General features: G+C 65.6%; 59 protein-coding genes, 1 other RNA gene and 1 pseudogene (2 of these 61 running past the window's edge). 25 read left to right on the forward strand and 36 right to left on the reverse strand.

The genetic code is table 11. From position 1 onward, the window contains the following. Positions 1 to 207, reverse strand: partial view of an NAD(P)-dependent oxidoreductase gene (locus tag CHRYSEO8AT_RS15380; RefSeq protein ID WP_159851423.1) — the beginning only. Its footprint begins 654 nt before the window's first position; 207 of the gene's 861 nt are visible here — the first part of the coding sequence; its start codon is at positions 205 to 207; its stop codon lies beyond the left edge, outside the window. Positions 208 to 323: 116 nt separating this feature from the next. On the opposite strand from CHRYSEO8AT_RS15380, the gene CHRYSEO8AT_RS15385 reads away from it, so the two are divergent. The 5 genes and pseudogenes from CHRYSEO8AT_RS15385 to CHRYSEO8AT_RS15405 all read left to right on the forward strand — a co-directional run bounded on the left by CHRYSEO8AT_RS15385 (position 324) and on the right by CHRYSEO8AT_RS15405 (position 4,276). After that, on the forward strand, positions 324 to 1,220 hold the full coding sequence (locus tag CHRYSEO8AT_RS15385) for a flagellar motor protein MotB (RefSeq protein ID WP_159851424.1): 897 nt from the start codon (positions 324 to 326) through the stop codon (positions 1,218 to 1,220). Between the two features lie 114 nt (positions 1,221 to 1,334). Beyond that, a pseudogene (locus CHRYSEO8AT_RS15390) lies at positions 1,335 to 2,189 on the forward strand (arginyltransferase). 26 nt (positions 2,190 to 2,215) lie between these two features. Beyond that, a complete protein-coding gene (locus CHRYSEO8AT_RS15395; RefSeq protein ID WP_159851426.1) occupies positions 2,216 to 3,073 on the forward strand; it encodes a thymidylate synthase in 858 nt (285 codons plus the stop codon). Positions 3,074 to 3,096: 23 nt separating this feature from the next. Further along, positions 3,097 to 3,960 (forward strand): serine aminopeptidase domain-containing protein, encoded by an 864-nt coding sequence (locus CHRYSEO8AT_RS15400; RefSeq protein WP_159851427.1) that lies wholly within the window; start codon positions 3,097 to 3,099, stop codon positions 3,958 to 3,960. 4 nt (positions 3,961 to 3,964) lie between these two features. Beyond that, positions 3,965 to 4,276, forward strand: coding sequence for a phosphoribosyl-ATP pyrophosphohydrolase (locus CHRYSEO8AT_RS15405; protein WP_159851428.1), 312 nt, complete (start codon positions 3,965 to 3,967; stop codon positions 4,274 to 4,276). Positions 4,277 to 4,278: 2 nt separating this feature from the next. Here CHRYSEO8AT_RS15405 and CHRYSEO8AT_RS15410 read toward each other — a convergent pair whose 3' ends face one another. Continuing rightward, positions 4,279 to 4,866 carry a hypothetical protein gene (locus CHRYSEO8AT_RS15410; protein WP_159851429.1) on the reverse strand — a complete coding sequence of 196 codons (588 nt, stop codon included), beginning with the start codon at positions 4,864 to 4,866 and terminating at the stop codon, positions 4,279 to 4,281. Positions 4,867 to 4,923: 57 nt separating this feature from the next. Between CHRYSEO8AT_RS15410 and CHRYSEO8AT_RS15415 the strand changes: the two genes are divergently transcribed. Together CHRYSEO8AT_RS15415 and CHRYSEO8AT_RS15420 are read left to right on the forward strand one after the other, a co-directional pair. Beyond that, entirely contained in the window at positions 4,924 to 5,451 is a 528-nt protein-coding gene (locus CHRYSEO8AT_RS15415) for a dihydrofolate reductase (protein WP_159851430.1), read from the forward strand. Between the two features lie 9 nt (positions 5,452 to 5,460). Further along, positions 5,461 to 5,781: a YbjQ family protein gene (locus CHRYSEO8AT_RS15420; RefSeq protein WP_159851431.1), complete on the forward strand. Its 321-nt coding sequence runs from the start codon at positions 5,461 to 5,463 to the stop codon at positions 5,779 to 5,781. Positions 5,782 to 5,816: 35 nt separating this feature from the next. Here the strand turns inward: CHRYSEO8AT_RS15420 and CHRYSEO8AT_RS15425 are convergent, their stop codons facing one another. Next, positions 5,817 to 6,914, reverse strand: a complete 1,098-nt coding sequence (locus CHRYSEO8AT_RS15425; protein ID WP_159851432.1) for an NADH:flavin oxidoreductase — start codon at positions 6,912 to 6,914, stop codon at positions 5,817 to 5,819. Between the two features lie 78 nt (positions 6,915 to 6,992). Next, positions 6,993 to 8,060, reverse strand: a complete 1,068-nt coding sequence (locus tag CHRYSEO8AT_RS15430; protein ID WP_159851433.1) for an Mrp/NBP35 family ATP-binding protein — start codon at positions 8,058 to 8,060, stop codon at positions 6,993 to 6,995. 74 nt (positions 8,061 to 8,134) lie between these two features. On the opposite strand from CHRYSEO8AT_RS15430, the gene miaA reads away from it, so the two are divergent. The 3 genes from miaA to CHRYSEO8AT_RS15445 all read left to right on the forward strand — a co-directional run bounded on the left by miaA (position 8,135) and on the right by CHRYSEO8AT_RS15445 (position 9,964). Further along, entirely contained in the window at positions 8,135 to 9,007 is an 873-nt protein-coding gene (miaA, locus tag CHRYSEO8AT_RS15435) for a tRNA (adenosine(37)-N6)-dimethylallyltransferase MiaA (protein ID WP_255451495.1), read from the forward strand. 10 nt (positions 9,008 to 9,017) lie between these two features. Next, positions 9,018 to 9,385, forward strand: a transfer-messenger RNA (tmRNA) gene (gene ssrA, locus CHRYSEO8AT_RS15440). Between the two features lie 105 nt (positions 9,386 to 9,490). Continuing rightward, a complete protein-coding gene (locus CHRYSEO8AT_RS15445; protein ID WP_159851435.1) occupies positions 9,491 to 9,964 on the forward strand; it encodes an SspB family protein in 474 nt (157 codons plus the stop codon). Positions 9,965 to 9,970: 6 nt separating this feature from the next. Here CHRYSEO8AT_RS15445 and CHRYSEO8AT_RS15450 read toward each other — a convergent pair whose 3' ends face one another. Then, on the reverse strand, positions 9,971 to 10,330 hold the full coding sequence (locus CHRYSEO8AT_RS15450) for a RusA family crossover junction endodeoxyribonuclease (RefSeq protein WP_159851436.1): 360 nt from the start codon (positions 10,328 to 10,330) through the stop codon (positions 9,971 to 9,973). A 107-nt stretch (positions 10,331 to 10,437) separates the two neighbouring features. Here CHRYSEO8AT_RS15450 and fumC point away from each other — a divergent pair, with 107 nt between their 5' ends. Together fumC and CHRYSEO8AT_RS15460 are read left to right on the forward strand one after the other, a co-directional pair. Continuing rightward, a complete protein-coding gene (gene fumC, locus CHRYSEO8AT_RS15455) occupies positions 10,438 to 11,829 on the forward strand; it encodes a class II fumarate hydratase (RefSeq protein WP_159851437.1) in 1,392 nt (463 codons plus the stop codon). 4 nt (positions 11,830 to 11,833) lie between these two features. Next, the gene (locus CHRYSEO8AT_RS15460) at positions 11,834 to 12,592 is read left to right on the forward strand and encodes an AAA family ATPase (RefSeq protein WP_159851438.1); all 759 of its coding nucleotides are present in this window, start codon (positions 11,834 to 11,836) and stop codon (positions 12,590 to 12,592) included. Positions 12,593 to 12,596: 4 nt separating this feature from the next. Here CHRYSEO8AT_RS15460 and CHRYSEO8AT_RS15465 read toward each other — a convergent pair whose 3' ends face one another. Together CHRYSEO8AT_RS15465 and CHRYSEO8AT_RS15470 are read right to left on the reverse strand one after the other, a co-directional pair. Further along, positions 12,597 to 12,983 carry a YccF domain-containing protein gene (locus CHRYSEO8AT_RS15465; RefSeq protein WP_159851439.1) on the reverse strand — a complete coding sequence of 129 codons (387 nt, stop codon included), beginning with the start codon at positions 12,981 to 12,983 and terminating at the stop codon, positions 12,597 to 12,599. 101 nt (positions 12,984 to 13,084) lie between these two features. Further along, positions 13,085 to 13,324 (reverse strand): DUF2171 domain-containing protein, encoded by a 240-nt coding sequence (locus tag CHRYSEO8AT_RS15470; RefSeq protein WP_159851440.1) that lies wholly within the window; start codon positions 13,322 to 13,324, stop codon positions 13,085 to 13,087. Between the two features lie 151 nt (positions 13,325 to 13,475). On the opposite strand from CHRYSEO8AT_RS15470, the gene CHRYSEO8AT_RS15475 reads away from it, so the two are divergent. Continuing rightward, positions 13,476 to 14,735, forward strand: coding sequence for a patatin-like phospholipase family protein (locus CHRYSEO8AT_RS15475; protein WP_159851441.1), 1,260 nt, complete (start codon positions 13,476 to 13,478; stop codon positions 14,733 to 14,735). Positions 14,736 to 14,737: 2 nt separating this feature from the next. Next, positions 14,738 to 14,926, forward strand: a complete 189-nt coding sequence (locus CHRYSEO8AT_RS15480) for a DUF4169 family protein (RefSeq protein ID WP_159851442.1) — start codon at positions 14,738 to 14,740, stop codon at positions 14,924 to 14,926. A gap of 4 nt (positions 14,927 to 14,930) precedes the next feature. On the opposite strand, the gene CHRYSEO8AT_RS15485 is transcribed toward CHRYSEO8AT_RS15480, so the two are convergent. Next, complete coding sequence (locus CHRYSEO8AT_RS15485) at positions 14,931 to 15,815, reverse strand: DMT family transporter (RefSeq protein WP_159851443.1); 885 nt, start codon at positions 15,813 to 15,815, stop codon at positions 14,931 to 14,933. A gap of 106 nt (positions 15,816 to 15,921) precedes the next feature. Here CHRYSEO8AT_RS15485 and CHRYSEO8AT_RS15490 point away from each other — a divergent pair, with 106 nt between their 5' ends. From CHRYSEO8AT_RS15490 to CHRYSEO8AT_RS15500, 3 genes are read left to right on the forward strand one after another with little or no spacing between them, the layout of a single operon-like run. Continuing rightward, a complete protein-coding gene (locus CHRYSEO8AT_RS15490; protein WP_159851444.1) occupies positions 15,922 to 16,329 on the forward strand; it encodes a YbaY family lipoprotein in 408 nt (135 codons plus the stop codon). Next, positions 16,326 to 16,550, forward strand: coding sequence for a ribbon-helix-helix domain-containing protein (locus CHRYSEO8AT_RS15495; RefSeq protein ID WP_159851445.1), 225 nt, complete (start codon positions 16,326 to 16,328; stop codon positions 16,548 to 16,550). The genes CHRYSEO8AT_RS15490 and CHRYSEO8AT_RS15495 overlap by 4 nt, the downstream gene beginning before the upstream one ends. Positions 16,551 to 16,574: 24 nt before the next feature. Continuing rightward, positions 16,575 to 17,294 (forward strand): SIMPL domain-containing protein, encoded by a 720-nt coding sequence (locus tag CHRYSEO8AT_RS15500; RefSeq protein WP_159851446.1) that lies wholly within the window; start codon positions 16,575 to 16,577, stop codon positions 17,292 to 17,294. Here the strand turns inward: CHRYSEO8AT_RS15500 and CHRYSEO8AT_RS15505 are convergent. Continuing rightward, positions 17,275 to 17,460, reverse strand: a complete 186-nt coding sequence (locus CHRYSEO8AT_RS15505; protein ID WP_159851447.1) for a hypothetical protein — start codon at positions 17,458 to 17,460, stop codon at positions 17,275 to 17,277. The genes CHRYSEO8AT_RS15500 and CHRYSEO8AT_RS15505 overlap by 20 nt on opposite strands. A 200-nt stretch (positions 17,461 to 17,660) precedes the next feature. Between CHRYSEO8AT_RS15505 and CHRYSEO8AT_RS15510 the strand changes: the two genes are divergently transcribed. Further along, positions 17,661 to 19,982 carry an ATP-dependent helicase gene (locus CHRYSEO8AT_RS15510; protein ID WP_236547624.1) on the forward strand — a complete coding sequence of 774 codons (2,322 nt, stop codon included), beginning with the start codon at positions 17,661 to 17,663 and terminating at the stop codon, positions 19,980 to 19,982. A 33-nt stretch (positions 19,983 to 20,015) separates the two neighbouring features. Continuing rightward, a complete protein-coding gene (locus CHRYSEO8AT_RS15515; protein WP_008259491.1) occupies positions 20,016 to 20,198 on the forward strand; it encodes a DUF3606 domain-containing protein in 183 nt (60 codons plus the stop codon). Between the two features lie 9 nt (positions 20,199 to 20,207). Here the strand turns inward: CHRYSEO8AT_RS15515 and CHRYSEO8AT_RS15520 are convergent, their stop codons facing one another. The 15 genes from CHRYSEO8AT_RS15520 to lipA all read right to left on the reverse strand — a co-directional run bounded on the left by CHRYSEO8AT_RS15520 (position 20,208) and on the right by lipA (position 33,420). Then, on the reverse strand, positions 20,208 to 21,368 hold the full coding sequence (locus tag CHRYSEO8AT_RS15520) for a low temperature requirement protein A (RefSeq protein WP_159851449.1): 1,161 nt from the start codon (positions 21,366 to 21,368) through the stop codon (positions 20,208 to 20,210). A 90-nt stretch (positions 21,369 to 21,458) separates the two neighbouring features. Next, positions 21,459 to 22,865, reverse strand: a complete 1,407-nt coding sequence (gene lpdA, locus CHRYSEO8AT_RS15525; RefSeq protein WP_159851450.1) for a dihydrolipoyl dehydrogenase — start codon at positions 22,863 to 22,865, stop codon at positions 21,459 to 21,461. Between the two features lie 2 nt (positions 22,866 to 22,867). Then, positions 22,868 to 23,347, reverse strand: a complete 480-nt coding sequence (locus tag CHRYSEO8AT_RS15530) for a glutathione peroxidase (protein ID WP_159851451.1) — start codon at positions 23,345 to 23,347, stop codon at positions 22,868 to 22,870. Between the two features lie 15 nt (positions 23,348 to 23,362). Further along, positions 23,363 to 24,649: a pyruvate dehydrogenase complex dihydrolipoamide acetyltransferase gene (locus tag CHRYSEO8AT_RS15535; RefSeq protein WP_159851452.1), complete on the reverse strand. Its 1,287-nt coding sequence runs from the start codon at positions 24,647 to 24,649 to the stop codon at positions 23,363 to 23,365. Beyond that, positions 24,649 to 24,954 (reverse strand): DUF5076 domain-containing protein, encoded by a 306-nt coding sequence (locus CHRYSEO8AT_RS15540; RefSeq protein ID WP_159851453.1) that lies wholly within the window; start codon positions 24,952 to 24,954, stop codon positions 24,649 to 24,651. The genes CHRYSEO8AT_RS15535 and CHRYSEO8AT_RS15540 overlap by 1 nt, the downstream gene beginning before the upstream one ends. Further along, positions 24,951 to 26,318 (reverse strand): pyruvate dehydrogenase complex E1 component subunit beta, encoded by a 1,368-nt coding sequence (locus CHRYSEO8AT_RS15545; RefSeq protein WP_159851454.1) that lies wholly within the window; start codon positions 26,316 to 26,318, stop codon positions 24,951 to 24,953. Before CHRYSEO8AT_RS15545 ends, CHRYSEO8AT_RS15540 begins: the two co-directional genes overlap by 4 nt. 3 nt (positions 26,319 to 26,321) lie before the next feature. Then, on the reverse strand, positions 26,322 to 27,350 hold the full coding sequence (pdhA, locus tag CHRYSEO8AT_RS15550; protein ID WP_159851455.1) for a pyruvate dehydrogenase (acetyl-transferring) E1 component subunit alpha: 1,029 nt from the start codon (positions 27,348 to 27,350) through the stop codon (positions 26,322 to 26,324). 134 nt (positions 27,351 to 27,484) lie between these two features. Continuing rightward, positions 27,485 to 27,784 carry a septum formation initiator family protein gene (locus tag CHRYSEO8AT_RS15555; protein ID WP_159851783.1) on the reverse strand — a complete coding sequence of 100 codons (300 nt, stop codon included), beginning with the start codon at positions 27,782 to 27,784 and terminating at the stop codon, positions 27,485 to 27,487. Between the two features lie 138 nt (positions 27,785 to 27,922). Further along, on the reverse strand, positions 27,923 to 29,200 hold the full coding sequence (eno, locus tag CHRYSEO8AT_RS15560; protein ID WP_159851456.1) for a phosphopyruvate hydratase: 1,278 nt from the start codon (positions 29,198 to 29,200) through the stop codon (positions 27,923 to 27,925). Between the two features lie 89 nt (positions 29,201 to 29,289). Then, entirely contained in the window at positions 29,290 to 29,910 is a 621-nt protein-coding gene (locus tag CHRYSEO8AT_RS15565; protein ID WP_236547575.1) for a hypothetical protein, read from the reverse strand. 108 nt (positions 29,911 to 30,018) lie between these two features. Further along, on the reverse strand, positions 30,019 to 30,201 hold the full coding sequence (gene rpmF, locus CHRYSEO8AT_RS15570; protein ID WP_026108365.1) for a 50S ribosomal protein L32: 183 nt from the start codon (positions 30,199 to 30,201) through the stop codon (positions 30,019 to 30,021). Positions 30,202 to 30,337: 136 nt separating this feature from the next. Beyond that, the gene (locus CHRYSEO8AT_RS16260) at positions 30,338 to 30,889 is read right to left on the reverse strand and encodes a sugar O-acetyltransferase (protein ID WP_159851457.1); all 552 of its coding nucleotides are present in this window, start codon (positions 30,887 to 30,889) and stop codon (positions 30,338 to 30,340) included. Continuing rightward, positions 30,886 to 32,001 (reverse strand): NAD(P)/FAD-dependent oxidoreductase, encoded by a 1,116-nt coding sequence (locus CHRYSEO8AT_RS15580; RefSeq protein ID WP_159851458.1) that lies wholly within the window; start codon positions 31,999 to 32,001, stop codon positions 30,886 to 30,888. The genes CHRYSEO8AT_RS16260 and CHRYSEO8AT_RS15580 overlap by 4 nt, the downstream gene beginning before the upstream one ends. Beyond that, entirely contained in the window at positions 31,998 to 32,450 is a 453-nt protein-coding gene (locus tag CHRYSEO8AT_RS15585; RefSeq protein ID WP_159851459.1) for a type II toxin-antitoxin system RatA family toxin, read from the reverse strand. Before CHRYSEO8AT_RS15585 ends, CHRYSEO8AT_RS15580 begins: the two co-directional genes overlap by 4 nt. Before the next feature lie 7 nt (positions 32,451 to 32,457). Then, the gene (lipA, locus tag CHRYSEO8AT_RS15590) at positions 32,458 to 33,420 is read right to left on the reverse strand and encodes a lipoyl synthase (RefSeq protein ID WP_159851460.1); all 963 of its coding nucleotides are present in this window, start codon (positions 33,418 to 33,420) and stop codon (positions 32,458 to 32,460) included. Between the two features lie 183 nt (positions 33,421 to 33,603). Between lipA and CHRYSEO8AT_RS15595 the strand changes: the two genes are divergently transcribed. Beyond that, on the forward strand, positions 33,604 to 35,157 hold the full coding sequence (locus tag CHRYSEO8AT_RS15595) for an AMP-binding protein (RefSeq protein WP_159851461.1): 1,554 nt from the start codon (positions 33,604 to 33,606) through the stop codon (positions 35,155 to 35,157). Here the strand turns inward: CHRYSEO8AT_RS15595 and ygiD are convergent, their stop codons facing one another. The 4 genes from ygiD to CHRYSEO8AT_RS15615 all read right to left on the reverse strand — a co-directional run bounded on the left by ygiD (position 35,158) and on the right by CHRYSEO8AT_RS15615 (position 37,910). Further along, complete coding sequence (gene ygiD / locus CHRYSEO8AT_RS15600) at positions 35,158 to 35,916, reverse strand: 4,5-DOPA dioxygenase extradiol (protein ID WP_159851462.1); 759 nt, start codon at positions 35,914 to 35,916, stop codon at positions 35,158 to 35,160. 4 nt (positions 35,917 to 35,920) lie between these two features. Continuing rightward, positions 35,921 to 36,523, reverse strand: coding sequence for an NAD(P)H:quinone oxidoreductase (gene wrbA / locus CHRYSEO8AT_RS15605; protein ID WP_159851463.1), 603 nt, complete (start codon positions 36,521 to 36,523; stop codon positions 35,921 to 35,923). A gap of 95 nt (positions 36,524 to 36,618) precedes the next feature. Beyond that, positions 36,619 to 37,077, reverse strand: a complete 459-nt coding sequence (locus CHRYSEO8AT_RS15610) for a hypothetical protein (protein ID WP_236547577.1) — start codon at positions 37,075 to 37,077, stop codon at positions 36,619 to 36,621. Then, complete coding sequence (locus CHRYSEO8AT_RS15615) at positions 37,053 to 37,910, reverse strand: D-alanyl-D-alanine carboxypeptidase family protein (RefSeq protein ID WP_159851464.1); 858 nt, start codon at positions 37,908 to 37,910, stop codon at positions 37,053 to 37,055. Before CHRYSEO8AT_RS15615 ends, CHRYSEO8AT_RS15610 begins: the two co-directional genes overlap by 25 nt. A 105-nt stretch (positions 37,911 to 38,015) precedes the next feature. Here CHRYSEO8AT_RS15615 and CHRYSEO8AT_RS15620 point away from each other — a divergent pair, with 105 nt between their 5' ends. Genes CHRYSEO8AT_RS15620 through CHRYSEO8AT_RS15630 form a run of 3 tightly spaced genes read left to right on the forward strand, consistent with a single transcriptional unit; the run spans position 38,016 to position 40,833 of the window. After that, positions 38,016 to 39,377 (forward strand): MFS transporter, encoded by a 1,362-nt coding sequence (locus tag CHRYSEO8AT_RS15620; RefSeq protein WP_159851465.1) that lies wholly within the window; start codon positions 38,016 to 38,018, stop codon positions 39,375 to 39,377. Next, complete coding sequence (gene mazG, locus CHRYSEO8AT_RS15625) at positions 39,374 to 40,168, forward strand: nucleoside triphosphate pyrophosphohydrolase (protein WP_159851466.1); 795 nt, start codon at positions 39,374 to 39,376, stop codon at positions 40,166 to 40,168. Before CHRYSEO8AT_RS15620 ends, mazG begins: the two co-directional genes overlap by 4 nt. Before the next feature lie 8 nt (positions 40,169 to 40,176). Then, complete coding sequence (locus CHRYSEO8AT_RS15630) at positions 40,177 to 40,833, forward strand: HAD family phosphatase (protein WP_159851467.1); 657 nt, start codon at positions 40,177 to 40,179, stop codon at positions 40,831 to 40,833. A 3-nt stretch (positions 40,834 to 40,836) separates the two neighbouring features. Here CHRYSEO8AT_RS15630 and CHRYSEO8AT_RS15635 read toward each other — a convergent pair whose 3' ends face one another. The 7 genes from CHRYSEO8AT_RS15635 to dusB form a co-directional block, all read right to left on the reverse strand. Then, positions 40,837 to 42,474, reverse strand: coding sequence for a Na+/H+ antiporter (locus CHRYSEO8AT_RS15635; RefSeq protein ID WP_159851468.1), 1,638 nt, complete (start codon positions 42,472 to 42,474; stop codon positions 40,837 to 40,839). A 6-nt stretch (positions 42,475 to 42,480) separates the two neighbouring features. Then, positions 42,481 to 43,791: a GTPase HflX gene (hflX, locus tag CHRYSEO8AT_RS15640; protein WP_159851469.1), complete on the reverse strand. Its 1,311-nt coding sequence runs from the start codon at positions 43,789 to 43,791 to the stop codon at positions 42,481 to 42,483. 171 nt (positions 43,792 to 43,962) lie between these two features. Further along, the gene (gene hfq / locus CHRYSEO8AT_RS15645; RefSeq protein ID WP_003164861.1) at positions 43,963 to 44,208 is read right to left on the reverse strand and encodes an RNA chaperone Hfq; all 246 of its coding nucleotides are present in this window, start codon (positions 44,206 to 44,208) and stop codon (positions 43,963 to 43,965) included. Between the two features lie 103 nt (positions 44,209 to 44,311). After that, positions 44,312 to 45,172, reverse strand: coding sequence for a D-amino-acid transaminase (locus tag CHRYSEO8AT_RS15650; RefSeq protein ID WP_159851470.1), 861 nt, complete (start codon positions 45,170 to 45,172; stop codon positions 44,312 to 44,314). After that, positions 45,172 to 46,578, reverse strand: a complete 1,407-nt coding sequence (locus CHRYSEO8AT_RS15655) for a sigma-54 dependent transcriptional regulator (protein WP_159851471.1) — start codon at positions 46,576 to 46,578, stop codon at positions 45,172 to 45,174. The genes CHRYSEO8AT_RS15650 and CHRYSEO8AT_RS15655 overlap by 1 nt, the downstream gene beginning before the upstream one ends. Before the next feature lie 9 nt (positions 46,579 to 46,587). Further along, a complete protein-coding gene (locus CHRYSEO8AT_RS15660) occupies positions 46,588 to 48,858 on the reverse strand; it encodes a PAS domain-containing sensor histidine kinase (protein ID WP_159851472.1) in 2,271 nt (756 codons plus the stop codon). Further along, complete coding sequence (dusB, locus tag CHRYSEO8AT_RS15665) at positions 48,855 to 49,910, reverse strand: tRNA dihydrouridine synthase DusB (RefSeq protein ID WP_201304459.1); 1,056 nt, start codon at positions 49,908 to 49,910, stop codon at positions 48,855 to 48,857. The genes CHRYSEO8AT_RS15660 and dusB overlap by 4 nt, the downstream gene beginning before the upstream one ends. Positions 49,911 to 50,005: 95 nt before the next feature. On the opposite strand from dusB, the gene CHRYSEO8AT_RS15670 reads away from it, so the two are divergent. Beyond that, positions 50,006 to 51,145 carry a bifunctional 2-C-methyl-D-erythritol 4-phosphate cytidylyltransferase/2-C-methyl-D-erythritol 2,4-cyclodiphosphate synthase gene (locus tag CHRYSEO8AT_RS15670; protein WP_159851474.1) on the forward strand — a complete coding sequence of 380 codons (1,140 nt, stop codon included), beginning with the start codon at positions 50,006 to 50,008 and terminating at the stop codon, positions 51,143 to 51,145. Here CHRYSEO8AT_RS15670 and CHRYSEO8AT_RS15675 read toward each other — a convergent pair. Further along, on the reverse strand, positions 51,142 to 53,430 hold the full coding sequence (locus tag CHRYSEO8AT_RS15675) for a spermidine synthase (protein WP_159851475.1): 2,289 nt from the start codon (positions 53,428 to 53,430) through the stop codon (positions 51,142 to 51,144). The genes CHRYSEO8AT_RS15670 and CHRYSEO8AT_RS15675 overlap by 4 nt on opposite strands. 40 nt (positions 53,431 to 53,470) lie before the next feature. On the opposite strand from CHRYSEO8AT_RS15675, the gene CHRYSEO8AT_RS15680 reads away from it, so the two are divergent. Then, on the forward strand, positions 53,471 to 53,666 hold the 5' portion of the coding sequence (locus CHRYSEO8AT_RS15680; RefSeq protein WP_201304460.1) for a CinA family protein. Its footprint extends 293 nt past the window's final position; the window shows 196 of its 489 coding nt (coding positions 1–196); it begins with the start codon at positions 53,471 to 53,473; the stop codon falls past the right edge of the window.

The following is a 53,666-nucleotide window of genomic DNA, read 5'->3' on the forward strand; positions in this document are numbered from 1 at the left end:
GTCGTCGTTGCCGACGCACAGGATGAACAGTTCGACGCCCTGCGCCGCCTCCGCCACCGTTGCGGCCGCCTTGCCGCCCGTCGCGGTCGCCCAGGCCAGCGTCTTCGCCGTCGTGCGATTGAAGCCGGTCACGTCATGGCCTGCCTCAACCAGATGACGCGCCATCGGGGCGCCCATGACGCCCAGGCCGGCGAATGCGATCTTCATGACTGACTCCTTGATCTCGCAGCCCGACTAAGCCGGGTCGCACCGGCGTTCAAGGTCAACGCCCGGTTAACCTTGGCAAGGGCATGATAGGACACCACTCCTCGGGATACGTGTCCATGTCCGTGAGCGATCGTCCGATCCTCATCAAGAAGGTCAAGAAGGTCTCTGGCGGAGGCCACCACGGCGGCGCGTGGAAGGTGGCCTATGCGGACTTCGTGACCGCCATGATGGCCTTCTTCCTGCTGATGTGGCTGATCAACACGACCGACCCCGAGCAGAAGCGCGGCATCGCCGAATATTTCGCACCCGCCAGCGTGTCCGAAACGACGTCCGGCTCCGGCGGCATCCTGGGCGGCACATCGCTGGGCGACGACGGTCCCAAGAGTTCCGGCTCCCAATCCGTGCTGCAAGAACTGGCGCCCGAGGCGCCGTCGACCGACCAGACCGGCCCCAGTTCGAACCTGTCGTCCGCCAGCGACGCCGCCCTTCAGGCCGAAATCCAGAAACGCGAAGCCGCAGAATTCGCCAGCGCCGCCGAATCCCTGCGTCAGGCCATGCAGTCGATGCCGGAATTGGCCGAACTGTCGAAACAGCTGATCGTCGATCAGACGCCCGAGGGCCTGCGCATCCAGTTGGTCGATCAGGAAGGCCGGTCGATGTTCGACAACAACTCGGCCCGACCGAACGCGCGCGCCCAGGTCCTGCTGCGCGCGGTGTCCAAGGTCATAAACCAACTGCCGAACCGCATCTCCATCACCGGCCATACCAGTGCGGCGGCCGGCTCCAACCGCGCCAGCGCTCCTGCGGACTGGAGCCTGTCGTCAGAGCGCGCCAACGGTTCTCGCCTGGTGCTCCAATCGGCCGGCGTCGATCCCGACCGGGTCTATTCGGTGGCCGGCAAGGCGGGGTCCGATCCCCTCTATCCCGACGATCCCACACTGGCCGGCAACCGCCGCATCGCCATCGTCCTGCTACGCGAGGCGCCCGTCCTGCCGATGGACACCTCGCTGTGACCCCGCTTGGCTGCGACGCGAACACGCTTGCAGCCCGGCCACGAATGACGCCAAATCGCGCCATGAGCGTTCAACTGTCGCATTATTGGCAAGATCGGATGCGGACCTGAGGCCGTGACCCAGCACGTACCGACCCGACAGCTTCGTTTCTTCATGACCTCGGTCGCGCCCTGCCCCTATCTGCCGGGCAAGACCGAGCGGAAGGTGTTCGCCAACCTGCCCTTCTCGGACGGCGCCCACGTCAACGACGAACTGACCATCGCCGGCTTCCGCCGCAGCCAGAACATAGCCTATCGCCCGGCCTGCGAGGCTTGTGACGCCTGTGTGTCCGTGCGTTTGCCCGTGCCGGAGTTCGCCTTCAGCCGCTCGCAACGCAGAGCGCTGGCCCGCAACGACGACCTGTCGCGCAGCCTGGTCGAGGCCGAGGCGACGACCGAACAGTTCCAGCTTCTACGCCGCTACCTGACCACCCGCCATCCGACCGGCGGCATGAGCGACATGGGCTGGCTCGACTATGTCGCCATGGTCGAGGACACGGCCGTCCGCACCCATCTGATCGAATACCGCCTGCCCTCGACGGATGGCGGCCCCGGCGATCTGGTCGCCGTCACCCTGACCGACCTGCTCAAGGACGGGCTGTCGATGGTCTACAGCTTCTACGACCCGACGATCGAGCGCCGCAGCCTGGGCCGGTTCGCCATCCTCGACCATGTGCGCCAGGCCTCCCTGGTCGGTCTGCCGTTCGTCTATCTGGGCTATTGGGTCCAGGGTTCTGCCAAGATGGACTACAAGGCCGACTTCCGTCCGATGGAAGTCCTCGGAAAGCTGGGCTGGGCTCGGCTGGACGCATAGCGGCGCAACACAAGAGCTCCAAAACGCCACGGCGAGCTCGATGTCGACCACACGTCTCAAAACGAATCAATTTCTGTGGAAGACGCCGATTTGCCGGGACTGCGAATCGAATTCTGAGGCACCTTGAACTCATGACCGTCCAGATGATCCATGCCACGCTTGGGGCCGACGTCCAGGCCCGTATCGCCGCCGCGCCTGCCGATCATCCCGAGCGGCAGTATCTGAATCTGCTGCGCGACATTCTGGACAATGGCGTGCGTCGCGATGACCGCACCGGCACAGGCACCTTGGGCGTCTTCGGCCGCCAGATGCGGTTCGACCTGTCGAAGGGTTTTCCCGTCCTGACGACCAAGAAGCTGCATCTGCGCTCGATCATCGTCGAACTGCTGTGGTTCCTGCGCGGCGAGACCAATATCGCCTATCTAAGGGATAACGGTGTCCGCATCTGGGATGAATGGGCCGACGCCGAGGGCGAGCTGGGTCCGGTCTATGGCAAGCAGTGGCGCTCCTGGACCGCGCCGGACGGCCGCGTCATCGACCAGATCGAGAAACTGGTCCACGGCCTGAAGACCAATCCCAACAGTCGCCGCCACATCGTCACGGCCTGGAACCCGGCCGATGTCGACGACATGGCCCTGCCGCCCTGCCACTGCCTGTTCCAGTTCTTCGTCGCGGATGGAAAACTGAGCTGCCAGCTGTATCAACGCAGCGCCGACGTCTTCCTGGGCGTGCCGTTCAACATCGCCTCCTACGCCCTGCTGACCATGATGCTGGCCCAGGTCGTGGGGTTGGAGCCCGGCGACTTCGTCCACACCTTCGGCGACGCCCACCTGTATCTGAACCACCTCGAACAGGCCGAGCTCCAGCTGACCCGCGAACCGCTCGCCCTGCCCGTCATGCAGATCGCCCCCAAAACCGACCTGTTCGCCTTCGACCTGTCCGACTTCACGCTCGACGGCTACGAAGCCTGGCCGCACATCAAGGCTCAGGTCGCGGTCTGACCCTGCTGATCTCGGAGTCGTCGATGTCGATGCGCCCTGTTCTGGCCGGACTGGCCGGTCTTTTGCTTCTTGCCGCGCCCATCACGCCCGCCGTGGCGCTTCAGGTCGCCCCAGTCCAGCAAGCGGCGGCGATCACCTCGACCCGCCTGTCCCTTCCCGCGCCGGACGGCCGCGCCGTACTGCTGGATGTCTGGACCGCGCCAGACGAACGCGGCGTCGTCGTCTTCAGTCATGGTTTCGGCGGCGCGCCCGAGGCCTACCAGCGTTTGTTGTCGGCATGGGCGCAACATGGTTTCACCGTCATCGCGCCACTGCACGTCGACTCTCAAAAACACCCCAATCGCGACGCGACGGGCCAAGTCGCCTTCGTGACGCGCCTGGTCGATCTCGGCGTCGCCCGTACTGAGGCTGCGCGCACACATCCCGACAAGCCCCTGATCGTTGCGGGCCATTCCTTCGGCTCCCTGATGTCCTTGATCGAAGGCGGGGCCGTGACTGTCGCGGGCCCTATCGGCGATCCGGCGGTGACGGGTGTGATCGCATTTTCCTCGGCTGGAAACATCCCCAACGTCGTGACGCCCGACACCTATCGCACCCTCGACGGTCCGCTGTTGATGATCACCGGCGACCGGGATCTGGTTCCGGGTTTCGCCGACGACTGGCGGGATCATCGCATCGCCTTCAACACCAGCCCGGCCGGAGACAAAACCCTGCTGATCTTTTCCGACGCGGACCATCAACTGCCCGGAACGGCGGACGGCGAGCGGTTCGACCAGATTGTCCAGGCGACCGAGGATTTTCTCGACGCCTATGCCCTGAACGACGCCGCCGCTCGGGTGCGGCTCCAGACCTTCGCCGCAGAAGGCGTCACGGTGGAGCGGCGCTGAAGACATGGGCCTGAAAGACCTGACCGCTTCGGTCCTGCGCATCTCCGACATCTACGCCGCCGAACACGACATCGACCGCGACCGCGATTGGGCGCTGCTGAAACTTCAGGAGGAGTTGGGCGAACTGACGGCCGAGCATCTGCGCCTGACCGGCCGAGCGCGGGGCATGCCCGACGCCCAGGCGTTGGGCGACGAGGCGGCGGACGTGCTGGGCATGCTGTTGATCTATTGCGACCGGGCCGGCGTCGATCTGGATCAGGCCATGCAGCGCAAATGGCTGAAGTGGCTGGAGCCCCAAACCAAGGTCAAGGCCTAAACCTAAGCCTCCGGCTCGATCATGATCATCGGCCTCAGGCGCTGGACCAGGGCGTCGTCGCTCTGGATGCGCTCGACCACGATCCGGTTCTTCATCATGCCCATCTGCATCGTGGCGCGAAAGGCGATCACGTCGCCGGGCGCGGCGATGAAGCCCTCCAGCGTCGGCTTGTTCTGCTTGCCCGCCAGACCGCCGAACGCCATCGACAGCTGGTGGCCGCCCGGCGAGACCGAAATGGCGGTGAAGCGCGGGCTCTTCAGTTGGGCCACGAACCGATCGTCCACCGACAGGTCCATGCCCGCGGCCTTGCCCACGAAGCCTTCGCGATAAACGATCAGCAGCGCCTGATCATGGAACTGCGGCCGGAAATCCAGCACGGCTTGCTTCTGCTCCGGCGTCGCGGCCTTGCCCAGCTTGGTCCCCGCCAGATTGGCCATGATATAAGCGGTGAACACGCCCACGAAGCCGCCGACCATCATCGGCAGATAGCCGGCGTCCGCACCCACGGACGAAAAGAAGAACGCCAGACCCGCGCTGATGACGAAGGCTAGCAGGAAACCGACGGCGATGGCGGGGATGTACTTGCTCATGACAGGGCTCGCGTTCATGGGATGGGCCACCTCAACGCATCGATACGGTCAAGGTTCTTGCCCCAGCCCATCATTTCTCTGGTCGTCGCTCGTGGAAGCAACGGCGTCATCGGCCGCGACGGCGGCCTGCCCTGGCGGCTGCGCTCTGATCTGCAGAGGTTCAAGGCCATCACCGTGGGCAAACCTTGCCTGATGGGCCGCAAGACCTGGGAGAGCCTGCCGCTGAAGCCGTTGCCCGGTCGGTTGAACCTGGTCATGACCCGCGACGAATCCTACGAAGCCGAAGGGATGTCCAAGGGCGCCCTGGTCTGCGCCACGCTAGATGAAGCCATCGAAATCGGGCGCGAGACGGCCGAAGAGGACGGCGTGGACGAAATCTGCGTCATCGGCGGCACGGCCCTGTTCGAGGCCGCCCTGCCCCGCGCCAGACGTCTCTACATCACTGAAGTCGATGCCGCACCCGAAGGCGACGCCGTCTTCCCTGCGTTCGACGAAACGGCCTGGGTCGAGGTATCTTCGGAATCGCACCCGGCAGGCGAGAAGGACGATCACGCCCTCACCTTCCGCGTGCTGGAACGTCGCTAGGAGAGACAGATGTACGTCACCACCACCAACGACCTGCCCGGCTTTCGCGTCACCCGCCATATCGGCCTGGTGCGCGGTGTCACGGTACGCTCGCGCAACGCCATTTCGGACGCCATCGGCGGGGTCCAGTCGATGCTGGGCGGGCGGGTCGGCGCCTATGTGAAACTGGCCGAGGCGGGGCGTCAGGAAGCCTATGACGAACTGGTCAAACATGCCGAGGCGCACGGCGCCAACGCCATTCTGGCCGTCCGCTACGACGCCACCGAGATCATGCCGGGCGTGACCGAGGTGCTGTGCTACGGCACGGGCGTGATCGTCGAGCCGGCCTGATCTTCGAAGAGACCGCGCCGGCTCGATCACACGTCTCAGGACAAGGTCATCAGGTCCGAGCGCTCGAAGTTCTGCAACTCGTCCGCACGGCCGTCACGCACCTTGGCCACCCAATGCGGGTCGGCCAGAAGCGCGCGGCCCACGGCGACCAGATCGAACTCCTCGTTCTCCAGACGACGCAGCAGGCCGTCCAGAGAGGCCGGCTTGGAGCCTTCGCCGCCAAAGGCCGCGATGAACTCGCCGTCCAGGCCCACGGACCCGACGGTGATCGTCGGTTTGCCCATCAACTTCTTGGTCCAGCCGGCGAAGTTCAGGTCCGATCCCTCGAACTCCGGCTCCCAGAAGCGACGCTGCGAACAGTGGAAGACATCGACGCCGGCGTCCGACAGCGGCGTCAGCCAGTCGAGCATCTGATCCGGCGTTTCGGCGATGCGGGCGGTGTAATCCTGCAGCTTCCACTGCGACAGACGCAGGATGACGGGGATGTCGTCGCCGACGCCCTCGCGCACCGCCTTGACGACCTCTGCCCCGAAACGGGCGCGTTCGGCGATGCTCGGCCCGCCCCAGCGGTCGTCGCGGGCGTTCAGGCCGCCCCAGAAGAACTGATCGATCAGATAGCCGTGGGCGCCGTGGATCTCGACGGCGTCGAAGCCGAGTTCACGGGCGGCGCGGGCAGAGCGGCCGAAGGCGGCGATGGTGTCGGCGACGTCCTCTTCGGTCATCGGCTCGAACTTGGCCTTGCCCGGCGCGGTCATGCCCGAAGGGCTGTCCACCTTGCCCAGCGGGGTCCAGTCGTCGCCGCGTCCCCGCGCCGAACCCACGTGCCAGATTTGCGGCGCGATCAGGCCGCCGGCCGCATGAACCTCGTCCACGACGGACTTCCATTCCGGCAGGGCCTCGCCGTGGAAGACCGGGACCGCAGCATCATTACGCGCCGCGGGTCGTTCGACGACCGTCCCCTCGGTGACGATCAGACCCACGCCACCCTCGGCGCGACGGCGGTAATAGGCGGCGACGTCTGAGGTGGGGATGCCGTTCGGTGAGAAGGACCGCGTCATGGGCGCCATGACGATGCGGTTGGGCAGGGTCAGCCCCTTGATGGTGAAAGGGCTGAACAGGGCGTCGACGCTCATCGGATTTCCTTGGATATCGGTAAGACCCAAGGTGGCGAATAGGGTTGCGTTTGAAAACCCCGCCCTCGCAGATATTTTCTAAAGGCCGAGAGCAGCCACGATACGACCAGCGATGGCGTCGAATCGTTCGGCGATGTCTCCTGACGGATCGGCGACGACGGGCGGACGACCCGCGTCTCCCCCCTCGCGCAGGGCGGCGTCCAGCGGCAAATCGCCCAGGAACGGGATACCCAGACGCTCAGCCTCGGCCTTTGCTCCGCCCTGACCGAAGACTGGCCCGCTCATGTTCTCGATCAGGCCCAGCGTCGGCACGTTGACCCGCTGGAACAGCGTGTGCGCCCGACGGGCGTCGGCCAGCGCAACCTCTTGCGGCGTCGAGACGATAACGGCTCCGTCCAGGGGCGTCTTCTGGATCAGCGTCAGTTGCACGTCGCCCGTGCCCGGCGGCAGATCGACCACCAGCACGTCCAGCGGCGCCTCGGCCTTGCCCCAGCGGGTCTGGGTCAGCATCTGTGTGATGGCCTGGGACGCCATCGGGCCGCGCCAGATCATGGCGTCGTCCATCTTGGTCAGCAGACCGACCGACATGGCCCTCAGACCATGGGCGACGTGCGGGACGATGGCCCCGTCCTCATAGGCCGGCTGGCCGCTGACCCCCAGCATGGTCGGCAAGGACGGCCCATAGACATCCGCGTCGAGGATGCCGACAGACAGGCCGCGCGCAGCAAGCGCCGCCGCCAGGTTCACGGCGACGGTGGACTTGCCCACCCCGCCTTTTCCGCTAGCGACGGCCAAGACACGGCGGACATGGGCCGGACGATCGGTCGGGACCGGGGCCTTGGCCCTTCCCTGATCCACCGCCGCCTTGGACAGGCCTGCGGTGCGCGGCGCAGCAGCGAGCTTGGTCTCGGCGGTCAGGATGACAGACACGCGCGCCATGCCGGGAATGGCCTTCAGCGCCGCCTCCGCCGCGTCCCGAACGGGCGCATAGGCGGCGGCCTGGCTGCGATCGACCTCAAGCGCGAAGCCCGCGCGGTCGTCGGCCACCACCAGCCCCTGAACCAGACCGGCGGCGACCAGCCCCTGACCGGAAACCGGGTCGATGACGGTGTCCAGGGCGGCGAGGACGGCGGTGCGTTCGACCAAGGCGGTCTCCAGAAGACTTGCAGGCGATGATGCGCGCGTTCTATCGCCCTCGAACCCGTCCCGCGAGCCACGATTTGTCCCAACCGCCCTCAATCACCCTGATCGCCGGCCCGACCGCCTCGGGCAAATCGGCGCTCGCGCTGAAGATGGCGCGCGAAACTGGGGCGGTGATCATCAATACTGACAGCCAGCAGCTTTACGCCGACCTGCGCATCCTGACCGCACGCCCATCCGCCGAGGACGAAGCCCTGGCCGATCATCGGCTGTATGGCGTCGCAGACGCTGAGGAAGCCTGGTCGGTCGGACGCTGGAGCCGCGCGGTCTTGGCGCTGCTGGACGACCTTCGCGCAGGAGGACGGCTGGCGATCCTGGTCGGCGGCACGGGCCTTTATTTCATGAGCCTGACCCGAGGCTTGGCGGACATTCCGGCCGTGCCGAACGCGGTACGCGACACGGTCGAGACCGACTATGCGACGCAGGGCGAGGCGGCTTTCCGCGCTCGTCTGGGCCAGATCGATCCCGACGCGGCCAAGGCTATCGAACAAGGCGACCGCCAGAGACTGGTTCGCGCCATGAGCGTCTTCATCGCCAGCGGGCGGCCGCTGAGCGCGTGGAAGGCCGACACCCTGCCGCTGTTGCCGCCTGGCTCATGGACAGGGCTAGTCATCGAACCCGACCGTCAGCGGCTTTACGAAAACTGCGACCTGCGGGTGGGCTGGATGATGGATCAGGGCGCTCTGGACGAAGTTCAGGCTCTGCTGGCGCGCGGCTTGAGCCCTGCCCTGCCCGCCATGAAGGCGGTCGGCGTTCGAGAACTGGCCGCCCATCTGTCCGGCGAACTGACCCGCGACGATGCGGTCGCAGCGCTGAAACAGGCGACCCGCAACTATGCCAAACGCCAACTGACGTGGTTTCGGAACCAGACGGCCGACTGGACCCGCGTTTGAACGCAACGCGGCGCTTGGAATGCGTCCGGGCAGCGCCTATATTGGTTCTGTCCGGTTTCGGCCGGACTATAGCGATAAACGCGCTTGTAATAAGCGGACCGGACCCGGGTGCGATTCCCGGCGGCTCCACCAACTTTCTCCCCGCGTTATCGGCGGAGGCAGCATGGGGCCGACTAGCATCGACGGACGTGTAAAGAGGATTGCTTTCGCTCGTCCTGGCCCACCGTATCGGGCCATTTTCTAACTGCGAACGATAACTTCGCTGGAGAAGTCGCTCTCGCCGCGTAATGCGGTTCGGGTGATTTCGAATCTTAAGTCCTAGGGGTTCAGATCCTTGGGCGGGGCCTGTCGGGAGCCTGGCAACAGAATCCCGGCGCTTTTCCAAATCATCGGTATGGCGACAAATCGGTTCGCTTAACCCTCAAGGCATCTTTCGCCATCGCATCCGCACGTCTATCAGTCGCGCTCTATTGCGAGGTGACGATGAGCGACCAGGCCCCTCCGGTCGATGAGATGCAGTATGAGCGGCTGGCGCACGAGGCGCTGCGTGGCGTCCTGCGCGCGGCGCTGGAACGGGTGCTGGCCGAAGGTCTGCCCGGCGCGCACCACTTCTACATCACCTTCAAGACCCGCGCCGTCGGCGTCAGCGTCGCGCCCGACATCCTGGCGAAATATCCCGAAGAGATGACGGTCGTGCTGCAGCATCAGTACGACGATCTGCGCGTCGAGCCCGAGCGTTTCTCGGTCAAGCTGCGTTTTGGCGGCATGCCCAAGAGCCTGGTGATCCCCTATTCGGCGGTCACGCGATTCTATGATCCCAGCGTGCAGTTCCTGCTGCAGTTCGAGGATCCGCAGCTTCTGGAAGAGATCGAGGAAGAGCCGACCCCGCCGCAGGACACCGATCCGTCGTCGGAAGGTCCCAAGGTCGTGTCGCTGGATCAGTTCCGCAAAAAATAGCCGGCGTCAGTCGCGGCGAGGATAGGAGCGGATTGTGATCCGCTCTCTTTCGCCCTCGCGCCGTTCAACCAGCAACCGCGCGACCTGGGCGTCGTCGTGGAACAGATAGCCCTTGATGGAATCGAGCAGGGCCTTGGCCAGGTTGTCGAGATCCATCCACGGCGGCTCGCCCACATGTTCCATGCGTATTTCCACGACATGGTCGCCCCATGACGGCCGCGCGGCGCGCCATTCCTTGCGCATGAACTCATAGACCAGCGGCTTGTAGTATTTGGCCTGGGTGGTCAGGCCGTCGATGACGATCTCGACCGCATCGCCATCTTCGCGCGCCCGGACCTTGCCGGTCCCGGTCCAGCCGGCGGTCATGCGACGCCTGCCGGTGTAAGGATGTCCGCGCTCTTCTTGCCCTGCATGACGACCGTGCTACACCGCCGCGCAACCCATCGCCACGCCTGAGAGACGAGATTCCGCGCATGAGCAACGTCCGCACAGAGACCGACACCTTCGGCCCCATCCAAGTCGCCGCCGATCGCTACTGGGGGGCCCAGGCGCAACGATCGCTGGGCAACTTCAAGATCGGCTGGGAGAAGCAGCCCCTGCCGATCGTGCGCGCCCTGGGCATCGTCAAGCGCGCCGCCGCAGAGACCAATCGCGACCTGGGCAAGCTGGACCCGGCCCTGACCGACGCCATCGTCAAGGCCGCCAATGAGGTCATCGAAGGCAAGCTGAACGACCACTTCCCGCTGGTCGTCTGGCAGACGGGTTCGGGCACCCAGTCGAACATGAACGCCAATGAGGTGATCTCGAACCGCGCCATCGAGATCCTGGGCGGCGAGATGGGATCCAAGAAGCCCGTCCACCCCAACGACCATGTCAACATGAGCCAGTCGTCGAACGACACCTATCCGACGGCCATGCACGTGGCCTGCGCGGAACAGGTGGTCAACGACCTGATCCCGGCGCTGAAGCATCTGCACGTCGCCCTGGACGCCAAGGCCAAGGCTTGGGCCCACATCATCAAGATCGGCCGCACCCACACCCAGGACGCCACGCCCCTGACCTTGGGCCAGGAGTTCGGCGGCTATGCGCAACAGGTCGCCAACGGCATCGAGCGGATCGAACAGACCCTGCCCAAGCTGATGGAACTGGCCCAGGGCGGCACCGCTGTCGGCACCGGCCTGAACGCCCCCGTCGGATTCGCGGAAAAGGTCGCGGCCCAGATCGCCGAGATCACCGGCCTGCCCTTCACCACGGCGCCGAACAAGTTCGAAGCCCTGGCCGCGCATGACGCCATGGTCTTCAGCCACGGCGCGATCAACACGGTCGCCGCGTCGCTGTTCAAGATCGCCAACGACATCCGCTTCCTCGGCTCCGGCCCGCGTTCGGGCCTGGGCGAACTGGCCCTGCCGGAAAACGAGCCGGGCTCGTCGATCATGCCCGGCAAGGTCAATCCGACCCAGTGCGAGGCCCTGACCCAGGTCTGCGTCCAGGTGTTCGGCAACAACGCCGCCATCACCTTCGCCGGCTCGCAGGGGCATTTCGAGCTGAACGTCTACAACCCCGTGATGGCCTACAACTTCCTGCAGTCGGTGCGCCTGGTCGCCGATGCGGCCATCAGCTTCACCGACAACTGCGTCGTCGGCATCGAGGCGCGTGAGGACAATATCGCGCGCGGCTTGAACAACTCGCTGATGCTGGTGACGGCCCTGAACGGCAAGCTGGGCTATGACATCTGCGCCAAGATCGCTAAGACCGCGCACAAGAACGGCACCACCCTGCGCGAAGAGGCCGTCGGCGGCGGCTATCTAACCGACGCCGAGTTCGACGAGGCGGTGCGGCCCGAGAAGATGATCTCGCCGGGCTGACATCATGACCGCGCTGGAGCGTCCCTACTGGATCGAAGCCATCTTCGAGCGCCGAGACGGCTGGGACGCTGAGGCCTATCCCTTCAATCTGCCTGCTGTACGGCACCTGGACCGGTTGACCTTCCATCCCAACGTCACTTTTTTGGTGGGGGAGAACGGGTCAGGAAAATCCACGCTTATCGAAGCTCTGGCTGTGGCATGGGGCTTCAATGCAGAGGGTGGGACCAAAAATTTCAACTTCTCGACTCACCAGGCGCATTCGCCCCTGCATCGATACGTGCGACCTGTAAGAGCGCCGGTGAGGGTTCATGACGGCTTCTTCCTGCGCGCGGAGAGCTACTTCAACCTCGCTTCAGAGATTGAGCGTCTGGACGCGGAGCCAGGCCTTGGGCCTCCGATCAAGGCGTCCTATGGTGGCAAATCCCTGCATGAACAGTCGCATGGCGAGAGCTTCTTTGCTCTGTTCGACAACCGGTTCGGCGGTGACGGCCTCTATATCCTGGACGAACCGGAGGCCGCACTGTCGCCGACGCGGCAGTTGTCCTTCCTGACCAAGATCCACGAGCTAGTGAACGCTCGCTCGCAACTGATCATCGCCACCCACTCCCCCATCCTGCTCGGCTATCCCAACGCCTGGATCTATCAGGCGTCGGAGCATGGGCTTGAACGCGTCGAGTACGAAGACACCGACCATTATCAGGTCACGCGCAACTTCCTGACGCGGCGCGAGATGATGCTGGACATCCTGCTGGACCTCGACTGACCCTTCAGGCCTTGTCGCGGATCGTGCGGCCGACCGGAGCCAGCGCCAGCTTGGCCAGTTCTAGGTCCTTCAAGGCGAAGGGAATGCCGATGATGGAGACGAACTCCGCCACCGCGATGATCAGATGCGTCAGTGCAATGTACCAGCCGGCGACGACGAACCAGACAATGTTCAGCACGACACCAAGGCAGCCCGCCACCGGATGCGCCTCTTGCCACACGACCTCGCGGCCAAACGGCCAGAACGAATAGCTGGCCATACGCCACGCCGCGAACGTCCACGGCAGGCCGACGACGGTCAGCGCCAGGATCGCGCCGCCAAACAGCCACAGCAGGCCGGAAATCCAGCCGCCGAAGATGAGCCAGAGGATATTGAGGATCAGGCGGATCAAGGTCGAAGCTCCAGCGCCGCCTCATGCGACGCCTTCTAGATAGCGATAAGGCCCCGCTTATGCAGCGGGGCCTTAGGTGAATTCGCGTTAAGTCGCCGTGATCAGTGCGGCTTTTCCGACCAGCGCGCCTTGGCGTCGTCCTGGGTCAGGTTCAGATGAACGTGCTTGTCATCGACCTTTTCGACCCAGCTGACCGGGATCAGGTGGTGCTTGAAGCCGCCGGCGAAGTCCAGCTTGGCCAGCTCGATCTGGTCGCCCAGGACGTGATCGACACGCCCCACATGACCGCCGTCCGAGCCTACGACTTCGAGGTGTTCCTTGATGAGCGAAACGTCGACCATGTCTGTCTCCAACAGTTGGGTTTGTCCTGCCGAGGAGAACACGCGGCGTTAGGCCGGGTTTCAAACGGCGACGCTTGTTCTGTGATGTGGTGACAGGCGCCGCCCCGACGCGGTAGAGAGCACGTCTCCAGACAGGGTTGGAAACAAGCGCATGCGGCGGATCGGATCGGGCCTGTTCGGCATCGTCATGGCCTTGGCGTTGACCGCGTGCGGCACCCTGGATCGGCCGACCGGCCCGCTCAGGATCACCAACGGCACGCTGGTCAAGGCCGAGGACCCGCGCATCCGCGCCAGCGACACCGCGCGACTGCAGGCCTTCACCCGTGAAATCGGCGAACGGTTGCGGCCCGATCATCCGACCTCGATCCTGGCCCTTTCCGGCGGTGGGGCCAACGGGGCGTATGGGGCCGGGCTGCTGGTCGGTTGGACCCAACAGGGCGACCGGCCTGTGTTCGATGTCGTCACGGGCGTCAGCACCGGCGCCCTCGCCGCCCCCTTCGCCTTCCTGGGCTCGGAATGGGATGACGAGCTTCAGCACGCCTACACCAGCGGCGGAGCGAACAATCTGCTGAGCTGGCGCAGTTTCGCCGCCTTCCTGAACCCCAGCCTGTTCTCGTCGCAGGCGCTCCGCAATCTGGTGGACGAGAACGTCACGCCCGAGCTGATGCAGGCCGTCGCGCGCGAGCACGCCAAGGGCCGTCGCCTGCTGGTCGCCACCACGGATCTGGACAGCGAACAGACCGTCATCTGGGATATGGGCCTGCTGGCGACCCAGGGCGACGAGAACGCCCGCGAACTGTTCAAGGAGGTGCTGGTCGCCTCAGCCAGCATTCCGGGCGTCTTCCCGCCCGTGCTGATCGCGGGCCTTCAGGACGACGACAAGGTCGTGCTGGAAATGCACGTCGATGGCGGGGTCAACACGCCCTTCCTGGCCATACCGGAAGACCTGATGCTGTGGACCCGGCCCAAGGACGAAGGCCGTGTCGGCGCCCTCTATGTGATCGTCAACGGTCAGGTCGGTCGCAACGATGGCGTCACGCCCGGCCGCCTGTCCGGCATCCTGGCGCGGACCTATGACAGCATGAGCAAGTCGTCGCTGCGCATCCATCTGGCGGTGACGGCGGCCTTCGCGCGGCGCAATGGTTTGGACATGGCCCTGTCGGCCATTCCCGACAATGTCGCCGCCTCCAGCCTCAAGTTCGACCAGGAGACCATGACGGCCATGTTCGAACTGGGTCGCCAGCGCGGATTTGGCCCAGACGCCTGGACCCGGCTGGGCGAGCGGCCGGCGGACCAGCCCTTCATCCCCCAGACGACCATCTCGGACTCCCAGGTGCCGGCGGTCCTGACGCCCGAACCCTCGACAAAGCCGGCTGCCGACACGCCCCCCGCCGATACGCCCAGGGAATAATCATGGGCGAGATCGTCAATCTGAACCGGGCGCGAAAGACGCGGGTCAAGGCCGAAGACAGGGCGCAGGCCGCCGCCAATCGCGTGGTTCACGGTCGCACCAAGGCCGACAAGGCGCTGACCGCTCTGGAACGTCATCGGGCAGACAAGCTGCTGGACGGTCAGAAGCTGGACCCAAAATCAGACGATTGACGGCTCAGGTCTTGGGGGCGCGGATCAGCATCACCTGCCCCGCCAGCACCAGTGCCAGTCCGATCAGGGCGCTCCAGCCGAACCGTGCGCCCTCGAAGATCACCGACACCAGCATGGCGATGGGCGGCGTCAGCGCCGACATATAGCTGGCTAGGGCATAGCCACGCTGACGGGCGATGGTGAAATACAGGCCGAACGCGATGACCGACCCGAACAGCGACAGATAGAGCAGCGACATCACATAGTGCGGCGTCTGCTCTATCCGCCACGTCACGCCGGTCGCGAAACCATACAGCGCCAACATGGCCGTTCCATAGGCCATGGCCCAGGAGGTCGCAGCCATCACCGGCGCGCCCGCCTGCTGGCCCTTCCAGGCGAACCAGTTGCCGAACGCCGACGCCAGGACGGCCGTCAAGGCGAAGATCACGCCCAGCCCCGGATTGAGGCCTGCGCCGGCCGCCGTGATCTGACCGTACGACAGCACGCCCACACCCATGACGCCGAGGGCCGCCCCGATCCATGCAGCAGGCGCCGCCTTCTGTCCGCCCATCAGCCGGAACAGGATCAGGTTCACGAAGGCCAGGGCGGCGAAGATCACCGCGACCACGGCCGAGGCGACCTGCCCCTCCGCCGCATAGACGAACCCATAGCTGACTGCGAAGACAAAGGCGCCCTGCCCTATCGCGGCCAGGTGCTGGGCGCGGGTCAGGCGCAGCGGCCGTCGCGTGACGGCGCAGAAGGCGAACAGCACCGCCGAGGCCAGACCGAACCGCCAGACGATGGAAACGATGGAATCGACTGGCCCCAGTTGCAGGGTGATCGCATACCAGGTGGTGCCCCAGATCAGGGCGCAGATGGCGATGGCGGCGATCGTGAAAGGGCGGCTCAAGCTCGATCTCCGGCGGCGGACTGCCCGCTTATCATCACAACGACACCGGCGCCGCTCACGTCTTGCGCCGGAGTGTGACACACTGAGGACGACAAAGGAGATCGTCATGCGAAACGCCCCGCTGATCCTGCCCGCCGCCCTGATTTTGGCCGCCTGCGCGACCGCGCCGGAAATGACGACGGGAACGACCGTCGTGAACGTCACCGCCAGCTATCGCGAGCGCATCATGCTGCCGCCCGGCCATGTCCTGACGGTCAAGGTCGAGGATGTCAGCCTGGCCGACGCCCCGGCCCAGGTGCTGGCCGAGGCCAGCGAGCCGCTGACCGGCGCCCCGCCCTATCGCGTCACCCTGGGCTTCCCAACCTCGCAGATCGATCCGCGCCACACCTATGCCGCGCGCGCCGAAATCCGCGACGCGGCCGGCGCCCTGGTGTTCGTCACCGACACCCGCCACGCGATCCTGACCAATGGCGCGCCGGCCTCGGCCGAGATCGTGTTGAAGTCCGCGCGTTGAGCAGTCTGAGCAAACGCTCGGTCGCCCTGGCGGGTCATGCGACCTCGGTCGCGCTGGAACCCGAGTTCTGGGCCGTGCTGGACCGGATCGCCACCACGCGCGACCTCAGCAAGGCCCAGCTTATGGCCGAGATCGACGCCAATCGCGGTCGCCGCCCCCTCGCCTCCGCCTGCCGCCTGCTGGCCCTGGACTGGGTGGCGGATCATGGACGACAGGCATAGCGTCAGCCGAATGGAGACCGCGTCATGACCGACAATCGTCTGATCCCCGCCGCCGTCGTAGGAGCCCTTTTGGCCCTAGGCTTCATCGGCGCCGGCGCTCTGATCGGTCAGGGCGTCATCCATGCGCGTGCAGGCGACCGCACGGTGACGGTGCGCGGCCTGTCAGAGCGCAATGTGAAGGCCGACCTCGCCGTGCTACCGCTGCGCTTCACCGCCTCGGGCGATGTCCTGTCAGAAGTGCAGACCAAGATCGACGGCGATCTGGCCTTGGTCCGGCGTTTCCTGACGGCCCAAGGCTATCCGGCCCAAGCCATCGAACTGGGCCGGCTGGAGGTCGCCGATACGCGATCGCGCGAATACGCCGCACAGAACGGCGGCCCGCGCTTCATCCTGGCCCAGACGGTGATCGTGCGGACCAACGACGTGGCGCGGGTCCAGTCCACGACGCGGTCATTGAACGATCTGGTGCGACAGGACGTGGTGCTTCAGGACTTCCAGGGACCATCCTACATCTTCACCAAGCTGAACGACGTGCGCCCGCAGATGATCGCGGAGGGTACCGCGGCGGCTCGCACCGGCGCGGAGCAGTTCGCCAAGGACAGCGGCACGCCATTGGGGCCGATCCGTCAGGCCACACAGGGCTCTTTCGAAATTCTGCCGCGTGATGGCTCTGGCGGCGACGAAGCCGCCTCCATCGACAAGAAGGTCCGGGTGGTGACGACCATCACCTATAGTCTGAAGTAGTCTCGCCAGACGGCTCATCGGCGGGTTGCGATCGTCCGATGAACTCGACTTCGGCGTGCGGGTCTTCGCCCACTTCGACCAATGCGACCCACACCGCCATGATCAAAAACATCCCGGCCATGCCCAGGATGAAGGCCAGCCACCCCGCCCTCTTGCCCTGCGGCATGCGGCCCAAAGCCGCCTTCCTCGTGTGAGTGTTTCGCTGCATCGCACCTAGGAACCTGTCGTCGATCCGCCGGGTTCCGAGGTTTCATTGTGGCGGCGGCCCTGACATTGCCGCGCGGTCCCCTTATGTTCCGGTTTCGAATCTGATTGACGGATGTTTCTGCGCCTGTGACCGATCTCCCCGCCCCCCGTATTTCCGACATGGCGCGAGCCCGCGCGCCCGAGGGCGAGGCGTCACGTGACTATCTGAAGGGGCTGAACCCGGAACAACGCGAGGCGGTCGAGACGACCGAGGGGCCAGTGCTGGTTCTAGCCGGCGCTGGCACGGGCAAGACCCGGGTCCTGACCACGCGCCTGGCGCACATCCTGGCGACGGGCCGGGCCAAGCCGTGGGAACTGCTGACCGTCACCTTCACCAACAAGGCCGCGCGCGAGATGCGCGAGCGGATCACCCATCTGATCGGTCCCTCGGCCGAGGGCCTGCGGTGGCTGGGCACCTTCCACTCGGTCGCCGCCCAGATCCTGCGCCGTCACGCCGAACTGGTCGGGCTGAAGTCCAGCTTCACCATCCTGGACACCGACGACCAGGAACGGGTGCTGAAACAGCTGCTGGAAGCCGCCAATATCGACACCAAACGCTGGACGCCCAAGTCGCTGTCCGGCCTGATCGACCACTGGAAAAACCGAGGCTGGACGCCCGAGAAACTGCCGCCCGGCGAGGATTTCGCCAACGGCAAGGGCCAGGGCCTGTACGCCGCCTATCAAGCGCGGCTGCGCAGCCTCAACGCCTGCGACTTCGGCGACCTCTTGCTGCACAACATCACCATCCTGTCGCAGCATGCGGACCTGGCCGAGGAATACCGCCGCCGCTTCCGCTACATCCTGGTCGACGAGTATCAGGACACCAATGTCGCCCAGTATCTGTGGCTGCGGCTGCTGACGGCCTCGACCGGCAACGTCTGCTGCGTCGGCGACGACGACCAGTCGATCTATGGCTGGCGTGGCGCCGAGGTGGACAACATCCTGCGCTTCGAACGCGACTTCCCCGGCGCCAAGATCGTCAAGCTGGAGCGCAATTATCGCTCGACCAGCCATATCCTGGGCGCGGCCTCGGGCCTGATCGCCGCCAACCGCGACCGGCTGGGCAAGACCCTTTGGACGGAGGACGACAGCGGCGACAAGGTACGGGTGCGCGGCGTCTGGGACGGCGAGGCCGAAGCCCGCCTGATCGCCGACGAGATCGAGACAGCGCGACGTCCTCACGCAGGCGAGCCGGGCCTGAAATTCAAGGACATGGCCATCCTGGTCCGCGCCTCGTTCCAGATGCGGGCGTTCGAGGAGCGTTTGGTCATGCTGGCCATCCCCTATGCCGTCATCGGCGGCCCGCGCTTCTTCGAACGGGCCGAGATCCGCGACGCCCATGCCTATATGCGGCTGATCCAGTCCGAGGACGACGACCTGGCATTCGAGCGGATCGTCAATGTGCCCAAGCGCGGCATCGGCGACACCAGCGTGCAGAAGGTTCTGCAACTTGCCCGCCAGCACGGCCTGTCCGCCCTGACCGCCGTGCGCGGCCTGATCAACACCGACGAGCTTCAGGCCCGCACCCGCACCGCCCTGTCCAACTTCGTGCGCGACATCGATCGCTGGCGCGCCCTGTCCGAGACCACGCCCCACTGGCAGATCATGGAAACAGTGCTGGAGGAAAGCGGCTACACCGACATGCAAAAGGCCGACCGGACCAGCGGCCAGACCCGGTTGGACAACCTTAAGGAACTGACCCAGTCGATGCAGCAGTTCGAGACTCTGCAGGCCTATCTGGAGCACGTCTCCCTGGTCATGGATCTCGAGCGCGCGAACAGCGACGATCCCAATGGCGACGGCGCAGTTCAGATCATGACGCTTCACGGGGCCAAGGGGCTGGAGTTCCCGCTGGTCTTCCTGCCCGGCTGGGAGGAAGGCGTCTTCCCCAGCCAGCGCAGCATCGACGAAAAGGGCGAGAAGGGTCTGGAGGAGGAACGGCGTTTAGCCTACGTCGGCGTCACCCGCGCCAAGCAGGACGCGCGGATCTCGTTCGCCGCCAACCGACTAGTGTATGGCCGCTGGACCTCGCAGCTACCCAGCCGTTTCGTCGACGAACTGCCCATCGCCCACGTCGATCCGCAATCCGACACCGGCTATTACGGCGCCTCGGCCGGCATGAAGGAGGCCAAGAGCCGATGGGACGACGCGCCCTCGTTCGGCAGCGGCTATTCCTCCCCCGGGTGGAAACGCGCCCAATCCTTCACCGCCGCCCAGACGCCGAACAAGATTCCGGCCCGCAAGGCCGTCATCGAGGGCGACGGCCGCCTGATCGCCACGGCCGACCCCAAGTCGAGTTCCGGCTGGAAAAAAGGCGAACGCGTCTTTCACCAGAAGTTCGGCTACGGGAACGTCCGCGTCATCGAGGGCAACAAACTGCTGGTCGATTTCGAAAAGGCTGGCGAGAAGCGCGTGATCGACAGTTTCGTCGAGAAGGCCTAACCCGGCGATCCACCCCAGCAGACGGAGCCGACCATGGCGGGCCTCAAAGACAAGCGCGGCTTCATCGACAAGGACCGCATCGACCTGTCGGAACGGCAGTCGGTCGAATACTGGATGAAGCGCTGGGGCGTGACCCGCGACCAGATCACCGCCGCCCACCGCAAGGTCGGCCGCATGACCAAGGACATCGCGGCGGAGTTGGGCAAGAAGCGCTGACGCCAAGCCTCAATTTCGGCTTCGGCGCGCCTCCCAGGCGACGACACCGAGCAGCATCGCTGTCGATAGCAGGCTGAGCCACAGGGACGGTAGAGGCGCCAAGCCGGTTAGAGCCGCCGCCATCAGCAGAACCAGGGCGCCGCAGGCCGCCAGCCGATCGACCGCCCAGCGTCCCCACACGCAATAGGCCGCCAGCGACGATCCGAACAGAAAGATGGCCGGTCCGCCTAGGATGGCGGCGGTCATGTGCGCCTGCGAATGGCCCAAGGGATGGGCCAGGACGAACTCGTCTCCCACAGCGGACACTACGATGCCCGCGATCAGGACGATGGGTGCATAGGTATAAGCCCGACGGGCGATGGCGCCGGCGTCTCGGGCATGGGCGATGAACTCCGACGCGGCCTCGTGCTTGCGGCCAAAATAAAGCTGCCACATCGCAATGGTGGTCAGGAAACTGGAGGCGAACGCGGCGATGGTCGCAGCGCTCCACGGCAGTTCCGCGAAAGTGGCGCCCGTGACCAGCAGGGTCTCGCCTAGGCAGATGATCACGAACAGGCCGACACGCTCAGCGAGATGTGCGCCCTCGACCGTCCAGTCCGCTGTGGCGGCGCGGCCGAGCCCCGGCGTGCGATAGCCCGACGCTGGACCGGCGTATTCCACCGCCAGTGCGCCCAGCCACCATAACAGTCTCTGCTCAGGATCGGCGAACCCGCCCGCGATCCAGAAGACGCCGGACAGCAACGCCCAGCTCAAGATCCGCTGGAAGTTGCGTGTCAGACCCCGGTCGCTCCGCGCGGCCCACAGCATGAACAGGGCGCGACCGACGTGGATGGCGACGAAGGCGCCGGCGAAGATCAGTCCTCTTTCACCAAACGCTTCCGGCAGAGCGATGGACATGACCAGACCGACCGCCATGATCGCGAACAGGGCGATCCGCACCGGCGTCCGCTCCACGTCCAGCCAGTTCGTGACCCAGGACGTGTAGATCCAGCTCCACCAGACGGCGGCCATCAGCATCAGGGCCTGGAGCGCGCCGAGCGGGGTCAAATGCTGGATCAGCAGATGACTGATCTGGGTGATGGCGAAGACGAAGACCAGATCGAAAAACAGTTCGACAAAGCCGACGCGGGCGTGCTCGCCCTTCACCCGTTCGCGCAGCAGAGAAACCATCCGATCTTCCCCCATTCAGAGGAAAGCCTAGTCCTGCGCCCTCTCGCCGTCATCCCCCGGATCACGCCAGAGGATCACCTCACGGCAGGATCAGAGGTGGATGGTGCGTCCGTACGCGTCCAGCGCCGCCTCGTGCATCGCCTCCGACATGGTCGGGTGCGGATAAACAATGCCGTGAATGTCTTCTTCCGTCGCCTCCATGGTGATGGCGGTGACATAGCCCTGGATCATCTCGGTCACTTCGTGGCCGATCATATGGGCGCCGATCAGGGCGCCGGTCTTGGCGTCGAAGATCACCTTGACGAAGCCGTCCACCTCGCCGGCGGCGACGGCCTTACCGTTCACGCGGAACGGGAAGCGGCCGATCTTGACGTCGCGCTTCTCGGCGCGGGCGGCCTGTTCGGTGATGCCGACCGAGGCGACCTGCGGCTGGGCGTAGGTGCAGCCGGCGATGGGCGAATGGACGTTCGGGGTCTTGTAGCCGGCGATGAACTCGGCGGCGTGGATGCCTTCGTGCGACGCCTTGTGCGCTAGCCAAGGCGCACCGGCGCAGTCGCCGATGGCGAACAGGCCCTTGACGTTGGTCTGGCAGTGGCTGTCGGTCTTGATGTGGCCGCGGTCCAGTTCGACGCCCAGCGTCTCCAGGCCAATGCCGTCGGTGTTGGCGGTGATGCCAACGGCCGAGATGCAGACCTCGGCCTCAAGCGTTTCGGCCTTGCCGCCGATCTCGACGTCCACCTTCACACCCGAAGCGGACTTGGTGACCTTGGTCACCTTGGCCCCGAGCTTAAACTTGATGCCGCGCTTCTCGAACGACTTCTGGGCGGCCTTGGAGACCTCCTCGTCCTCGACCGGCATGATGCGCTCAACCGCCTCGACGACCGTCACCTCGGCGCCCAGAGCGCGATAGAAGCTGGCGAACTCGATGCCGATGGCGCCCGATCCGATGACGACGAAGGACTTGGGCAGGCTCTTGGGCGCCAGGGCGTCGCGATAGGCCCAAATCCTGTCGCCGTCAGCCTCCAAACCGATCTGCGGCAAGGCGCGAGCGCGGGCGCCGACGGCCAGCATGACCGACTTGGCGTCCAGGGTGCGCGAACCGCCGGCCTTCAGCGCGACGACGACCTTGGGTGCAGTGGCGCCCTTCTCAAGCTTGGCCGAACCCTCGATCACCTCGATCTTGTTTTTCTTCATCAGGAAGGCGACGCCCTTGTTCATCGTCGCCGCGACGCCGCGCGAGCGCTGGATGATGGCGTCGAAGTCGAACGAGGCGCCGGAGGCGGACAGGCCGTAGTCCTTCAGGTGCGACAGGCTCTCGAACTTCTCGCCCGACTTCAGGAGAGCCTTGGTGGGGATACAGCCCCAGTTCAGGCAGATGCCGCCCAGGTTCTCGCGCTCGACAATTGCGACCTTGAGACCCAGCTGGCTGGCGCGGATCGCCGCGACATAGCCGCCGGGGCCCGAGCCGATGACGATGAAGTCGAAGGTGTCAGCCATGATCAGAGCCACTTCTCGATGTCGGCCTTGATGGCCTCGGGTTCAGTCTGGGGCGCGTAGCGGGAGACCACCCTGCCCTCGCGGTCGGTCAGGAACTTGGTGAAGTTCCACTTGATGACCTTGGAGCCGAGGAAGCCGCGCTTCTGTTCGGTCAGCCAGGCATAGAGCGGGTGCCGGTTCGGCCCGTTGACCTCCACCTTGTCGAACAGGGGAAAGGTCACGTCGAAACTGGTGGCGCAGAAGGCGGCGATCTCCGCCGCCCTGCCCGGCTCCTGCTCGCCGAACTGGTTGCAGGGAAAGCCCAGTACCTCGAACGGCCGGTCGGCGAAGGTCCGGTGCAGCTTTTCCAGACCGTCATATTGGCCGGTGAAACCGCACTTGGACGCCGTATTGACGATCAGCAGCGCCTGACCGCGAAAACGGTCCAGCGAAACCTCCGTGCCGTCGATGGCGCGGGCGGAGAAGTCATAGACCGAGGTCATGACCTCGCCCTCCCCTTACGCCAGCATCGCGACGGGATCTTCGATCAGCGGCTTGAACGCCTGCAGGAAACGGGCGCCGGTCGCGCCGTCCACCACGCGGTGATCGCAGGTCAGGGTGACGGTCATGACCGTGGCCGGCACGACCTGGCCGTTCTTGACGACCGCGCGCTGCTCGCCCGCGCCCACGCTCATGATACAGCCCTGAGGTTCATTGATGATCGAGGTGAACTGCTTGATGCCGAACATGCCCAGGTTGGACACCGAGAAGGTGCCGCCCTGGAACTCTTCCGGCTTCAGCTTGCGTTCGCGGGCGCGCTTGGCCAGGTCCTTGGACTCGGTCGCAATTTGCGCCAGACCCTTGGTCTCGGCCTTCTTGATGATCGGGGTGATCAGGCCGCCGTCGATCGCCACCGCCATTGAGACGTCGGCGTTGTGGTGCATGGCGATGCCTTCGGGCGTGTAGGAGGCGTTCGCCTCCGGCACCATCTTCAGGGCCAGGGCCGCAGCCTTGATGACGAAGTCGTTGACCGACACCTTGATGCCCTGCGGCTCCAGCATCTTGTTCACCTTCGCGCGGACGGCCATCAGCTGGTCTATCTCGACGTCGATGAAGAGTGGGAAGTGCGGGACGTTCTGTATGCTGTCGACCATGCGACGCGCCACGGCCTTCTTCATCCCGTCCAGCGGGATCAGGTCGTAGCTGCCGTCCGGTATGCCCATCTGGGCCAGCGACTGTGCCTTGCGCGGTTCGATGCCCGAGGTCGCGGCGGCGGCGGTCGCCGTCGAGGAGGCAGGTTGAGCGGCGCCCTTCGGCGCGCCCTCGACGTCACGCTTGACGATGCGGCCGTGCGGGCCGGTGCCCTTGATCGACTTCAGATCGACGCCGTTCTGCGCAGCTATACGACGCGCCAGCGGCGAGGAGAAGATGCGCTCGCCATTATCCGATTTCGGTGCAGCAGCGGCGGCGGCCTTGGGCGCTTCAGCGACGGGAGCGGCTTCGGCCTTCGGCGCTTCCTCGGCCTTGGCGGCGGGCTTTTCCGCGGCCTTGGGCGCGGCGGCTCCGCCTTCATCCTTCAGGCGGGCGATGGGCGTATTGACCTTCACGCCTTCCGACCCTTCAGCGACCAGGATGTCGGTGATCTCGCCCTCGTCCACCGCCTCGACTTCCATCGTGGCCTTGTCGGTTTCGATCTCGGCGATCACGTCGCCGGCGGAGACGACGTCTCCGACCTTGACGTGCCACTTGGCCAGGACGCCCTCCTCCATCGTCGGAGACAGGGCCGGCATCAGGATATCGGTCATCAGGCGTTCCTGGTCTTGGGTTCAGCGACGGTCTGCATCGCAGGGCCGTCCAGCGCCTCGCGCAGTCCGGCCAGTATTTCTTGATAGGCTTGGTTTTCGTCGAAACCCCGACTGGTCGCATAGACGTGCGCGACATTGCGAGCCATCACGGCCAACATCCGGCCATAGGATCGAGGGTGCTCGAAGGCAGGCTTGATCGCCATGACCGGTTCGTTCTTGGACCACCAGAAGCGCACCAGTTCGATGGCTTGAGGATCTGCAGCAACGCTGTCCGGAACGGTCAAGGCGATCTCGGCCTGGGTCACGCCATCACCTGCTTCACGGCTGCAATGATCTTATCCACGCCCGGCAGCGACAAGACTTCCAGATTGGCGGCGTAAGGCAGCGGCACGTCCTCCTGGTGCACCCGCAGCGGTGGGGCGTCCAGATAGTCGAAGGCGTGTTCGATGACACGAGCCACGACCTCGGCGCCGACGCCCATCGGACCCCAGCCTTCTTCGGCCGAGACCAGGCGGCTGGTCTTCTTGACGCTCTCGACGATGGTGTCGGTGTCCAGCGGACGCAGGGTGCGCAGATCGACGACCTCGCATTCGATGCCTTCTTCGGCCAGCTTCTCGGCGGCCTGGAGGGCGAAGCCGACCATGCGGCTGTGGGCCGTGATGGTGACGTCCTTGCCCTCGCGACGGACCTTGGCCTTGCCGATGGGCAGAACGTAGTCCTCGACGTCCGGCACATCGAACTCCAGACCGTACATCATCTCGTGTTCGAGGAAGACGACGGGGTTCGGGTCGCGGATGGCGGCTTTGAGCAGGCCCTTGGCGTCGGCGGCGTCATAGGGCGCGATCACCTTTAGGCCCGGCACCTGGGCGTACCAGGCCGAATAGTCCTGGCTGTGCTGGGCGCCGACGCGCGAAGCGGCGCCGTTCGGGCCGCGGAAGACGATGGGCGCACGGATCTGACCGCCCGACATGTACAGGGTCTTGGCGGCCGAGTTGATGATGTGGTCGATCGCCTGCATGGCGAAGTTGAACGTCATAAACTCGACGATTGGCTTCAGGCCCGACATGGCGGCGCCGACCCCCAGGCCGGCGAAGCCGTGCTCGGTGATCGGGGTATCCACGACACGCTGGTCGCCAAACTCCTGCAGCAGGTCGCGGCTGACCTTGTAGGCGCCCTGATACTGGGCGACTTCCTCGCCGATCAGGAAGACCCGGTCGTCACGACGCATCTCTTCGGCCATGGCGTCACGCAGGGCGTCGCGCACGGTCGTCTTGACCAGTTTGGCGTCGGCCGGGATTTCCGGGTCGCGGAGCTCGACCTTGGGGGTCGAAGTCTGTGGCGGGGCCTTTTCGGGATCACCGGTCTTCCCCTCGGCCGCAGCCTTGGGCGCCTCGGCTTCGGCTGCCTTGGGCGCGGGCGCCGCTGCGCCGTCTTCTCCGGCCAGACGCGCGATCGGCGTGTTGACCTTCACGTTCTCGGCGCCTTCGGCGACGAGGATTTCCAGCACTTCGCCTTCATCCACCGCCTCGACTTCCATCGTGGCCTTGTCGGTTTCGATCTCGGCGATCACCTGGCCGGCCGACACGGTGTCGCCCGCCTTGATGTGCCATTTGGTCAGCGTGCCCTCTTCCATCGTGGGGGACAGCGCCGGCATCAGAATGTCGGTCACGGATCAGGCCTCCACGTAGACGTCGGTATAGAGCTCGGACGGATCGGGTTCCGGGCTCTCTTGGGCGAATTGAACAGCTTCGGCGACGATCGCCTTGATTTCAGTGTCGATAACCTTGAGCTCGTCCTCGGTCGCATTGGCGGCCGCCAGCAGCATCTTCAGGTGATCGATCGGATCGCGGGTCTTCTTGACCTCGTCCACCTCTTCCTTGGTCCGGTATTTCGCCGGATCGGACATCGAGTGGCCGCGATAGCGGTAGGTCTTTACTTCCAGAATGAAGGGACCGCCGCCTTCGCGGGCGCGCTTCACCGCACGGGCCGTGGCGTCGCGAACGGCCAGCACGTCCATACCATCGACCTGTTCGCCCGGAATGCCGAAGCTGGCGCCGCGCTGATACAGTTCGGTCGTGGACGACGAGCGCTCGATGCTCGTACCCATGGCGTATTGATTGTTTTCAATGATGTAGATGGCCGGCAGCTTCCACAGCTGCGCCATGTTGAAGCTCTCGTAGACCTGACCTTGGTTCGAGGCGCCGTCGCCGAAATAGACGAAGGCCACCGAATCATCGCCGCGGTATTTGCCGGCGAAGGCCAAGCCGGTGCCCAGCGCCACCTGGGCGCCGACGATGCCGTGACCGCCGTAGAAGCCGGTCGGCACGTCGAACATGTGCATCGACCCGCCCTTGCCCTTGGACGAGCCGCCGCTGCGGCCGGTCAACTCGGCCATGACTTCCTTGGGATCCATGCCGGCGGCCAGCATGTGGCCGTGGTCACGATAGCCGGTGATGATCTTGTCGTGGCCCTGTTTGACGCTCTCCTGAACGCCGACGGCCACGGCCTCCTGGCCGATGTACAGGTGGCAGAAGCCGCCGATCAGACCCATGCCGTAGAGCTGTCCAGCACGCTCCTCGAAGCGGCGGATCAGAACCATCTCGCGATAGAAGCGAAGCAGGTCCTCCTTAGACGCCGTCGGCGTGTTGGGCAGTTTGTCAGGCGAAGTCGTCTGAGCGGATTTGGCTGGGGCTTTCGCCATCCGGTATCTCCCGGCTAGGCGTCGAGAGCCGACGCCTTCTTATCGTTACGGAAAGGGGCTTTAGCAGCCTTCCTTCCCGGAACGCAAAGGGGTGCGGGCACCCCTGTAACAATAGTTCAAGTCGGGAGAAGGTCTCAGCCCTGCGCGGCAGGCGCCGGAAGACGGATCACATAATCGCGGGGGTCAGAGAAGCCCAGCACGGCGCGGGCGCGCTCTTCCAGCAGATCACGGGATAGACTGTCGGTGCGTAGATAACGCACGCGCGTCTCAAGGTCGCGACGCTGTTCGGTCAGGTGCGCCAATTGGTCCTCGCGCTGCCCCAGCAGGGCATCGCGGGACGAGCCGCTCAACAAGCCGCGCTCGCCCGTCAGCGCTTGCACCCCAAGATAGGCAAGCAGCAACAACAGGGCGAAGGACAGGCGGTAAGGTTTCATCCGTTCAGGCACTTAAAACGCTCCTTCTGAGCGCGAAAACACAGTTCAGGAACCGTGCCCGAAAATGCCTAACGAAATGTAGCTTGACCGTAAGATAGTCGGCGGAGAACGCTGATTCTCCGCCGACAATTCAGTTTCTTATTTCAGCAGCATGCCGTCGCCGAAATAGACGCCCTGGTCGCCCAGCATCTCTTCGATGCGCAGCAGCTGGTTGTATTTCGCCACCCGGTCCGAACGCGCCAGCGAACCGGTCTTGATCTGCCCGCAGTTGGTGGCCACCGCCAGGTCGGCGATGGTCGAGTCCTCAGTCTCGCCCGAACGGTGGCTCATCACGGCGGTGTAGCCGGCGCGGTGGGCCATATCGACGGCGTCCAGGGTCTCGGACAGGGTGCCGATCTGGTTGACCTTGATCAGGATGGAGTTGGCCAGACCTTCGCCGATGCCTGCAGCCAGACGCGCCGGATTGGTCACGAACAGGTCGTCGCCGACCAGTTGCACGCGGTCGCCCAGGCGTTCGGTCAGCAGGCGCCAGCCGTCGAAATCATCCTCGGCCATGCCGTCCTCGATCGATACGATCGGGAAGCGCTCGCACAGATCGACCAGATAGGCGGCCATGCCGTCGGCGTCGACGGTCTTGCCCTCGCCGGTCATGATGTATTTGCCGTCCTTGAAGAACTCGGTCGAGGCGACGTCCAGGCCAAGGTGGAAGTCCTCGCCCGCCAGATAGCCGGCCGCCTGCCCGGCCTTGGTGATGAAGCTCAAGGCTTCGTCAGCCGAGGCCAGGTTCGGGGCAAAGCCGCCCTCGTCGCCGACATTGGTGTTGTGGCCGGCGTCCTTCAGCTGCTTCTTCAGGGCGTGGAAGATTTCGGCGCCCATCCGCACGGCGTCCGAGAAGGTCTCGGCGCCCGTCGGCAGGATCATGAACTCCTGGATGTCGATCGGGTTGTCGGCGTGGGCGCCGCCGTTGATGATGTTCATCATCGGGGTCGGCAGGACGCGGGCCGAGACGCCGCCAAGGTAACGATACAGTTCCTGATTGGCCGACAGGGCGCTGGCCTTGGCGACGGCCAGCGACACGCCAAGGATGGCATTGGCGCCGAGACGCGCCTTGTTGGGCGTGCCGTCCAGGTCAATCATCGCTTCGTCGATGCGGCGCTGCTGCTCGGCGTCCATGCCGGACAGGGCGTCGAAGATCTCGCCGTTGACGGCGTCGACCGCCTTTTGAACGCCCTTACCTCCCCACATGTCTTTGTCGCCGTCGCGCAGTTCGACGGCTTCGTGCGCGCCGGTCGAGGCGCCCGAAGGCACGGCGGCGCGGCCAAAGGAACCGTCTTCCAGCGTGACATCGACTTCAACCGTCGGATTGCCCCGGCTGTCGAGGATCTGGCGGGCGACGATGTCGGCGATGTCGGTCATGGCTCGGCTCTTTGGCTCAAGGGGCAAGGGAGGTCCGACGGTTTAGCCGCCTCCCCGCCAAACGCCAATGCCGACATCGCCGCCTGGCGTCAGGAACAGCCTTCGACCAGTTGGATCGACGGGTCGCCGGCATGGACCATCATCACCTTGCCGTCGCTGCCGATCTCGTAACGGACGCCGCGCGCCGCCGGGTCGGTGACATAGGTGGTCGAGCCGCCTCGCGACCAGGCGAACAGGTCCTCTGCCGGCGCGTCCTGATACTTGTGCGGTTGGGCGAAGATGGCGCCGCCGTATGCCTGTTTGATCGCCATGGAGGTGTCGCCGACGCCGAACCCGCGGTCGGTCTTTGTGGTCGCGCCGCGCGCCAAGGTGATTCGCGTAAGGACGCCGTTCTGGATCATCACCTGCACGTCTGCCGGCGCATTGGCGGGATGGAACTGGTCGCAGGTCTCAGGATCGGCGCCGCCCACGGCGTTCGGCTGGGAATCATCGCCCCAGACTTTCACCAGTTCGGCCCGCGTCATGCCGATTCGCGCAACGCCCAGCCCGTCAGCCGTCAAGGCATTAGGGTCGGCTGCGGGCATCGTCGGCGTTACGGGCGTTTCCGCCGAAGGCGAAGCGGGCGCCGGCGCGGAGTCGGGGTGTTCCCTGCTGCAAGCGGCGAGGGTCAGCAGCGCACAGGCGCTGACGGCGGCGAAACGAATCATCATGCGGCGTCTCCATTGGAAGCTTCACCGCATTGAACGCACGAAAACGGCGCGCGGGTCACCGCGCGCCGTCGAATTCTTCGTCCGGCCGAAGCCAGGATCACCGAAAGACTAGTCTTCCTTCGGCGTTATGACCTGACGACCGCGATAGGTGCCGGTCTTCAGGTCGATGTGGTGCGGGCGCTTCAGCTCGCCTGTGTCCTTGTCCTCGACATAGACGTTCGAGGTCAGGGCGTCGTGGGCGCGGCGCATGTTGCGACGCGAGGGGGATACTTTCCGCTTCGGAACGGCCATGTCCGTATCAATCTTCTAAGTCGGGCGCCGCCCAGAGCCGAAGCCTGATCAAGCGCGAAAACAATAGCGGCGGCCCAAACAGAGCCGCCACGCGAGGCGCGGCTTATGCATGAACCTTACGAGGATTTCAAGGCGTTTAAGCAGGCGTCAGGCGACGGACGATCTTGGCCGGATTGCCGACCACCACGACATCGGACGGCACATCCTTGGTCACCACGGCGCCAGCGCCGATCACCGACCGGTCGCCGACGGTGACGCCGGCCAGAACGATGGCGCCGCCGCCGATCCAGACGTCGTCGCCGATGACGATGGGCCGCGCCGTCTCCTCGCCGCGCCTCGCGACGGCGTCCAGCGGATGTTCGGGCGTCAGAAGCTGCACCCCAGGCCCGGCCTGGAAGTTGTCGCCGATGCGGATTTCGGCGCAATCCAGAAACACGCAATTGGCGTTCGCAAAGGCCCGCGCACCCATGTGGATATTGACGCCGTAGTCGCAGAAGAAGCCGGGCATGATCACCGCCTTGCCGTCGGCGGCGTTCACCAGCTCGTTGACCAGTGCCCCGCGCCTGTCGCGATCCGGCTCGGCATTGATGGCGACGGTCAGGCCGACCGCGCGGGCGCGACCGTCGCGCAGATCGGGATCGCCTGGGTCATAGGGTAGCCCAGCCAGCATCTTCTCGCGTTCGGTCATGCGGTCTCCGTCAGGGCGGCGGCTACGGCCTCGCCGATGGCCAGGGAGCTGGTCAGGCCGGGGCTCTCGATGCCGAACAGCGCCATCAGGCCGTCGATGCTGTGATGCTCGCGTCCGTGCAGCTGAAAGTCCGGTTGCGACTCACCCGGCCCATGCAGCTTTGGCCGGATGCCGGCATAGTCGGGCGTCAGGGCGCCGTCGGGCAGGCTCGGCCAGAAGCGGCGAATATAGGTGGTGAAATCCTCCGCCTTGGCCGGATCGACCGAATAGTCCTCGGTCTCGACATAGGCCAGATCGGGGCCGAACACGGCCTGCCCGCCCAGGTCTTTGCGGTAATGGGTGCCCAGCGCGCCGGGTAAGGGCGGCGGATAGATCAGCCGGTCGAACGGCGCCTTGCCGACCAGCCGGAAATAAACGCCCTTGCCGAAATGACCGGCGGGAATGTCGCTGGCGGGATAGCCGACGATGGTCGCCGCCACGGTTTGCGCCGACAGGCCGGGCGCCGTGACCAGCAGGCGACTGGTGACCTGCATCGCCCCCTCCCCGCCGACACGAACGCTTAAGCCGCCGCCCGGCAGCGGTTCGGCGCCTTCGAACGGGGCCGAGACCACGACCGATCCGCCCGCGTCCTCGATCTCACCCTGCAGGGCCAGCATATAGCCGTGGCTGTCGAACAGGCCGCTCTCGGGCGACAGGATGGCGGCATGAGCATTCAGTTCGGGCTCCAGCGCCCGCGCCTGGGCGCCGGTCAGATGCTCCAGCCCTTCGACTCCGTTCGCCGTCGCCTGTTCGAAGATGGCCTCGATCCGCTCGACCTCGGCCTCTTGCGTGGCCACGACCAGTTTGCCGCATTTTCGATAATCGATCTTGCGGCTGGCCAGGAAGTCATAGAGGGCGCGCCGCCCCTCAACGCACAAGCGGGCCTTCAGCGATCCGGTCGGATAATAGAGACCGCCGTGGATGACCTCGGAATTGCGCGACGAGACGCCCTGGCCGATGTGGCGTTCCTTCTCCAGCACCAGCACCGTCAGGCCCCGTTTCGACAACGCCCGACCGCAGGCCAGGCCCACAGCCCCGGCCCCCACGACGGTCGCGTCGAAATCGAAACTCATGGCCTGGAGTATCTCCGCTTCGCCTCGGCCTCGAAACAGCCGATCAGTTTTTCCACCGCCCGGTCGAAGTTGGCCGACAGCATCAGGTCCAGCATCTTCGATTTGAAGGCGAAGTCGATCATGAACTCCAGCCGCGCGCCATCGGGATGCGGAAAGAACTCCCACCGGTTGTTCAGATGCTTGAACGGCCCGCGCAGCAGGCCGACCTCGACCTTGGGCGCGTTCCGGTCATGCCGGACCCAGGTGGAGAACCGCTCCTTCAGGAAGGAGAAGCCGACCCCGGCCTCAGCGTCCAGCACGGTGACGCCCTCGCCTTCGGCCCGTTCGTTCCACACCCGCATCGACGTGACCCAGGGCACGAAGTCGGGATAGGCGCGCACGTCTGCAACCAGATCGGCAAGCTGTTCGGGCGCATACGGAAGGATGCGCGTGACGCGGTGGACGGACATACGGAACTTAGCGACGCAGTTGGGCCTCGCGCGCCGCCTTCAGCCGGGCGAAATCGTCGCCGGCGTGGTGCGACGAACGCGTGAGCGGTGACGAGGACACCATAAGGAAGCCCTTGGCCCGGGCGATCGCCTCATAGGCCTTGAACTCTTCCGGCGTGACGAAACGGTCGATGGCGGCGTGCTTGCGCGTCGGCTGCAGATACTGGCCGATGGTGATGAAATCGACGCCGGCGGACCGCATGTCGTCCATTACCTGCATGACCTCTTCCTTGGTCTCGCCCAGTCCGACCATGATGCCCGACTTGGTGAACTGTTCCGGGTCGCGCTCCTTGACCATCTGCAGCAGGCGTAAGCTGTGGAAGTATCGGGCGCCCGGCCGGATCTTCAGATACAGGCGCGGAACGGTTTCGAGGTTGTGGTTGAAGACGTCCGGTTTGGCGTCGATCATCACTGCCGCGGCCCCATCCTTGCGCAGGAAGTCGGGCGTCAAAATCTCGATGGTGGTGCCCGGCGCCTGGATGCGGATCTGGCGCACCACCTCGGCGAAGTGGGCCGCGCCGCCGTCCGACACGTCGTCGCGGTCGACCGAGGTGATCACCACGTGGTTCAGACCCATCTGCTGGACCGCCAGACCGACCTTGCCGGCCTCTTCCGGATCCAGGGGCTGAGGCAGGCCGGTCTTGACGTTGCAGAAGGCGCAGGCCCGCGTGCAGGTGTCGCCCATGATCATCAGGGTGGCGTGCTTCTGGCTCCAGCACTCGCCGATGTTCGGGCAGGCCGCCTCTTCGCAGACCGTCACCAGCCCCTTGGAGCGGACGATCTCCTTGGTGGCGTTATATTGGCCCGAACCGGGCGCCCTGACGCGCAGCCAGTCGGGTTTTTTCAGAACGACCGACTCGGGCCGGTTCTGTTTTTCTGGGTGACGCAGCTCGGAAGGCTTGCGCTGAAGGGTGTCGATCAGGGTGACCATTCCCGGTATTTCGGACTTTGAGGGCCTTAAGGCAAGGCACACCGGGTAACAGACTTGTCGCAGGCGTTATCGCGCCTCGGAACTCACGCGACGTTACGCATCTTTTCAAGATGACGCGGCGTCATTAATGACAGACGCCCGAACAACAGAGAGGGTCGTCCGCGCCCTCCGTAGGAGACGCGCTTGCGCCAGGCCCTGGATTCCTCGCTTTACGACTCGTCCCTGATCGACGCCCTGATCGATGCGCGGGCGCGGTTCGGCGACAAGGAAATCCTGGAGGACCAGGATCGCCATCCGCTCAGCTACACCGGCCTGATCCGCGCCGCCTTCGTGCTGGGTCGCAAGATCGCCCACATGACCGATCTGGGCGAGCGAGTCGCCATCCTGCTGCCCTCGTCGATGGGCGTGGTCGTCACCTTCTTTGGTTTGCACGCCCACGGCCGTGTGCCGGTGATGCTGAACTTCACCGCCGGCGAGGCCAATCTGAAGGCGGCCATCAAGGCCTCGGGCGTCAAGAAGGTGCTGACCGCCAAACGTTTCATCGACCAGGCCAAGCTGGAGGACCTGATCGTCGAGCTGATGACCGTCGCCGAAGTCGTATGGCTGGACGACGTTCGCAAGACCATCGGTCTGGCCGACAAGCTGTACGGCCTCGCCGCTGGCGCCGCGCCCAAACGGTTCCGCGTCAAGACGGACCCGGATGCGCCGGGCGTCGTCCTGTTCACATCCGGCAGTTTCGGCACGCCCAAGGGCGTGGTGCTGAGCCAGCGCAACCTGGTCGCCAACGCGCGTCAGGTGGCTGCCCATATCGACCTGTTGCCGGAATGGGTGATGTTCAATCCCCTGCCGACCTTCCACTGTTTCGGCCTGACCGGCGGTGTTATCTTGCCGCTGCTGCAAGGGCTGAAGGCGTTCCAGTATCCGTCGCCGCTGCACGCCAAACAGATCACCGACCTGTTGCCCCAGGTGAACGCCTCGATCCTGTTCGCGACCGACACCTTCCTGAACCAGTACGGTCGCGTCGCCGAGCCGAACGACTTCTCGACGCTGAAGTTCGTGGTCGCCGGCGCCGAGAAGGTGCGCGAGGAAACCCGTACCCTGTTCAACACCAAATTCGGCGGCGTCGAACTGCTCGAAGGCTACGGCGCGACAGAGGCTTCGCCCGTCATCGCGGTCAACCACCCCGACCGCAACGCGCCCGGCACGGTGGGTCAGGTCCTGCCCGGCATCGACTGGAAGCTTGAGCCGGTCGAGGGCATCGACGCGGGCGGCCGGCTGATGCTGCGCGGCCCCAACGTCATGAGCGGCTATGTCACCTCGGCCGAGCCATTGGCCTGGGATCCCATCGGCGACGACTGGCTGGACACCGGCGACATCGTCGATGTCGATGACGACGGCTATGTCACCATCCGCGGCCGCGCCAAGCGGTTCGCCAAGATCGGCGGCGAGATGGTGTCCCTGACCGCCGTCGAAGGCATCGCCGGCGCCGTCTGGCCGGACCAGCGCCACGCTGTCGTCTCGATCCCCGACAGCCGCAAGGGCGAGAAGCTGGTTCTGGTCACCGACCACGCCGAGGCCGAGGTCGCGCCTCTGGCCGAATGGGCCCGCACCAACGGCGCGCCCGAACTGATCGTGCCCAAGAAGATCGTCAAGGTCGCCGAGGTCCCGGTCCTGGGCACGGGCAAGACCGACTACGTCTCGATCCAGAAGATGGTCGAGGCCGAAAAAGCGGCTTGATCAGCCGATCCTGACGCCAGTCATCGAGATCGAGCCGCCGTCGATGCGATCGTTGAAGAAGCTGACCGCTTCGCCCGGATCCTGCTGAGCGGCGATATAGAGCACGGGCAGATAGTGTTCGTCGGTCGGCACGCTCATCTGGGCGTCCTCGGCCAGGTCTACCCATTCGATTAGCGCGTCGTGGTCGCCCCGTTCGAACGCCCTCTTCACCGCGTCGTTGAACTCGGTCGCCCAAGCATAGGGTTCGGCGCCGTCCTCGCGTTTCCAAGTCCGCAGATTGTGGACGAAGTCGCCCGAGCCGGCGATGACCATCCCTTCATCCCGCAGCGGCTTCAGCGCCTTGGCCAGATCGTAATGCTGGCGCGCCGTCAGTTCGCGGTTCAGCGACAGTTGCACCACCGGCACGTCAGCTTTAGGCCAGACGTGAACCAGCACCGACCAGGTCCCGTGATCCAGTCCCCATTGCTGGGTCTGGACCGCACCGGTCAGTTCCGCCACCCGAGCCGCCAGTTCGGGCGAGCCGGGCGCGGGATATTGCATCTCGTGAAGTTCGCGCGGGAAGTTTCCGAAATCATGGATGGTTTCGGGACGGGCCTGCGCGGTGACGCCCAGCCCGCGCGTCTCCCAGTGGGCGGAGATCATCACCACCCCCTTGGGCTTGCCGATGGCCTCGCCCAGCGCGCGCCAGGCAGCCCCATAGGGACCGCCAAGCGCGTTCATGGGCGAACCGTGACCGAAGAAGACGGCGGGCTGGCGCATCGGATCAGCCGTGCAGCTTCTTCGCCAATTCGGCGATATGCTTGCCCTGGAACCTGGCGCCGCCCAGTTCGATCTCGCTGGGCCGACGTGAACCGTCGCCGCCCGTGATCGTCGTCGCGCCATAGGGTGAACCGCCCTCGACCGAGTCCAGCGTCATCATGGCCTGGTACGAATACGGCAGGCCCACCACCGGCATGCCGTGGTGCATGAAGAAGTTGTGCAGGCCCTGGAAGGTGGTTTCTTGGCCGCCGTGCTGGGTCGCCGTGGCGGTGAAGGCGCCGCCGATCTTGCCGATCAGGGTGCCGCTGAACCACAGGCCGCCGGCCTGGTCCAGGAAGGCGCGCATCTGCGACGCGGCCGAGCCGAAGCGGGTGCCTGCGCCGATGATGACGGCGTCATATTCCTTCAGGTCGTCGATCTTGGCGATCGGCGCCTTCTGGTCCAGCTTGTAGTGCGAGGCCTTGGCCAGGTCTTCCGGCACGGTTTCCGGCACGCGCTTGATGTCCACCACCGCGCCTTCGACCTCGCGCGCGCCCTCGGCGACCGCTTCAGCCATGGTTTCGATGTGGCCATAGGTGGAGTGATAGAGGACGAGGATTTTTGGCATGGGGAGGCTCCGTTGAATGACCGGCCGTAATTCGCAACAACGACCGTTGCTAACTTGGCGTGTCAGTTCTGCTCATGCAAGCCCCCCGTCGGATTTCAACGCACGAAAGGACAGACCGCGTCATAGAAGGCGTCGCTGCCCGGCGCCCTCCCCCCGCGCATCCGATGAAAGCGATGCTCCATCACCATGGCCTGCTGCTCAATGTTCAAAGAATCCCAGCGACAGTCTGGGTCGGCTGAATAGGCATAGGCGGCCGCATCGTCTCCCGCCTTCAGCTTGGCGAACAGCAGGTTCACCCCCTGCTGCGCCTGCCAGACATGGGTCAGCTCATGCACGAGCACGCCCTGCATATGCAGCGAGGCCGAGGCGAAATCCCCGGCCATCGCCTTGTGCGGCCAGACGATCCAGTCACGCCCGAACCAGCGCCCGGCGACGAAGGCGCGCCGGAACGGCCAGCCGATCAACCGCACGGTCTCAAGCTGCAAGGCCGCCCCGAACGCCTCGCGTGCCAGGGCCGCCTCACCCGCGGTCAGGGCGCGAACGAAGGATCCCACGGCCGTACATACTCCCAGTGCCAGGGCTCATAAACGTAAGGCGTAAACCCGAACCGCCCGGCGTTCGCCACCAGCCAACGATAGGTCGCCGTCCGCGCCATATGTTCGCGGCTGGCCGGCGAGGTCGAATCGACGCCCTGCCCCGGCGCTTGGCCGACATAGAGATCGACCGCCGTCCCGGTCCTGTGCGGCGAACAGACGGCGCGGCGCAGCCCGTCGCAATTTCCCTGCTGGGCGCAGCGCGCCGCATCCGCCTCCGGGTCGCGGAAGCCGGAAAAGATTTGCAACAGCTCGGGATTGGCCGCGACCTCGGGAATCTCGGCGCGCGCGGCAGCGACCAGCCGGCGATAGGCGTCCAGCACATCACGGCGCAGCAACCGCGTCAGCCGGTCGGCATGTTCCTCCTCGGCGACCAGATAGCCCAGCTGATTGATCGGGGGCGGCTCGGGACAGGCCCCGCCGACCCGCGCCATCACGAACGGCCGCCGCTCCTGCCATAGCCCCCTGAACACCTGAAACGTCGCGGCGTCGAACAGGCCGGTGGGCGCCAGGCCGTAGGTCTGCTGAAACCCCGCCAGTTGCGACGCGAAGACCGGCGTGCCGGGGCCGCAGGCCGTATGCAGTTCCTGCTGGATCAGCGGCAGATAGGCCTGCCACCCCCACTCCGCCGCCCCGAACGGCGCCCATTCCATCCCATAGGCCGAGGCCGCATTCGCCAGTGCCTGCGCCTGCCAGCCGTCGGCATTGGTGTGGCAGGGGCCGGCCGCACGCGCACCAACGGCGAAAGCCAGGGCGAAGCACAGGGACAGAAACGCAAGAAGACTTCGCCACATGGCGCACAGGAAGCCCCAAGCCGGTCGATCTCACAAGTGCATGCTTCGCCGATCACTGGCATGGTGGCGTGCGGCCGACTCGCGCCGCGCCTTTCGGACCGACGCATGCCCACCGCCGCGCCGACCGCCCCCCGCCGCTCCAATGCGGTGCTCGCCGCCTTTTCCGGCCCCTGCCTGCCGCTGGCGGCCTTCGGCGTCGCCCTGCCCGTCACCCTACCGGAGTTCTACGCCACCCATGTGGGGCTGGAGCTGGGCGTCGTCGCCGCCGTCTTCATGGCCGTGCGCCTGATCGACATCGTCTTCGACCCCTTCATCGGCTGGGGCATGGACAAGACCAAGACCCGGTTCGGCCGCTATCGTCCGTGGATGGCGCTGTCGACGCCGATCCTGATGCTGTCGGCCTTCATGATGTTCGTGGTGGTCCAGCCGGGCGCCGGGCCCGCCTATCTGTTCGGTTGGCTGCTTGTTCTCTATCTCGGCTTCTCGATCGGCACCCTGGGTCAGCTCGGCTGGGCCGCCGTGCTCGCCCCCCAGTATGACCAGCGCAGCCGCGTCTATGGCTGGTGGCAGGTTTTCAACATCATCGGCGTGATCCTGATCCTGGTCCTGCCGACCGTGGTGGTCCAGACGGGCATCGGCACCTACGCCGACGGCGTGCGTATCATGGGCTGGGCCATCCTGATCGCCCTGCCCCTGACCATCGGCCTGGCCATGGTCGCCGTGCCCGAGCCGGTCAATGCGGGCGAGCAGCCCCACGGGGGGCTGAGCGCCTATCTGGCCCTGTTGAAGATGCCCACGGTCAGGAAGCTGCTGATCGCCGATCTGCTGCTGGGCGTCGCTCCCGGCATCACCGGCTCGCTGCTGTTCTTCTTCTTTGGCCAGATCAAGGGCTACGACCACAGCCAGGCCGGCCTCTTCATGCTGTTCTATTTCGTCGCCGGCCTGTGCGGCGCGCCCATCTGGGCCTGGCTGGCCACGCGGATCGGCAAGGATAAGGCCCTGGCCGTAGCCAGTCTGATCTTCGCCGCCCTCTATATCGCTGCGACCCTGGTCCCCGGCGGCAACTTCGCCCTGACGGCAGGCGCCATGTTCATCGCCGGCCTGCCCTATGCCGCCGGCCTGTTCCTGCTTCGCGCCATGATGGCCGACGCTGGCGACGAGGTGCGTCTGGAGACCGGCGTGGACCGCACCGGTCTGATGTTCTCCATCCTGTCGGCGACGACCAAGATCGGCCATGTCGTGGCCCTGATCCCCTACCTGATTTTGCAATGGGTGGGCTTCAAGGCGATCCCGGAGGCAGGCGGAAACAGCGACTTCTCCCTGCTGACGCTCCAGATCCTGTTCATCCTGGTCCCCGGCCTGCTTCTGGCCGCCGCCGCCTGGGTGCTGAAGGGTTATCCCCTGACGCCGAAACGTCACGACGAGATCCGTCTCGCCCTGGAAGCCCGCGACGGAGCCCGCACTTGAGGCCCATCGACCGTCTGCTCGGCGTCATGGAGCGGCTGCGTGATCCCAATGGCGGCTGTCCGTGGGACGTGGAGCAGACCTTCGCCACCATCGCCCCCTATACGATCGAAGAGGCCTACGAGGTCGCCGACGCCATCGAGCGCAACGACCTGAACGAGCTGAAGGGCGAGCTGGGCGACCTGCTGTTCCAGGTCGTCTTCCACGCCCGCATGGCCGAGGAACAGGGGCTGTTTGCCTTCGACGACGTGGTCACGGCCATTTCCGACAAGCTGGAACGTCGCCACCCCCACGTCTTCGGCGACGAAGCCCAGCGCTCGTCAAAGGAACAAATCGTCGCCTGGGAAGCCATCAAGGCCACCGAGCGGAAAGACCGCAAGAAACCCGGCGTCCTGGACGACGTCCCCGTCGGCCTGCCCGCCCTGACCCGCGCCGCCAAGCTGACGAAACGCGCCGGCCGCGTCGGCTTCGACTGGCCCTCGACCGACGAGGTGTTCGACAAGCTGGCCGAAGAGGTCGCGGAACTGCGCGTCGAGATCGCCGCCGGCGACATGACCAAGGCGCGCGAGGAACTGGGCGATCTGCTGTTCGTCGTCGCCAACCTGGCCCGCAAGCTGGACGTCGAGCCCGAGGATGCGCTTCGCGCCACCAACGCCAAATTCGTACGCCGCTTCGGTTTCATCGAGGCGGAACTGGCCAAGGACGGTCGCACACCCGACCAGTCCACGCTGGAAGAGATGGACCGCCTCTGGGACGCCGCAAAGGTCGCCGAGAAGGCCGCTCCCAAAGCCTGAGCCGCCGCATGACCTACGACCTGATCATCTTCGACTACGACGGCGTGGTCGCCGACAGCGAGGTGCTGAACAGCACTGTCATGGCCGAGCAACTGACCGCCATCGGCCTGCCGACCAGCCTGGACGACGTGCTGGCCGCCTATACAGGCAAGCGCTGGCGTGACAACCGGCCTGTGGTCGAGGCCGCCCTGGGCCGTCCCTGCCCCGAGGATTTCCACACCACTTGGTTCGCGACGTGCCGCGAACGCGCGCCGCTTCAACTTCAACCCGTGCCCGGCGTTATCGACTTCGTCGCCTCGCGGACCGAGGCGCGCTGCATCGCCTCGTCCAGCGGCCCCGACTGGATCGGCGTCGGCCTGGACCTGTTCGGCCTCACCGACCATTTCGACGGTTCGGTCTTCACCGGCCTGGTGGTCGAGCGGGGCAAGCCCCACCCCGACATCTTCCTGCACGCAGCCAAGACGATGGGCGTCGATCCGTCCCGCGTTCTGGTCATCGAAGACAGTGAGGCGGGCGTCACCGCCGGCGTCGCAGCAGGCATGACCGTCGTCGGCCTGACCGCAGGCGGTCACATCCGCAAAGGCCACGCCGAACGGCTTACCGCCCGCGGCGCCCACCACATCGCCGACAGCTACGAGGCGGTCGCCGCCTTCATGGATCGCTGACCGTTACAGATACCGCAGCTCCTGCAGGTCCACCTCGCGGATCATCCGCCGCGCGGTGACCTCGTCGATCTGCCTGGCCCGCGCCATCCGGCCCAGTTCGTCACGCTCGGCGGCCAGGCCAGCCAGCCACAGGCGGCGTTCCACATCGTCGATCTTGCGCGACAGGACCGCGTCGTCCTCGTCCGTGCGCGTGTGCGTCTCGATGCGCTGGCGATAGACTTCCATGATCCGGCTGGCGATGTCGGAATAGAGGTCAGGGTTCGGCTTGCCCTCGGCCATGGCGTGCGACACGTCTTCGATGGCCCGCAGGGCGGCCGAGGCGGCGGCGACACGGCCGCGGTCCTCCTCGCGCTCGTGCGACGGCTCGGGCGGCAACTCCACGCCTTTCAACAGACGTGGCAGGGCGAAGGTGGCGACCAGCAGCGACACGATGATCACCCCCGCCGCCAGGAAGATCGCCAGGCTGCGCGACGGCATCGGCGATCCATCCGCCAGGACGAACGGCAAGGTCAGAATACCGGCCAGGGTGATCGCGCCCCGCACCCCCGCCAACGACATCACCATCGTCAAACGCAAGCCGACCTTGGCAGGCGGCCCGCGATGACGGCGACGAAACAGCGTCAGCTTCAGCGAGGTCCAGACCCAGATGAACCGCAATGCCGCCAAGGCCCCCACGATGCCGAAGACATAGACCGCCAACCACCACACCTCGGGTCGGCTGGTGCCCGCCACCACCTCGGCCGCGCGCGACATGATCGATGGCATCTGTTCGCCCAGGATCACGAAGATGATGCCGTTGGCGACGAACTGCACCGTGTCCCACACCACGCTGCGCCGGATCCGCGTCATCGCCATCGACTGTCCGCCGAGCGTGCCGCGTTCGGTAAAGCTCATGGTGACGCCCGCCGCCACCGCCGCCAGGATACCCGAGCCATGCAGTTCTTCCGCAACCAGATAGGCGGCGAACGGGATCAGCAGGCTGACCAGGATCTGCGCCCCCACATCCTCGCCCCACCGTCGGCTGACGAAGGCCTTGGCGTAGCTGATGGCCATAGTCACCAAGACGCCGGTCGCGACGCCCGCCACGGCCAGCCAGGCGAATGTCCCGATGGCGCTGCCGATCGAAAAGGCGCCGGTCGTCGCCGCGATCACGGCGATCCGCATGCAGGTCAGGCCCGTGGCGTCGTTCAGCAACGATTCGCCTTCCAGAATATGCATCAGCCGCTTGGGGATTTGTGCGCGCGAGGCGATGGCCTGAACCGCGATGGGGTCGGTGGGCGACAGGATGGCGGCCAGGGCGAAGGCCACCGGCAGCGGCATCTCAGGGATCATCCACCAGATCATGAAGCCGAGGCCGATGACGGTGAACAGCACCAGCCCCAAGGCCAGTTCCAGGATCACCGCCCGGTCGCGGAACAGGTCTTCCTTGGGAATACGCCAACCGTCGAGGAACAGCAGCGGCGGCAGGAACAAAAGGAAGAAGATGTCCGGTTCAAGATCGACCGTGGATCCGGTGATCAGCACGATCGCCGCCCCCAGCCCGATCTGCACCAGCGGCAGGGCGATACGCGTGATCCGCGCGATGGAACCCGACACCACCACGGCTAAAAGCAGAAGCAGAACGGTTTCGATCAGATGCATGTGAACTCAGTCGGCCAGATCAGGATACAGGCGTTCGAATCGCCCGAGCGCCGCAGGATGAAGCCGGACCGTGACGTGAGTACGGCCAAGCTCGTCCGTCTCGCGCAGGGTGATCCGGCCATGCTCGTACAGCCAGGCCAGCGCCTCGCCCTGTTCAGGGGGCAGCGTCAGACGGGTCTCCGGATCGTCGTCGATAAGACCAGCGATGATCTGGCGCAGGGGTTCGATCCCCTCGCCTGTCCAGGCCGAGACGGCGACCGCTTCACCCTCCTTTGACAGACGTTCGGCCTGCCCAAGAACCGCCTCGCGCGCCTCGTCATCCAGCAGGTCGATCTTGTTCCAGACCTCCAGCACCCGACGGGTCTTGCCCTCAGGCGTCTCGATCTGTTTCAGCACCGCCTCGACATCCTTGGACTGGGCGTCGCTGTCAGCCGAGGCGATGTCGCGGACGTGAAGGATCAGGTCGGCCTCGCCGACCTCTTCCAGGGTGGCGCGGAAGCTCTCGACCAGTTCGTGCGGCAGGTCGGAGATGAAGCCGACGGTGTCCGCGACGATCGCCGGGCGCCCCTGCGGCAGGCGTATTGTGCGTTGGGTCGTGTCCAGCGTCGCGAACAGCAGGTCCTTGGCGAAAACCTCGGAACCCGTCAGCCGGTTGAATAGCGTCGACTTACCCGCATTGGTGTAGCCGACCAGAGCGATGGTCGGGAACGGGGCCTTCTGACGCTGTTTCCTGTGCAGACCGCGGGTGCGGCGCACATCCTCCAACTCGGCCTTCAGCTTGACGATCCGGTCGGCGATCAGTCGACGGTCCAGCTCGATCTGGGTTTCGCCGGGGCCGCCGGTCGAGCCGGTGCCGCCGCGTTGCCGCTCAAGGTGGGTCCAGGTTCGCACCAACCGCGACTTCTCATAGTCGAGCCGCGCCAGCTCGACTTGCAACCGGCCCTCCTTGGTGCGCGCGCGGCGACCGAAGATTTCCAGGATCAGGCCGGTGCGGTCGATGACCTTCACCTCCCATTCCTTCTCCAGATTGCGTTGTTGCACCGGCGTCAGGGCGTCGTCGATGATGACAGCCTCGGCATCGGCCGCGCGGACTAGGGCGGCCAACTCCTCGACCTTGCCCGTTCCGAACAGAGTGGCAGGCGTGGTCCCACGAAGCCGCACGATCTCTTCGGCGCGCACGTCAAGGTCCAGCGCGCGGGCGAGGCCCACGGCTTCCTCAAGGCGCTCGCTCGCCAGCCGAGGGCCGTCCGAGCGTCGGTCGGGATGGATGACGACCGCCCGGATCAGCGGGACGGCGTGGTCGATAAGCTTGCTCAAATGGTCTCTGCTTTTGGGACCACCCCCGCCGTCACCCCCGGGCTTGACCCGAGGGTCGGAGGTTCCGCCGTCGGTGCGGTGGTCGTTGTTTCTACGCCCTATATAGGCGCTCGACAGTCTTTCCGCACCACACCCGGCCCTCGGGACAAGCCCGAGGGTTGACGCGATGCGTCAATCTTCTTCGGCGTCGGGCTCGTACAACTGCACGGGCGCGGACGGCATGATGGTGGAGATGGCGTGCTTGTACACCAACTGGGACTGGCCATCGCGGCGCAGCAACACACAGAAGTTGTCGAACCAAGTCACGATGCCTTGCAGCTTGACCCCATTGACCAGGAAGATGGTCAGCGGCGTCTTGGTCTTGCGGACCGAGTTGAGGAAGGTGTCCTGAAGGTTCTGACGTTTGTCTTGCGACATGGCAGGTTTTTCCTGTTCTTCGTTGTTCGTCGCCGATTGATCGGCGCGGGGCCAATGCGGCCAGCCGCGACCTTAACCGCCGCCTCCATGCTCGGGCAACGCCCTAAATGGCCTCTCTGCGCGCCTGTTCAAGATAGACCTCGCGCAGGCGCGTCGCGATCGGCCCAGGCTTGCCGTCGCCGATCTTCACGCCGTCCAGCGAAACCAGCGGCATGACAAAGGAACTGGCGGCGGTGACGAAGACCTCGCGCGCCCCCTTGGCCTCTTCGACCGAGAAGGGGCGCTCGTCCAGTTCGATGCCCTCGGCCTGGACCAGCTTCAGGATTGCCTCACGCGTGACGCCGCGCAGGATGTTGGCCTGCGTATCGCGCGTCCGCAGCCTGCCGTCCTGGTCCACGATCCAGGCGTTCGTGGATGATCCTTCGGTGATCAGCCCCATCTCGTCGTACATCAGGCACTCATAGGCGCCGCGTTCGCGCGCAGCCTGTTTGGCCAGCACGTTTGGCAGCAGACCCACCGTCTTGATGTCGCAACGGCCCCAGCGGATGTCGGGTCGGGTTACGCCGGCCGCCCCCTTGGTCGCCGTCGCCTCGCCCTTGGTCAGATCGAGCCTTTTGGCGGTCACGATGACGCTGGGCGCGATGTCCGCCGGAAAGGCATGATCGCGCGACGCCGTCCCGCGCGTGACCTGCAGATAGACCAGGCCGTCGCGGACCCGGTTGCGCCGGATTGTCTCGCGCAGAACCACGCCCAAAGATGCCGCGCTCATCGGGATTTCGATCTGAAGCGCGTTCAGGCTGCGGTGCAGCCTGGTCATATGGCCTTCGAAATCGACCAGTCTGCCGTCGAACACCGACCAGACCTCATAGACGCCGTCCGCGAACTGGAAGCCTCGGTCCTCGATATGCACCACGGCCTCGCCGTGCGCGCTGTAGGCGCCGTTCACATAGGCGACGCGCGACATCAGGCCGGTTCTTCCTCTTCACCGCCGCGCGCGGGCGAAACGCCCAGAGACTTGAGCTTTCTGTGCAGGGCCGACCGCTCCATGCCGATGAAGGCGGCGGTGCGTGAGATATTGCCCCCGAACCGCATGATCTGGGCAGCCAGATACTCGCGCTCGAACACCTCGCGCGCCTCTCTCAGAGGAAGCGCAATGGTGCGCTCGCCGCCCAGCGACGACGGTCCGCCGTTCGAGGTCGCCACCTCCTGCGGCAGCATGTCGGCCGTGATCGTCTCGGCCGGATCGCCGGTCGCCAGGATCAGCAGCCGTTCGATATTGTTGCGCAACTGACGGATATTGCCCGGCCACGGATGGACCTGAAGCACCGCCACCGCATCGTCGCCGATAATCCGCTTGGGCAGCCCCTGCGAGGCGCTTATCGTCTCGACGAAATACTCGACCAGTTCGGTGATGTCCTCGCGCCGTTCCGACAGGGCCGGCACGCGGATCGGCACCACATTCAGACGATGGAACAGGTCCTCGCGGAAACGACCCTCCGTGATCTCGGTCTTCAGATCGCGCGAGGTCGAGGTCACGACACGCACGTCCACCTGAACGTCCTGCTCGCCCCCGACGCGGCGGAACCGCTGATCGACCAGAACCCGCAGGATGCGGCTCTGGCTCTCGCGCGGCATGTCGCTGATCTCGTCCAGATAGAGCGTGCCGTTGTGGGCGCGTTCGAACACGCCGATCTTGCGCGGTCTCCCGTCCTGGCCCTCTTCGCCGAACAGTTCGACGTCCAGCCGTTCCGGCGTCATCCCGGCGGCCGAAATGGCGACGAACTCGGCGCGGGCGCGCGGACTGCCTTCGTGAATCTGGCGCGCCACCAGTTCCTTGCCCGACCCGGCAGGTCCCGCGATCAGGACGCGGCTGTTGGCTTGGGCCACTTTCGCGATGGTGCTGCGCAGCGCCTGCGCTGCCTGCGACCTGCCGATCAGGCCCGACGGCGTCATGGTCTGGACACGCAGCCGGCGGTTCTCACGCCTCAGGGTCGCCGCCTCGATGGCTCGCTCGACCACGACCACCAGCCGGTCTGACTTGAACGGCTTTTCGATGAAGTCATAGGCCCCGCGCTTCAGCGCCGTCACCGCCGTCTCGATATTGCCGTGCCCCGAGATCATCACCACCGGCAGGTCGGGATCCAGTTCCTTGACCACTTCCAGCAGTTCCAGCCCGTCCAGACCCCCGCCCTGCATCCAGATGTCCAGGATCGCCAGCGACGGCTTCCTGGCTCGAATGGCGGCCAAGGCCTCGTCGGAGTTGGCGGCGACGCGCACGGCGTGTCCCTCGTCCTCCAGCAGGCCGGACACCAGGTCGCGGATGTCGGCCTCGTCATCGACGACGAGAATGTCGGAACCGGTTGGTCGCATCTTGCCTCGCTATTCGGCGGCCAGGGTCTGGAGCTTACGCTCCGCACCGTCGCCGCTTTTGCCGTGGGGTTTCAGGGGGAAGATCATGCACACGCGCGCGCCGCGAAGCGTCAGGGCGTCCGCGAGCCTCAACTCGCCGCCGTGGTCCTCGCAAATGCGTTTGACGATGGCTAGGCCCAGGCCCGTGCCCTTCTCGCGCGTGGTGACATAGGGTTCGGTCAGACGGTCACGGTCGCGCGCAGGCAGGCCCACGCCGTCGTCCTCGACCACGAAGGTGGCGACGCCATTCTCGACGGTAAGGGAAACGATCACCCCCGCGTTGTCCGACGCCGCCGCCTCGCCCGCCGACAGCCGACGCGCCGCGACGGATTCACCGGCGTTCTTCAGGATGTTGATCAGCGCCTGCCCCACCATGCGGCCGTCGGCCTGCAAGGTCGCCTTGGGCAGCGGTTCGGTGATGTCCACGACGATGTCCGGCGCCGCAACGCGCTGGGCGAAGACCGCCTCGCGCAACATCTCGGCCGGGTTTTCAGGAGCGAAGCGTGGCGCCGGCATCCGCGCGAAGGACGAGAACTCGTCCACCATTCGGCCGATATCCCCCACTTGGCGGATGATGGTGTCGGTGCAGCGGTCGAAAATCTCGACGTCCTCGCCGATCCGCGAACGATATTTGCGCTTCAGCCGCTCGGCCGACAGCTGGATCGGCGTCAGCGGGTTCTTGATCTCGTGGGCGATGCGGCGGGCGACATCGCGCCAGGCCGCGTTTCTCTGAGCCGTCACCAGACGGGTGATGTCGTCGAAAGTCAGGACCATCTCGCCGCCCAGTCCACCCTCGATCCGGACGCGCAGACGGCGCGTATCCCCGCCGCGACTGACGTCGATGTCTTCCTCGATATGGGCTTCGGCCCGGCGCACTAGATCGCTGAGCTCCGGCGACAGAGCCGCCAGTTCGTGCCCCAGCACCTCGGCATCCTCGATATGCAGCAGTTGCATGGCGCTGTCGTTGATGGCCGACACCCGCCCGCGCTTGTCCAGACCGATGACGCCCGCGCTGACGCCGGACAGGACAGTCTCGATGAAACGGCTCCGGTCGTGCGCCTCGTCGCTGGCTGCCTTCAGCGCCGCCTGCTGGGCCTGAAGATCACCGGTCATGCGGTTAAACGCGTCCGACAGGGTGGCGATTTCTGCCGGTGCGCCGTCGCTGTCCACCCGCGCGGTGAAGTCGCCACCCGCGACCTGCCCCGCCGCCCTGACCAGCCGCCCAATGGGCGCCGAGATACTGCTCGCCGCCGACATCCCCAGCCAAACCGCGCCGACGAGCACCAACAGCGCCGTCTCCAGATAGCTAAGGATGAAGGCTGACTGGATCCGCGCCCGGCTCTCCTCAGCTTCGCGATAACTCTCGATCGACTGTGCCGCCGAGCGCATCTGAGCCACGAGACCGGGCGCCAATGGGCGCACCACATAAAGGTAGGCGTCGCCATATCCCGGCAGCGGATAAAGGGCGCGAACAGTATCGGGGTGTTCGGTGACCTTGACGGGAGCTTCCTCCCCTTCTGCGGCAATCTCCAGCGCGGACAGAGGAGGAGCGATATAGGGCGGCGCGTCAGGGAGTTCGCCGGTCGCCAAGACCTCACCCTTGCTATTCAGGATGTAAACGGCCGGATAACCGAAAAACTCAGCAATTTGGGTCAGGGCACCTGTGAATTGGATGCGGTTGTCGAACACTTGGCGAGCGCCACCCAACTCAATGGTCATGGTGCGAAGGTCGCGCGTCATGTCAGAACTGACATCCGCGATATAGGCTCTGCCGATTGATGCGCCGTTGTCGACGGAAGCACTAACGTTGGCGCTGAACCACTGATCCACACCTCGGTTGACCAGCACCCCGAACACCAGCGCGATCAGCACCGATGGTATCAGCGCCACCATTGAGAACAGGGCCACGAAGCGCAGGTGCAGGCGCGACCCCGCCTCTTCCTTGCTGCGCGCCAGGGTCAGAACACGCCGGCCGACGATGAAGGCCAGGCCCGAGATCAGGATCAGATTGCCGACCAGCACGAACAACGCGATCTGGCTGCTCGATCCGCGCGCGGCGCCCGATGTGGCGCCTGGCGCAACGGCCACCAGCCAGATGGCCGCCGCCGTGATCGCCACCGCCAGGAAATAGGCCAGGCCGAACCCGGTCCGCGCCCGCTCCGTATCGACCCACCCCCAGAACGACGTGTCATCCGACGAGAGGTCGGGCGGAGAGGTCGTCGCTGAAGGCGTATCCGTCATGCCACAGCAGTCTCCAACACCTGTGGCGCATTTTCAACAGCGGACTTGCGGCTTTGTGGCAAATTCGGCCGCCAGAGGTCCTGCATGGCCACCTCGACTGCCTGCGGCTCGTCCAGTCGGCAAATTCTTGCCTTGGCCTCACGCCGGTGTTGCGGATCGGCCGGCCAGGGCGCCTGCTCGATGTACCAACCGAGGTGCTTGCGGAACATCTTCAGCCCTAGCGGCAGGCCATAGAATTGGACCGACGCCCGCAGGTGCTCGATCACGATGGACAGCCGTTCGTCTGGTCCGGGCTCTTCGAGAGACACGCCGTCGATCAGCGCCCGCTCCAGATGCGCCGCCAGCCACGGCCGGCCATAGACGCCGCGCCCCAGCATCAGCCCGTCCGCGCCCGATCGCGCCAGCGCCTCGCGCGCCTCGTCGGCCGTGATGATATCGCCGTTGACGATGACGGGAATGCCCACCGCCGCCTTGACCGCGCCGACCGCATCCCAATCCGCCTGGCCGGTATAGAACTGCTTGCGTGTGCGGCCGTGTACGGTCACCGCCTTGACGCCGATCGCCTCGGCGCGCCGGGCCAGTTCGGCGGCGTTCTTGCTGTCGTCGTCCCAGCCCAGCCGCATCTTGACCGTCACCGGCCGGCTTGTCGCCTGAACCGCCGCCTCCATGATCCGGCAGGCCAGATCGGGCGTCCGCATGAGGGCCGACCCTGCCGCCGAGCCCGTGACCTCCTTGGCGGGACAGCCGAAGTTCAGATCGACGATGTCCGCCCCGGCCTTTTCAGCCATGCGCGCGCCTTCGCCCATCTGTTCAGGATCGCGCCCGACCAGCTGGATCACCGTCAGCGGCAGGCCTGCCCCCACGGCCGCACGCCGCACCACGTCGGGCCGCGCCCGCGCCAATTCCTTGGCCGCCACCATCTCGGTCGCGACATAGGCGGCGCCCAGCCGCGAGGCGAGCACGCGGAACGGCAGGTCCGTGATCCCGGTCATCGGCGCCATCAGCACCTGGCCGTGCACGGTCACGTCGCCGATCTGTAGGGTCTTGGCCATAGGCGTCTTTCGCAGCATCCCAGGCCACTTCGTCAAGCATGACCGCGGCCGATTGATGGTTTCGCCCCGTCGCGGCGCATTCTAGTAAGGCCGCCATGACATTCTCGGGCATCATCGTCGCGGCCGGTTCCGGTTCGCGCGCCGGCGGCGACAAACAGTGGCGGACCCTTGGCGGCAAGCCCGTCCTGCGCTGGTCGGCCGAGGCTCTGCTGAACGCCGGCGCCGACGAACTGATCGTCGTCGTCGCACCTAACGCTCTGGACCGCGTGGCGGACGTGCTGTCCGACCTGGCCCGCTGGCGCGCTGTCGCCGGCGGAGACGCCCGCGCCGATTCGGTTCGTGCCGGCCTCGCGGCCCTGACCTGTGCGCCGGATCAGCCGGTGTTGATCCACGACGCCGCCCGCCCCCTGCTGGACCGGGCCGTCATCGACCGTCTGTTGTCCGCCCTCGAAACCGCCGACGGCGCCCTGCCCGTCCTGCCCGTCGCCGACAGCCTGCGCCGAGGCGAATCCCAGGTGATGACCGACGTGGTCGAACGCGACGGCCTTTGGCGCGCCCAGACGCCCCAGGCCTTCCGCCGTCGCGTGATCGAGGCCGCCTACTCCGCCTGGACCGATGCCGACGCCCCGGCCGATGAAGCCGTCGTCGTCCAGCGCAAAGGCGGCAAAGTCGCCCTGGTCCAGGGCGATCCGCGCCTGATGAAACTGACCTATCCCGAGGATTTCGCCATGGCCGAGGCCCTTCTGCCCCATCAGACCCGCATCGGCTCCGGCTACGACGTCCATCGCTGGGGGCCAGGCGGTTCGGTCTGGCTGTGCGGGATCGAGGTGCCGCACGATCAGACGCTGATCGGTCATTCCGATGCGGACGCCGGTCTTCACGCCCTGACCGACGCCATCCTGGGCGCCATCGCGGCGGGCGACATCGGCGATCACTTCCCGCCCACCGATCCGAAATGGAGGGGCGCCTCGTCGGATCAGTTCCTGATCCACGCCGCCGAACTGGTCTCCGCGCGCGGCGGACGCATCGTCAACGTCGACGTCACCCTGATTTGCGAACATCCCAAGGTGAAGCCGCATCGCCAGGCCATGCGCGACCGCATCGCCGCCTTGCTGGGGCTCCCGCTCGACGCCGTCAGCGTCAAGGCCACCACGACCGAGGGCCTGGGCTTCACCGGACGCGGCGAAGGCCTCGCCGCCCAGGCCGTGGCGACCGTCGAACTACCCGCCCTTTAACGCGCCGCCATATCCATCTGTCGGACCAGCGATCCAAACAGATTGACGTAATCATCCGTCCACGGACGAACCGTTGTCGGCGACAGCTTGCTCCACCGCCCATCCTCGCTGAACGCTTCCAGCGACGCCTGACTCTTGCCGATCAGCAGGGCTTCGGTCGAGGCTTCGGCCATCTGTCCCAAGCCCGATTGCTCGATATAGACCTGATGCAGATGCGGAACTTTCAGCGCCTGGGCCGCCGCCTCGGCCGGCAGGGTGATCTCAAGGTTCCGGTTCGAAAGGTGCAACACCACCACGCCATCGGGGGCCAGCAGCCGCAGATACCCCCGGATGGCTTCCACCGTCAGCAGGTGGGTCGGCACGGCGTCTGACGAGAAGGCGTCGATGACAAGCAGGTCGTAGGACCCGGCTGGCTCCCGATCCATGGTCAGACGCGCATCCCCCATCACCGTCCGCACCGGACCGTCCGCGCACCCGTTGATGAAGCTGAACCATTTGGGGTCGCGCGACAGCCGGTCCACCATCGGATCGATCTCGAAGAAGGTCAGCTGGTCTTGCGCCCGCTTATAGGCCGCCATGGCGCCTGATCCCTGGCCCACCACCCCGACCCGCGCCCCATCCAGACGCCGCGTCTGCATCTGCAGCATCGCCTGCCCCAGTGGTGTGGACGTGGCGTAATAGAGGGTCGGCTGACACAGGTTCTGCGCCCCTTGCGCCTGCGCCCCATGCAGGGTCGTGCCGTGCATCAGCACATGGATCGGCCCGCCCATCAGCGGATCGTCGATCTTGGCCACCCGCATCACGCCAAAGAAGCTGCGCTCCGACAGCGCCCAGTCATAGCCGCGCGCGAGGTGATATCCAGACCAGACGATCGAGGCCAGAACCACGGTGAAAAGCACCGCCCGGTCCCGCACCAGAAAGGCGAATAAAGTCGCGATGCCCAATATGCCCTGTGCGATCCGCACCAGCTGAGCATCGGGCACGGCCGCGCGCACGTCCGGCGCATAGCGCACCGCCTCCATCGACAGCGGCCCCAGGAAGGCGATGACCACGCCCGTCACGCAGCAGATGATCTCCCACGGCCGGATCTCGCGTCGGCTCCATGGCCGCAGCAGCCCTGCCGCGACCAGCACCAGCGGATACTCCCACACCATGTTGAACACCGCCGGTGCGATCAGGCCGTTGAATACGCCCCCGACCACCCCGCCCAGCGACAGCAGCAGATAGAATTCCGTCAGCCGATCCGGCGCCGGCCGCCGCGCCGCCAGCCGTTGGTGACACATCAGGGCCGTGAAGAAGAAGGCCGCCAGATTGACCATGAAGACCAGCAGCCACTCGCCCGTCCGAAATGCAATCAGGGCCGCACACGCCGCCGCCATCGCGCCGTGCAGTCCCAGGCCCAGAGCCGGGGGAATGGCCGGTCGCGTCTGGAAGGCGATGACGAAGGTCAGCAAATACAGCGCCAGCGGTATGACCCACAGGAAGGGCGCCGAGGCCACGTCCGTGGTCAGATGCGCCGTCACGCCCAGCATCAGGCTGGAAGGCGCGGCGGCCAGAAGCACCAACATCCCCTTCTCGCGCCAGGCGATGGGCGGGCTGATCGTCAGCGGCGCCGGATCGGCGGTCCCGACCTCGCGCCGCCGCCAGACCTGAACGCCTAGTCCCACGATCATCAGCACGAACAGGCCGTAGCCGAGGCTCCAGCCGATCCGCTGGTCAGACAGACTGGCCAAAGGCTCGATCAGCACCGGATAGGCCAGGAGCGCCAGGAAACTGCCCAGGTTGGACGCGGCATACAGGACATAGGGGTTCTTGCCGTCCGCATGGCCGGCCCGCACCCGCGCGTACCAAGCCTGCAACAGCGGCGCGGTCGCCGACAGCACCGCAAACGGCGCGCCGACCGACAGGGTCAGGGTCGCCAGCAGCCACAGCGCCGGTCGCGACGGATCGGGATCGCCCAGCAGGCCGCTGATCTGCAACGGCAGGAACAACGCCGCCAGGATCAACAGGCCCAGATGCACCCCCACCTGCATCCGCATCTTCGGAATGCGCTGCAACAGGTGCGCATAGGCGTAGCCGGCCAGAAGCGCGGTCTGGAAAAAGACCATCGAGGCGTTCCAAACCGACGGCGACCCGCCCAGCGTCGGCAGCACCAGCTTCGTCACCATAGGCTGAACGACGAAGACCAGACAGGCCGAGGTGAAGATGGCGACGGCGAACAGGATCGGCGCGGTGCGGTCCGATGTCTTGGCGGCGGGGCGCAGCGGGTCGACAGCCTCGATCATGGCTCTGGTTAGAGCCGGACTCGCAGCCTATGAAAAGACCATGTTTCCTCAAGACATCCAGCGCCAGGCGCAACAGATCGTCGCAACCGCGACCGAACGCGGCCTGATGCTGGCCACGGCCGAAAGCTGCACCGGCGGTCTGGTCGCGGCGGCGCTAACGGCAATTCCCGGCTCATCTTCCGCGCTGGACAGGGGCTTCGTCACCTACAGCAACGACGCCAAGATGCAGATGCTGG

The organism is Brevundimonas sp. G8, from assembly GCF_902506205.1.
In the GTDB taxonomy this organism is placed as follows: domain Bacteria; phylum Pseudomonadota; class Alphaproteobacteria; order Caulobacterales; family Caulobacteraceae; genus Brevundimonas.

What these genes read in the sequence shown, in the direction of transcription:
- CHRYSEO8AT_RS15650 (WP_159851470.1), bottom strand. Translation starts at nt 45,172, where the DNA reads ATGTCGCGCGTCGCCTATGTGAACGGCGCCTACAGCGCGCACGGCGAG.
- CHRYSEO8AT_RS15655 (WP_159851471.1), bottom strand. Translation starts at nt 46,578, where the DNA reads ATGCGACCAACCGGTTCCGACATTCTCGTCGTCGATGACGAGGCCGAC.
- CHRYSEO8AT_RS15555 (WP_159851783.1), bottom strand. Translation starts at nt 27,784, where the DNA reads ATGAAACCTTACCGCCTGTCCTTCGCCCTGTTGTTGCTGCTTGCCTAT.
- CHRYSEO8AT_RS15580 (WP_159851458.1), bottom strand. Translation starts at nt 32,001, where the DNA reads ATGAGTTTCGATTTCGACGCGACCGTCGTGGGGGCCGGGGCTGTGGGC.
- CHRYSEO8AT_RS15500 (WP_159851446.1), top strand. Translation starts at nt 16,575, where the DNA reads ATGACCGACAATCGTCTGATCCCCGCCGCCGTCGTAGGAGCCCTTTTG.
- CHRYSEO8AT_RS15535 (WP_159851452.1), bottom strand. Translation starts at nt 24,649, where the DNA reads ATGACCGATATCCTGATGCCGGCCCTGTCTCCGACGATGGAGGAGGGC.
- CHRYSEO8AT_RS15520 (WP_159851449.1), bottom strand. Translation starts at nt 21,368, where the DNA reads ATGGTTTCTCTGCTGCGCGAACGGGTGAAGGGCGAGCACGCCCGCGTC.
- CHRYSEO8AT_RS15490 (WP_159851444.1), top strand. Translation starts at nt 15,922, where the DNA reads ATGCGAAACGCCCCGCTGATCCTGCCCGCCGCCCTGATTTTGGCCGCC.
- CHRYSEO8AT_RS15660 (WP_159851472.1), bottom strand. Translation starts at nt 48,858, where the DNA reads ATGACGGATACGCCTTCAGCGACGACCTCTCCGCCCGACCTCTCGTCG.
- pdhA (WP_159851455.1), bottom strand. Translation starts at nt 27,350, where the DNA reads ATGGCGAAAGCCCCAGCCAAATCCGCTCAGACGACTTCGCCTGACAAA.
- CHRYSEO8AT_RS15450 (WP_159851436.1), bottom strand. Translation starts at nt 10,330, where the DNA reads ATGACCGCCGGCTGGACCGGGACCGGCAAGGTCCGGGCGCGCGAAGAT.
- CHRYSEO8AT_RS15620 (WP_159851465.1), top strand. Translation starts at nt 38,016, where the DNA reads ATGCCCACCGCCGCGCCGACCGCCCCCCGCCGCTCCAATGCGGTGCTC.
- CHRYSEO8AT_RS15475 (WP_159851441.1), top strand. Translation starts at nt 13,476, where the DNA reads ATGCGGCGGATCGGATCGGGCCTGTTCGGCATCGTCATGGCCTTGGCG.
- CHRYSEO8AT_RS15615 (WP_159851464.1), bottom strand. Translation starts at nt 37,910, where the DNA reads ATGTGGCGAAGTCTTCTTGCGTTTCTGTCCCTGTGCTTCGCCCTGGCT.
- CHRYSEO8AT_RS15505 (WP_159851447.1), bottom strand. Translation starts at nt 17,460, where the DNA reads ATGCCGCAGGGCAAGAGGGCGGGGTGGCTGGCCTTCATCCTGGGCATG.
- CHRYSEO8AT_RS15405 (WP_159851428.1), top strand. Translation starts at nt 3,965, where the DNA reads ATGGGCCTGAAAGACCTGACCGCTTCGGTCCTGCGCATCTCCGACATC.
- fumC (WP_159851437.1), top strand. Translation starts at nt 10,438, where the DNA reads ATGAGCAACGTCCGCACAGAGACCGACACCTTCGGCCCCATCCAAGTC.
- CHRYSEO8AT_RS15460 (WP_159851438.1), top strand. Translation starts at nt 11,834, where the DNA reads ATGACCGCGCTGGAGCGTCCCTACTGGATCGAAGCCATCTTCGAGCGC.
- CHRYSEO8AT_RS15635 (WP_159851468.1), bottom strand. Translation starts at nt 42,474, where the DNA reads ATGCATCTGATCGAAACCGTTCTGCTTCTGCTTTTAGCCGTGGTGGTG.
- CHRYSEO8AT_RS15425 (WP_159851432.1), bottom strand. Translation starts at nt 6,914, where the DNA reads ATGAGCGTCGACGCCCTGTTCAGCCCTTTCACCATCAAGGGGCTGACC.
- CHRYSEO8AT_RS15515 (WP_008259491.1), top strand. Translation starts at nt 20,016, where the DNA reads ATGGCGGGCCTCAAAGACAAGCGCGGCTTCATCGACAAGGACCGCATC.
- eno (WP_159851456.1), bottom strand. Translation starts at nt 29,200, where the DNA reads ATGACCGACATCGCCGACATCGTCGCCCGCCAGATCCTCGACAGCCGG.
- CHRYSEO8AT_RS15530 (WP_159851451.1), bottom strand. Translation starts at nt 23,347, where the DNA reads ATGACCTCGGTCTATGACTTCTCCGCCCGCGCCATCGACGGCACGGAG.
- CHRYSEO8AT_RS15385 (WP_159851424.1), top strand. Translation starts at nt 324, where the DNA reads ATGTCCGTGAGCGATCGTCCGATCCTCATCAAGAAGGTCAAGAAGGTC.
- CHRYSEO8AT_RS15510 (WP_236547624.1), top strand. Translation starts at nt 17,661, where the DNA reads ATGGCGCGAGCCCGCGCGCCCGAGGGCGAGGCGTCACGTGACTATCTG.
- CHRYSEO8AT_RS15585 (WP_159851459.1), bottom strand. Translation starts at nt 32,450, where the DNA reads ATGTCCGTCCACCGCGTCACGCGCATCCTTCCGTATGCGCCCGAACAG.
- lipA (WP_159851460.1), bottom strand. Translation starts at nt 33,420, where the DNA reads ATGGTCACCCTGATCGACACCCTTCAGCGCAAGCCTTCCGAGCTGCGT.
- ygiD (WP_159851462.1), bottom strand. Translation starts at nt 35,916, where the DNA reads ATGCGCCAGCCCGCCGTCTTCTTCGGTCACGGTTCGCCCATGAACGCG.
- wrbA (WP_159851463.1), bottom strand. Translation starts at nt 36,523, where the DNA reads ATGCCAAAAATCCTCGTCCTCTATCACTCCACCTATGGCCACATCGAA.
- CHRYSEO8AT_RS15470 (WP_159851440.1), bottom strand. Translation starts at nt 13,324, where the DNA reads ATGGTCGACGTTTCGCTCATCAAGGAACACCTCGAAGTCGTAGGCTCG.
- CHRYSEO8AT_RS15670 (WP_159851474.1), top strand. Translation starts at nt 50,006, where the DNA reads ATGACATTCTCGGGCATCATCGTCGCGGCCGGTTCCGGTTCGCGCGCC.
- CHRYSEO8AT_RS15395 (WP_159851426.1), top strand. Translation starts at nt 2,216, where the DNA reads ATGATCCATGCCACGCTTGGGGCCGACGTCCAGGCCCGTATCGCCGCC.
- CHRYSEO8AT_RS15420 (WP_159851431.1), top strand. Translation starts at nt 5,461, where the DNA reads ATGTACGTCACCACCACCAACGACCTGCCCGGCTTTCGCGTCACCCGC.
- CHRYSEO8AT_RS16260 (WP_159851457.1), bottom strand. Translation starts at nt 30,889, where the DNA reads ATGACCGAACGCGAGAAGATGCTGGCTGGGCTACCCTATGACCCAGGC.
- CHRYSEO8AT_RS15480 (WP_159851442.1), top strand. Translation starts at nt 14,738, where the DNA reads ATGGGCGAGATCGTCAATCTGAACCGGGCGCGAAAGACGCGGGTCAAG.
- CHRYSEO8AT_RS15400 (WP_159851427.1), top strand. Translation starts at nt 3,097, where the DNA reads ATGTCGATGCGCCCTGTTCTGGCCGGACTGGCCGGTCTTTTGCTTCTT.
- rpmF (WP_026108365.1), bottom strand. Translation starts at nt 30,201, where the DNA reads ATGGCCGTTCCGAAGCGGAAAGTATCCCCCTCGCGTCGCAACATGCGC.
- CHRYSEO8AT_RS15410 (WP_159851429.1), bottom strand. Translation starts at nt 4,866, where the DNA reads ATGAGCAAGTACATCCCCGCCATCGCCGTCGGTTTCCTGCTAGCCTTC.
- CHRYSEO8AT_RS15630 (WP_159851467.1), top strand. Translation starts at nt 40,177, where the DNA reads ATGACCTACGACCTGATCATCTTCGACTACGACGGCGTGGTCGCCGAC.
- CHRYSEO8AT_RS15565 (WP_236547575.1), bottom strand. Translation starts at nt 29,910, where the DNA reads ATGATGATTCGTTTCGCCGCCGTCAGCGCCTGTGCGCTGCTGACCCTC.
- hfq (WP_003164861.1), bottom strand. Translation starts at nt 44,208, where the DNA reads ATGTCGCAAGACAAACGTCAGAACCTTCAGGACACCTTCCTCAACTCG.
- dusB (WP_201304459.1), bottom strand. Translation starts at nt 49,910, where the DNA reads ATGGCCAAGACCCTACAGATCGGCGACGTGACCGTGCACGGCCAGGTG.
- lpdA (WP_159851450.1), bottom strand. Translation starts at nt 22,865, where the DNA reads ATGGCTGACACCTTCGACTTCATCGTCATCGGCTCGGGCCCCGGCGGC.
- CHRYSEO8AT_RS15675 (WP_159851475.1), bottom strand. Translation starts at nt 53,430, where the DNA reads ATGATCGAGGCTGTCGACCCGCTGCGCCCCGCCGCCAAGACATCGGAC.
- CHRYSEO8AT_RS15445 (WP_159851435.1), top strand. Translation starts at nt 9,491, where the DNA reads ATGAGCGACCAGGCCCCTCCGGTCGATGAGATGCAGTATGAGCGGCTG.